51 protein-coding genes (1 of these 51 cut by a window edge) are annotated in these 57671 nt (G+C 65.6%); 33 read left to right on the plus strand and 18 right to left on the minus strand.

Going from position 1 to position 57671, the window contains the following annotated elements:
- Both JQ633_RS17075 and JQ633_RS17080 read left to right on the plus strand, forming a co-directional pair.
- Positions 1-10, plus strand: the 3' portion of a protein-coding gene (locus tag JQ633_RS17075) for a TRAP transporter small permease (protein ID WP_211986214.1). The gene continues 575 nt to the left of window position 1, outside the view; 10 of the gene's 585 nt are visible here — the last part of the coding sequence; the start codon falls outside the window, past its left edge; the stop codon is at positions 8-10.
- Positions 7-1347: a TRAP transporter large permease gene (locus JQ633_RS17080; protein ID WP_211986215.1), complete on the plus strand. Its 1341-nt coding sequence runs from the start codon at positions 7-9 to the stop codon at positions 1345-1347. The genes JQ633_RS17075 and JQ633_RS17080 overlap by 4 nt, the downstream gene beginning before the upstream one ends.
- Here the strand turns inward: JQ633_RS17080 and JQ633_RS17085 are convergent.
- Both JQ633_RS17085 and JQ633_RS17090 read right to left on the minus strand, forming a co-directional pair.
- Entirely contained in the window at positions 1329-1916 is a 588-nt protein-coding gene (locus JQ633_RS17085; RefSeq protein ID WP_211986216.1) for a histidine phosphatase family protein, read from the minus strand. The two genes, JQ633_RS17080 and JQ633_RS17085, sit on opposite strands and share 19 nt — an antisense overlap.
- 6 nt (positions 1917-1922) lie before the next feature.
- Positions 1923-2720, minus strand: a complete 798-nt coding sequence (locus tag JQ633_RS17090; RefSeq protein WP_211986448.1) for an enoyl-CoA hydratase/isomerase family protein — start codon at positions 2718-2720, stop codon at positions 1923-1925.
- A 272-nt stretch (positions 2721-2992) separates the two neighbouring features.
- Here JQ633_RS17090 and JQ633_RS17095 point away from each other — a divergent pair, with 272 nt between their 5' ends.
- Positions 2993-4210, plus strand: a complete 1218-nt coding sequence (locus JQ633_RS17095; protein WP_211986217.1) for an NAD(P)/FAD-dependent oxidoreductase — start codon at positions 2993-2995, stop codon at positions 4208-4210.
- A gap of 166 nt (positions 4211-4376) precedes the next feature.
- Here JQ633_RS17095 and JQ633_RS17100 read toward each other — a convergent pair whose 3' ends face one another.
- Complete coding sequence (locus JQ633_RS17100; RefSeq protein ID WP_211986218.1) at positions 4377-5312, minus strand: ribokinase; 936 nt, start codon at positions 5310-5312, stop codon at positions 4377-4379.
- An 11-nt stretch (positions 5313-5323) separates the two neighbouring features.
- Positions 5324-6217 (minus strand): sugar kinase, encoded by an 894-nt coding sequence (locus tag JQ633_RS17105; RefSeq protein ID WP_211986219.1) that lies wholly within the window; start codon positions 6215-6217, stop codon positions 5324-5326.
- Positions 6218-6451: 234 nt separating this feature from the next.
- Here JQ633_RS17105 and JQ633_RS17110 point away from each other — a divergent pair, with 234 nt between their 5' ends.
- The 10 genes from JQ633_RS17110 (at position 6452) to JQ633_RS17155 (ending at position 17177) form a co-directional block, all read left to right on the plus strand.
- On the plus strand, positions 6452-7297 hold the full coding sequence (locus JQ633_RS17110; protein ID WP_211986220.1) for a VOC family protein: 846 nt from the start codon (positions 6452-6454) through the stop codon (positions 7295-7297).
- Between the two features lie 151 nt (positions 7298-7448).
- Positions 7449-8150 carry a TetR/AcrR family transcriptional regulator gene (locus JQ633_RS17115; protein WP_211986221.1) on the plus strand — a complete coding sequence of 234 codons (702 nt, stop codon included), beginning with the start codon at positions 7449-7451 and terminating at the stop codon, positions 8148-8150.
- 264 nt (positions 8151-8414) lie between these two features.
- Positions 8415-9224 carry an ABC transporter permease gene (locus tag JQ633_RS17120; RefSeq protein ID WP_211986222.1) on the plus strand — a complete coding sequence of 270 codons (810 nt, stop codon included), beginning with the start codon at positions 8415-8417 and terminating at the stop codon, positions 9222-9224.
- 59 nt (positions 9225-9283) lie between these two features.
- Positions 9284-10282 (plus strand): ABC transporter substrate-binding protein, encoded by a 999-nt coding sequence (locus tag JQ633_RS17125; RefSeq protein ID WP_211986223.1) that lies wholly within the window; start codon positions 9284-9286, stop codon positions 10280-10282.
- A 148-nt stretch (positions 10283-10430) separates the two neighbouring features.
- Entirely contained in the window at positions 10431-11282 is an 852-nt protein-coding gene (locus JQ633_RS17130; protein WP_211986224.1) for an ABC transporter ATP-binding protein, read from the plus strand.
- 13 nt (positions 11283-11295) lie between these two features.
- Positions 11296-12702, plus strand: a complete 1407-nt coding sequence (locus JQ633_RS17135; RefSeq protein WP_211986225.1) for a hypothetical protein — start codon at positions 11296-11298, stop codon at positions 12700-12702.
- Positions 12699-13850: a Gfo/Idh/MocA family protein gene (locus JQ633_RS17140; RefSeq protein WP_211986226.1), complete on the plus strand. Its 1152-nt coding sequence runs from the start codon at positions 12699-12701 to the stop codon at positions 13848-13850. Before JQ633_RS17135 ends, JQ633_RS17140 begins: the two co-directional genes overlap by 4 nt.
- Positions 13851-13865: 15 nt before the next feature.
- The gene (locus JQ633_RS17145; protein WP_211986227.1) at positions 13866-15059 is read left to right on the plus strand and encodes a dihydrodipicolinate synthase family protein; all 1194 of its coding nucleotides are present in this window, start codon (positions 13866-13868) and stop codon (positions 15057-15059) included.
- Entirely contained in the window at positions 15059-15922 is an 864-nt protein-coding gene (locus JQ633_RS17150) for a sugar phosphate isomerase/epimerase family protein (RefSeq protein WP_211986228.1), read from the plus strand. Before JQ633_RS17145 ends, JQ633_RS17150 begins: the two co-directional genes overlap by 1 nt.
- A gap of 109 nt (positions 15923-16031) precedes the next feature.
- Positions 16032-17177, plus strand: coding sequence for an alpha-hydroxy acid oxidase (locus JQ633_RS17155; protein WP_211986229.1), 1146 nt, complete (start codon positions 16032-16034; stop codon positions 17175-17177).
- Positions 17178-17189: 12 nt separating this feature from the next.
- Here the strand turns inward: JQ633_RS17155 and JQ633_RS17160 are convergent, their stop codons facing one another.
- Positions 17190-18425, minus strand: coding sequence for a cytochrome P450 (locus JQ633_RS17160; protein WP_211986230.1), 1236 nt, complete (start codon positions 18423-18425; stop codon positions 17190-17192).
- 210 nt (positions 18426-18635) lie between these two features.
- Between JQ633_RS17160 and JQ633_RS17165 the strand changes: the two genes are divergently transcribed.
- From JQ633_RS17165 to JQ633_RS17200, 8 genes are all read left to right on the plus strand, one after another.
- Entirely contained in the window at positions 18636-19169 is a 534-nt protein-coding gene (locus JQ633_RS17165) for a thiamine pyrophosphate-binding protein (protein WP_211986231.1), read from the plus strand.
- Positions 19166-19756: a thiamine pyrophosphate-dependent enzyme gene (locus JQ633_RS17170; protein ID WP_211986232.1), complete on the plus strand. Its 591-nt coding sequence runs from the start codon at positions 19166-19168 to the stop codon at positions 19754-19756. Before JQ633_RS17165 ends, JQ633_RS17170 begins: the two co-directional genes overlap by 4 nt.
- A 65-nt stretch (positions 19757-19821) precedes the next feature.
- The gene (locus tag JQ633_RS17175) at positions 19822-20523 is read left to right on the plus strand and encodes a TetR/AcrR family transcriptional regulator (protein ID WP_211986449.1); all 702 of its coding nucleotides are present in this window, start codon (positions 19822-19824) and stop codon (positions 20521-20523) included.
- 1 nt (position 20524) lies between these two features.
- Positions 20525-21718 carry an efflux RND transporter periplasmic adaptor subunit gene (locus JQ633_RS17180; protein ID WP_211986233.1) on the plus strand — a complete coding sequence of 398 codons (1194 nt, stop codon included), beginning with the start codon at positions 20525-20527 and terminating at the stop codon, positions 21716-21718.
- Positions 21719-21803: 85 nt separating this feature from the next.
- A complete protein-coding gene (locus JQ633_RS17185; RefSeq protein ID WP_211986234.1) occupies positions 21804-24908 on the plus strand; it encodes a multidrug efflux RND transporter permease subunit in 3105 nt (1034 codons plus the stop codon).
- Between the two features lie 130 nt (positions 24909-25038).
- Positions 25039-25782 (plus strand): 2-amino-5-chloromuconate deaminase CnbZ, encoded by a 744-nt coding sequence (gene cnbZ / locus JQ633_RS17190; protein WP_211986235.1) that lies wholly within the window; start codon positions 25039-25041, stop codon positions 25780-25782.
- A gap of 260 nt (positions 25783-26042) precedes the next feature.
- Positions 26043-27275, plus strand: a complete 1233-nt coding sequence (locus JQ633_RS17195) for a hypothetical protein (protein ID WP_211986236.1) — start codon at positions 26043-26045, stop codon at positions 27273-27275.
- Positions 27276-27516: 241 nt separating this feature from the next.
- On the plus strand, positions 27517-28818 hold the full coding sequence (locus tag JQ633_RS17200; RefSeq protein ID WP_349631569.1) for a glycosyltransferase: 1302 nt from the start codon (positions 27517-27519) through the stop codon (positions 28816-28818).
- 187 nt (positions 28819-29005) lie between these two features.
- On the opposite strand, the gene JQ633_RS17205 is transcribed toward JQ633_RS17200, so the two are convergent.
- The 12 genes from JQ633_RS17205 to JQ633_RS17260 form a co-directional block, all read right to left on the minus strand.
- Positions 29006-29893 (minus strand): ABC transporter permease, encoded by an 888-nt coding sequence (locus tag JQ633_RS17205; protein ID WP_211986237.1) that lies wholly within the window; start codon positions 29891-29893, stop codon positions 29006-29008.
- 4 nt (positions 29894-29897) lie between these two features.
- Positions 29898-30839, minus strand: coding sequence for an ABC transporter permease (locus JQ633_RS17210; RefSeq protein ID WP_211986238.1), 942 nt, complete (start codon positions 30837-30839; stop codon positions 29898-29900).
- 31 nt (positions 30840-30870) lie between these two features.
- On the minus strand, positions 30871-32382 hold the full coding sequence (locus tag JQ633_RS17215; RefSeq protein WP_211986239.1) for an ABC transporter substrate-binding protein: 1512 nt from the start codon (positions 32380-32382) through the stop codon (positions 30871-30873).
- A 17-nt stretch (positions 32383-32399) separates the two neighbouring features.
- Positions 32400-33512 carry an ABC transporter ATP-binding protein gene (locus JQ633_RS17220; RefSeq protein WP_211986240.1) on the minus strand — a complete coding sequence of 371 codons (1113 nt, stop codon included), beginning with the start codon at positions 33510-33512 and terminating at the stop codon, positions 32400-32402.
- Positions 33509-34498 (minus strand): ABC transporter ATP-binding protein, encoded by a 990-nt coding sequence (locus tag JQ633_RS17225; RefSeq protein WP_211986241.1) that lies wholly within the window; start codon positions 34496-34498, stop codon positions 33509-33511. The genes JQ633_RS17220 and JQ633_RS17225 overlap by 4 nt, the downstream gene beginning before the upstream one ends.
- Positions 34495-35205, minus strand: a complete 711-nt coding sequence (locus JQ633_RS17230) for a DUF1028 domain-containing protein (protein ID WP_211986242.1) — start codon at positions 35203-35205, stop codon at positions 34495-34497. Before JQ633_RS17230 ends, JQ633_RS17225 begins: the two co-directional genes overlap by 4 nt.
- 252 nt (positions 35206-35457) lie before the next feature.
- Positions 35458-37263: a gamma-glutamyltransferase family protein gene (locus JQ633_RS17235; RefSeq protein ID WP_211986243.1), complete on the minus strand. Its 1806-nt coding sequence runs from the start codon at positions 37261-37263 to the stop codon at positions 35458-35460.
- Positions 37264-37363: 100 nt separating this feature from the next.
- Positions 37364-38359, minus strand: coding sequence for an ABC transporter ATP-binding protein (locus tag JQ633_RS17240; protein WP_211986244.1), 996 nt, complete (start codon positions 38357-38359; stop codon positions 37364-37366).
- The gene (locus JQ633_RS17245) at positions 38356-39339 is read right to left on the minus strand and encodes an ABC transporter ATP-binding protein (protein ID WP_211986245.1); all 984 of its coding nucleotides are present in this window, start codon (positions 39337-39339) and stop codon (positions 38356-38358) included. Before JQ633_RS17245 ends, JQ633_RS17240 begins: the two co-directional genes overlap by 4 nt.
- Positions 39336-40292, minus strand: coding sequence for an ABC transporter permease (locus tag JQ633_RS17250; protein WP_211986246.1), 957 nt, complete (start codon positions 40290-40292; stop codon positions 39336-39338). The genes JQ633_RS17245 and JQ633_RS17250 overlap by 4 nt, the downstream gene beginning before the upstream one ends.
- Before the next feature lie 11 nt (positions 40293-40303).
- A complete protein-coding gene (locus JQ633_RS17255) occupies positions 40304-41284 on the minus strand; it encodes an ABC transporter permease (protein ID WP_211986247.1) in 981 nt (326 codons plus the stop codon).
- A gap of 103 nt (positions 41285-41387) precedes the next feature.
- The gene (locus JQ633_RS17260; protein ID WP_211986248.1) at positions 41388-42986 is read right to left on the minus strand and encodes an ABC transporter substrate-binding protein; all 1599 of its coding nucleotides are present in this window, start codon (positions 42984-42986) and stop codon (positions 41388-41390) included.
- A gap of 434 nt (positions 42987-43420) precedes the next feature.
- Here JQ633_RS17260 and JQ633_RS17265 point away from each other — a divergent pair, with 434 nt between their 5' ends.
- From JQ633_RS17265 to JQ633_RS17290, 6 genes are all read left to right on the plus strand, one after another.
- On the plus strand, positions 43421-43675 hold the full coding sequence (locus JQ633_RS17265) for a DUF6489 family protein (RefSeq protein WP_211986249.1): 255 nt from the start codon (positions 43421-43423) through the stop codon (positions 43673-43675).
- 7 nt (positions 43676-43682) lie between these two features.
- Complete coding sequence (locus tag JQ633_RS17270; RefSeq protein ID WP_211986250.1) at positions 43683-44474, plus strand: esterase/lipase family protein; 792 nt, start codon at positions 43683-43685, stop codon at positions 44472-44474.
- A gap of 59 nt (positions 44475-44533) precedes the next feature.
- Entirely contained in the window at positions 44534-46084 is a 1551-nt protein-coding gene (locus tag JQ633_RS17275; RefSeq protein ID WP_211986251.1) for a WS/DGAT/MGAT family O-acyltransferase, read from the plus strand.
- 12 nt (positions 46085-46096) lie between these two features.
- The gene (locus JQ633_RS17280) at positions 46097-47092 is read left to right on the plus strand and encodes an alpha/beta fold hydrolase (protein ID WP_211986252.1); all 996 of its coding nucleotides are present in this window, start codon (positions 46097-46099) and stop codon (positions 47090-47092) included.
- Positions 47093-47227: 135 nt separating this feature from the next.
- Positions 47228-50461: a bifunctional cytochrome P450/NADPH--P450 reductase gene (locus tag JQ633_RS17285; RefSeq protein ID WP_211986253.1), complete on the plus strand. Its 3234-nt coding sequence runs from the start codon at positions 47228-47230 to the stop codon at positions 50459-50461.
- Positions 50462-50679: 218 nt separating this feature from the next.
- Positions 50680-51405: a spermidine synthase gene (locus tag JQ633_RS17290; protein ID WP_211986254.1), complete on the plus strand. Its 726-nt coding sequence runs from the start codon at positions 50680-50682 to the stop codon at positions 51403-51405.
- On the opposite strand, the gene JQ633_RS17295 is transcribed toward JQ633_RS17290, so the two are convergent.
- The gene (locus JQ633_RS17295) at positions 51353-52279 is read right to left on the minus strand and encodes an alpha/beta fold hydrolase (protein ID WP_249159428.1); all 927 of its coding nucleotides are present in this window, start codon (positions 52277-52279) and stop codon (positions 51353-51355) included. The genes JQ633_RS17290 and JQ633_RS17295 overlap by 53 nt on opposite strands.
- 172 nt (positions 52280-52451) lie before the next feature.
- Between JQ633_RS17295 and JQ633_RS17300 the strand changes: the two genes are divergently transcribed.
- The 6 genes from JQ633_RS17300 to JQ633_RS17325 all read left to right on the plus strand — a co-directional run bounded on the left by JQ633_RS17300 (position 52452) and on the right by JQ633_RS17325 (position 57641).
- Positions 52452-52835 (plus strand): hypothetical protein, encoded by a 384-nt coding sequence (locus tag JQ633_RS17300; protein ID WP_211986256.1) that lies wholly within the window; start codon positions 52452-52454, stop codon positions 52833-52835.
- Positions 52832-53914 carry a PHA/PHB synthase family protein gene (locus JQ633_RS17305; protein ID WP_211986257.1) on the plus strand — a complete coding sequence of 361 codons (1083 nt, stop codon included), beginning with the start codon at positions 52832-52834 and terminating at the stop codon, positions 53912-53914. Before JQ633_RS17300 ends, JQ633_RS17305 begins: the two co-directional genes overlap by 4 nt.
- Before the next feature lie 11 nt (positions 53915-53925).
- Entirely contained in the window at positions 53926-54519 is a 594-nt protein-coding gene (locus JQ633_RS17310) for a GNAT family N-acetyltransferase (protein ID WP_211986258.1), read from the plus strand.
- Positions 54520-54704: 185 nt separating this feature from the next.
- Positions 54705-55181: a phasin family protein gene (locus JQ633_RS17315; RefSeq protein ID WP_211986259.1), complete on the plus strand. Its 477-nt coding sequence runs from the start codon at positions 54705-54707 to the stop codon at positions 55179-55181.
- Between the two features lie 211 nt (positions 55182-55392).
- On the plus strand, positions 55393-56676 hold the full coding sequence (locus JQ633_RS17320; protein ID WP_211986260.1) for a DUF445 domain-containing protein: 1284 nt from the start codon (positions 55393-55395) through the stop codon (positions 56674-56676).
- Between the two features lie 194 nt (positions 56677-56870).
- Positions 56871-57641, plus strand: a complete 771-nt coding sequence (locus JQ633_RS17325; RefSeq protein WP_211986261.1) for an esterase/lipase family protein — start codon at positions 56871-56873, stop codon at positions 57639-57641.
- Positions 57642-57671: the final 30 nt, after the last annotated feature.

Genomic DNA, 57671 nt, shown 5'->3' on the forward strand with positions numbered 1-57671 from the left:
GCAGCGATGAGCGCGCCGATCGTACTGCTGCTGATGTCGACCAGCTTCTTGTTCTTCGGCTATCTCGGCGTGCCGGTGCCGTTCTCGCTGATGGCCGGCGTGTTCATCGGCGCGCTGTTGTCGGATGTCTCGCTGGCGGCGATCATCCAGAAGATCTTTGACGGCGTCGATTCCGAGGCGCTGCTGGCGATCCCGTTCTTCCTTTTGGTCGGCGAGCTCATGAGCTCGGCCAATGTCGTGGTGCGGATCGCGAACCTCTCGGTGTCGCTGGTCGGCCATATCCGGGGCGGGCTGTCGCAGGTCGTGGTCGTCTTCAGCATGTTCTTCTCGGAAATGTCGGGCTCGACCACCGCCGACGTCGCGGTGATGAGCCGGGCGCTCGGCGGGCCGATGAAGCGGGAGGGCTACGAGCCCGCCTTCATCGCCGCGATCATCGCCTCCGCTTCGACCATCGCCGCCCTGGTGCCGCCGAGCATCACCGCGGTGGTCTATGGCGCGGTCGGCAATGTCTCGATCGCCGGCCTGTTCATGGCGGGCGTGGTGCCGGGGCTGATGATCGGCTTCGGGCTGATGATCTACTGCTATTTCTTCGGCCCGTCCGGCCTGCGCAAGCCGCGCGCGCCGCTGCGCCAGGTCGCCTTCGCCGCCGGTGACGCCGCACTGCCGATGATGATCCCGGTGATCCTGCTCGGCGGCATCCTCACCGGCTGGTTCACGCCGACCGAGGCCGGCGTGGTCGCGGTGGCCTACATCATCATCGTGGTGATCCCGGCGCTCAACCGCGGGCATCTGAAGAAGATCCCGTACGACTTCTGCCTCGCCGGCCTGATCTTCTCGCTGCCGCTGATCACGATCGGCGCGGCGAACGCGTTCGGCTGGATGCTGGCCTATCTGCGTGGCGCAATCTACATCGCCGACTGGATCACCTCGATCGCCGGCAATGATCCGCACCTCATCATGCTGCTGATGGTGCTGCTGTTCACCGTGGTCGGCGATTTCATCGAGCCGGTGCCGACCATCATCATCTTCATGCCGCTGGTGAACGCGCTGACCCAGGCCGGCGATATCAACGGCGTGCATATGGGCGTGGTGCTGATCGCAACGCTCGCCTTCGGCTTGATCACGCCGCCTTATGGGCTGGTGCTGCTGATGGCCTCGAAATTCGTCGGCATCAGTTTTGCGAAAGCACTACGTGCGGCGTTGCCGATCTATGTCGTGTTCCTGGTCACTATCTGCTTCACGATCTATTTCCCGAAGGTCGTGCTGTGGCTGCCCAAGCAGGTGATCCCGGAATCGGTCGGCTGCTTCAAGGCGCCGGGCGGCACCAGCTATATCTGTCCGAACTGACTGATCTCTTCGACGGTCCACGCATCTCCGGACCGCGCGAAGCGGAATGGCGTGCCGTAGCGATTCTCGAAGAAGCTGCCGCACAGCCGCTCGGCAATCGCCTGCATCACGGCGTCGTGGCAGACGAACAGGATCTCGGCGCCTCGATTTCGCTCCTGCCACGCCGCGACGCTGCGGAGCGCGCGCTCGGACACGGCGGCCCAGGGCTCGCCGTCCGCCGGAAGAATCGAGACCAACTGCGCGATCTCGGTGAGGCCGTGCTTGCGCATGGTGTCGCGGATCGACTGGCCCTCGAGGCTGCCGAAATCGCATTCGATGATCCCGTCATCCACCGCCACCGGCAGCGACAGCGCCGCGCCGACGATGTCGGCGGTCTGCACCGCGCGCCGCAGCGGGCTTGCGACGATCGCACTGACCGCGATGTCGTTGAGCCGCAGCGCGGCCGCGCGGGCCTGCGCGCTGCCGTCGCTATTCAGCAAATTGTCGGTGCGGCCCTGAAAGCGGCCTTGCCGGTTCCAGTCGGTGGCGCCGTGGCGGAGACACAGAAAGGAGCGGGACGGCAAGGCCATTCGCAGCTACTTCGTCTTGCTGGTGAACTTCTTCACGGCGGCGCGGAACTCATCGGTGTTCATGCAGCCGATGATGGCGTCGCGCTCGGCGTCGAGCTGCGCCTCGATCGGCGTGGTCGGCGCCTGATGGATCAGCGCCTTGGTGGCGGCGAGCCCGGCGGGGGCATTCTGCGCCAGGCGCAGTGCGAACTCGCGCGTCGCCGCCTTCAGCTCGGCCGCGGGCACCACCCTGGCGACGAGGCCCCATTGCTGGGCCTGCTGCGCGGTAAAATTGTCCTCGGCGAGGAAGATCTGCAGCGCGCGGCGCGGGCCGACGCTGGCCGCGAGCCCCACGGTGCCGCCGCCATCGGGCGAGACGCCGATCTTGGCATAGGCCGGGGTGAAGCGGGCATCCTCGGCGGCGATGCAGAGATCGGCGACGAAGGCGAGCGACAGGCCGGCGCCCGCCGCCGAGCCGTGCACACTGGCGAGGACAAGCTTGGGCATCCGGCGCAGCGCGGTGATGAAGGCGTGGTAGTTCTCGAGCATCTCGCCGACCACGGCCGGGATGTTGTCGGCCTCGGCCGCGGCGCCGATGGTCTGCAGATCGCCGCCGGCGCAGAAGGCGCGGCCTTCGCCTTCGATCACCACGACGCGGACAGCCTTGTTGGCTTCGACCTCGGCGCCGATTTGCCGGAGCTTCTTCGCAATCGACATGTCGATCGCATTGAAGGCGGCCGGCCGGTTCAGCGTGATGGTCGCGACGGCGCCGTCGATCCGGAGCAAAGCGGGGTCATTGGCGGGGGTGGTGGCGGGATCTGGCATAATGAAGACCTTGTTGAAGACCTTGGGGCGGTTGTTTCCCCGCATTTAAGGCCTTGTCGGGAGGGCTGGCAATCCAGCCTCCGGCCGCAGGAGGGCCGATGTGCAGCGGGATTTGGCGGAGACCCCCTTGCGCCGGCGCGAGCCATGGGGCCAAATGGCCCCGCCCTGGGGTACGCAGACACGAGCGCTGCGGGGACGGGGCAAGCAAGCTAACATCGACGGAGAGGAAACGGCATGGGTCACTCCTGCTCGCTCGTATTTGGGTTGTCGCGATGACGGGTGCGGTCATCATCGTCGGCGCGGGACACGCCGGCTTCCAGCTCGCGGCGTCCCTGCGCCAGGCCGGTTTTGCCGAGCGCATCGCGCTGCTCAACGACGAGGGGCATCTGCCGTATCAACGGCCGCCGCTGTCGAAGGCCTATCTGAAGGGAACCGGCGGGCCCGAGACGCTGATGTTCCGGCCCGACAAATTCTACCAGGACAACAGGATCGAGCTGATCACCGATCGCGCCCACGCGGTCGACCGCAACGCGCGGAAGGTGGCGCTGGCTTCCGGCACCTCGCTCGATTACGGCCATCTGGTGTTCGCGACCGGCGCGCGGAACCGGCTGCTCGACATCCCCAATGCGAAGCTCGACGCCGTGCGCTATCTGCGCACGCTCGACGAGAGCCAGGCGCTGCGCGAGATTATCACGCCTGGCATGCGTGTCGTCGTGATCGGCGCCGGCTTCATCGGACTCGAGTTCGCCGCCACCGCGCGCGGCAAGGGTCTCGAGGTCGACGTGGTCGAGCTCGCCCCGCGGGTGATGGCGCGGGCGGTGACCGTGGAAATCTCCGAGTTCTCGCAGGCGCGGCACGCGGCGGCAGGCATCCGCATTCACCTCGGCGTCCAGGTGACGGCGATCGAGGCCAGCAATGCGAAGGTCACCGGCGTCAGCCTGAGCAACGGCACGCACATCCCGGCCGACCTCGTCGTCGTCGGCGTCGGCGTGCTGCCGAATGTCGAGCTCGCGGCGGAGGCGGGGCTGCCGGTGGCATCCGGCATCATCGTCGACGAGCATCTGGCGACCGCCGATCCGAATATCTCCGCGATCGGCGATTGCGCGCTCTACACCAGCAAGCGGTTCGGCGGATCGCTGCGGCTGGAGTCGGTGCAGAACGCGACCGACCACGCGCGCTGCGTGGCCGCGCGGCTGACCGGCAAGACCGAGGTCTATGACGGCCTGCCGTGGTTCTGGAGCGATCAGGGCCCCGACAAGCTGCAGATGGCGGGCCTCACCACCGGCTACGACCGCGTCGTGGTGCGCGGCGACCGCGCGCAGGGCGCGTTCTCGGCGTTCTGCTATCGCGGCGACAGGCTGCTCGGCATCGAGTCGGTCAACCGCGCCGGCGATCACATGTTCGGCCGTCGGCTGCTCGGCGCCGGCGGCTCGATCACGCCGGAGCAGGCGGGCGATGCCAGCTTTGACCTGAAGAGCGCGCTGAGCTGATCTCGCTGACTGCGTAGGGTGGGCAAAGCGAAGCGTGCCCACCTTCACGAGCATCGGCGCTTGAGACTAATGCGTCGTCCCGGCGAAGGCCGGGACCCATAACCACGAGTGCCGCTTGTCGTGCGACGCCGGGGCCACAGCTCGTCTCAACAACATGTTCCTGTGGTTATGGGTCCCGGCCTTCGCCGGGACGACGTGAGGAGAGAACCGCGCTCACTTCCTCCGCCGTCGGCATCGACGGCGCAGCGCCCATCCGCTGTACGCAGATCGAGGCGGCGACATTGGCGTAGGTGAGCGCGTCGCGCAGCGCCTTGCTGCCCGCGAGCTGCGACGCCAACGCGCCGACGAAGCAATCGCCGGCGCCCGTGGTGTCGACGGCCTTGACCTCGCGCCCGGGCACCAGCAGTGGTTCACCATCGGCCAGCGCCAGCACGCCGCGTTTGCCGAGCGTGACGCAGATGGTTCTGCCCTGCGCCAGGCTCCGAGCCGCCTCGGCAAAGCGCGCCGGCGGGTCGCCATCGCTGAGCTCGGTTCCGGTGAGGAAGCCGAGCTCGGTCTCGTTGAGGATCAGGATGTCGACGAGGTCGAGCAGCGCCTTGTCGGCGGGTTTCGCCGGCGCCGGGTTCAGCACTGTGGTGGCGCCGGCGATGCGGGCGCGCTTGAAGAACGCGGCAATCGTCGGCAGCGGGATCTCGAACTGGCTGACCGCGACATCGCCTTTGGCGAGCGCGGGCGCCGCGACGTCATCGGCATCGACAAGCCCATTGGCGCCGGGCACGACGACGATCGTGTTGTCGGCATCGGCAATCGTGATGATCGCTGTGCCCGAATGCATGTTGTCGGTGTCCTTGACAAAGGCAAGATCGACGCCTTGCGCGGCAAGGAACGTCCTCAGCTCTTGTCCGAACGCATCGGCGCCGAGCCGGCCGACCAGCGTTGTCGGGACGCCCTGCTTGGCCGAGGCCACCGCCTGGTTGGCGCCCTTGCCGCCGGGAAAATAGAACACGGCCTCGCCGGCGACGGTCTCGCCGATCCGCGGATGGCGCTCGGCGGTCGCCACCACATCCATGTTGATACTGCCTGCGACGAAGACGCGCCCCATGCCTCACCCGATCAAGCGTCTGCCCGAAACTCCTGCTTGACCGCCGCGATATCGGCCAGCGTCGGCAGGCCGGCCTCGTTACCGAGCTTCTGGATCTTGAAGGTCGATGCCGCGCGGGCGAACTTGAAATGCTCTTGCCAGCCTTTGCTCGGGTTGGCGAGATAAGAGTAGATGTAGGCACCATGAAAGACGTCGCCGGCGCCGTTGGTGTCGATCACGCGCTGGCGCGAGATCGGGAACGCGGGCAGCGTGCGCACCGCACCAGCCTCGTCATACCATAGCAGGCCGCGCTCGCCCATGGTGATGCCGCCGACTAGGCAGCCGCGCTCCTTGAGATAGTCGAGCATCTGCTCCGGCGTCTTGTCCATCTGCTCGCACAGCCGCTCGGCGACGATCGCGACATCGATGAACTGCAGCAGCTCATGGGTGTTGGTGCGCAAGCCGCCGCCGTCGAGCGAGGTCAGGATGCCTTCCTCGCGGCACAGCTTGGCGTAGTGGATCGCGGCGTCCGGCTGGTGGCCGTCGATATGCAGGGCGCGGCAGCCCTTCAGGTTGAGCAGCGGAAATGGGTGGATGTGCTGGTCGTCGCGGCAGCGCACGATCGCGCGCTTGCCGTCCTTGGGCATGATGAAGGACAGCGAGGAGGAGTTGACCTTGCGCGGATGCATCGAGATGCCGTAGCGGTCGGCCATGTCCCAGAACATCCGCCCCAGCCAGTCATTGGCCATGGTGGCGATCAGGTCCGGCACGATGCCGAGCTTGGCGCAGCAAAATGCCGCGGTCACGGCATTGCCGCCGAACGACACTGAATAGGCGTCGGCAACGTGCTTCTCGTCGCCGACCGGCATGTGGTCGGTGATGAAGGTGACGTCGATATAGGTCTGTCCGATGAAGAGAGCCTGCATTCGCTTTCCGTCGTGGCTTGCTGTGGTCCCGGCCGGCGATGCAGACTAGCATCGCCGGCCCGGCAGGTTCGCTGAAATTATTCGCAACCCTGCCTGGTTTGCGGCTAGACATGATGGGTTGGGGTCGGCCGAGGGCCATTCTGGCATCCGGCATAACGGCCGGCCGCCGGTAGCGGTTCCGATCTTGCAACACAGGGAGAGCACAATGACGGCAGATTCGGGGAGGTGCCAGCCATGATCACCGGGCTCGATCACGTCGTCGTCCTCACCGGCGACATCGCCGCGGCCGGCGCCGCCTATGAGACGCTGTTCGCGCGGGCGCCGTCCTGGCGCAACAGCGGCGACGGTGCCGACCGGGTGCTGTTCACGCTCGACAACACCACGCTGGAATTGATGGCGCCGCGTGGTGACGACGAGGCTGCGCAGCGTGTCCGCAGCGCGCTGGCGACGCAGGGCGAGGGGCTGGCGAGCCTCTGCTTTCGCACCAATGATATCGACGGGATGCACCGCCGGCTCGACCGGCTGACGCTGCGGCCGGAGCCGGTCGTCGAGGTCGAAAGCCCCGACGAGACCAGCGGCGCCAGGCTGTCGTGGAAGCGCACCCGCGCCGCGACCGAGGCGACGCGTGGCGTGCGGATGTTCTTCCTCGAGCGCGAGCAGGAGCGGCCGCTGTCGGTGCGCACCACGCCCGCCTCGATCACCGCGATGGACCACGTCGTCGTCGCCACCACCGACCCGGAACGCGCCGCCGCGCTGTACGGCGCGCGGCTCGGGCTCGACATGGCGCTCGATCGCTCGCATCCGGAATGGGGCCGGCTGATGTTCTTTCGCTGCGGCGATCTGGTCATCGAGGTCACGTACCGGTCGGACAAGGCGGACCCGGCTGCCTCGGATCGGCTGCGCGGCATCTGCTGGCGTGTCTCCGACATCGACGCCACCCACGCGCGGCTGGTCGCCGCGGGCGTCGACGTTTCCGACGTCCGCACCGGCCGCAAGCCCGGCACCCGTGTGATGACGGTGCGCAGCGGCACAAGCGGCGTGCCGACGCTGCTGGTGCAGCCGTCGCCGGAGCGGGAGTGATACGCCTCACTCACCACTCGTCGTCCCGGCGAAGGCCGGGACGACATCGAATTTGTAGCGCGCTGCTTGTCTCCAATCACCACCACAACATTCGTTCGCAAACCGCGCGCATCGTGCTACACTGGCCAATCGGCATCACCGAGCATTTGAATTGGCCAAGGCAAAGCGAATCCTGAAATGGCAGCGTGACCCCGAAGGGATGCGGCTGCGCATTCTCGAGGCGGCCAAGCAGGAGTTCGCGGCCTATGGCCTCGCGGGCGCGCGGGTCGACCGCATCGCCGCCGCGGCCGGCGCCAACAAGCGCATGCTGTACTACCACGTCGGCAACAAGGAGGATCTCTATCTCGAGGTGCTGGAAGGCGCCTATGAGAAGATCCGCGCCGAGGAGCGTACGCTGGACCTCGAGCATCTCGACCCGCCCGATGCGATCGGGCGCCTGATCGACTTCACCTGGAACTATTTCCTGCGCAACCCCGAGTTCCTGGCGCTGCTCAACACGGAAAACCTCGCCAAGGCGAAACATCTGAAGCGCTCGACCAAGGTCAAGTCGATGCACTCGCCCTTTGTCGAGATGATCCGCACCGTGGTGACGCGCGGCGTCGAGAGCGGCGATTTCCGCGTCGCGGTCGATCCGGTGCAGCTCTACATCTCGATCGCGGGGCTGGCGTTCTTCTATCTCTCCAACAGCGCGACGCTCAGCGTGATCTTCGGCCGCGACCTCCTGAAGAAGGAGGCGCGCGACGAGCGGCTCGAGCACATGATCGCGCTGGTGCTGGCGGCGCTGACCGGCAAGTCCACCGCCGCGTTCGTCGGCATGCCCGCACTGCAGTCGCTGGAACACCGGGTGGTGTGAGCGTACACGCCCCCGTTAGGGATTGCGTAGCCCGGATGAAGCGCCGCGCAATCCGGGGCCGCTCGCGCCGCGGATACACTGATCCCGGATTGCGCTGCGCTCCATCCGGGCTACGCAGCTCCATCCGGGCTACGGAAATTCCTGCGATACATTCTGACCAAAGTCGCAGCTCGCAGCGCGATTTTGCCGCGCGCGAGGGGCTGGACAGTATTTATCCAACGGGTTAATTTCGGCAGCGAAAAGAAAGACAACAGGGAGCGCGACGTGGCGGAGGCGAAGAGCCCTTCAGTCGTATCGAAGGTGCTGAACGCGGCGTGGGTACGCCCGTTCTTGTTCCTGGTCGTCATCGTCGTGGCGTGGGATCTGGCGATCCGCCTGTTCCGCATCCCGGCCTACCAGATCCCGTCGCCCGGCGACGTCGTCGCGGTGCTCTATAGCGACTGGCCGGAGCTGCTGCGGCAGTCCTGGCCGACCACCTATGCGACGATCTGCGGCTTCCTGCTCTCGGCGGTGTTCGGCATTCCCGTCGCGATGCTGATCGCGGGCTCCAGGACGGTGGAGAGCTATGTCTATCCACTGCTGGTGTTCTCGCAATCGGTGCCGAAGATCGCGATCGCGCCGCTGTTCGTGGTGTGGTTCGGCTTCGGGATCATCCCCAAGGTGATCTCGGCATTCCTGCTCGGCTTCTTCCCGGTGGTGGTCTCCGCCGTGCAGGGTTTTAAATCCGTCGACCCGGACATGGTCGACCTCGCGCGTGCGATGCAGGGCAGCCGTTTCGCGGTGTTCCGCGCGGTGAACCTGCCGCACGCGATGCCCGCGATCTTCTCTGGCCTGAAAGTCTCGGTGACACTCGCCGTGGTCGGTGCCGTCGTCGGCGAGTTCGTCGGCTCCAATTCCGGCATCGGCTACGTGATGCAGCGCTCGATCGGCACATTCGATTTGCCGACCATGTTCGCGGCGCTGGTGATCCTGGCGCTGCTCGGCGTGATCCTGTTCTGGATCGTCGACCGCATCGAGCGGCTGGTGATCCCCTGGCACGTCAGCCAGCGCGACGACATCATCTTCGCTTCGTAGAACGACAACTGAACAAGCAGCCCGGCAAGGGCGGCGGCACAACACAGGGAGAAACAACGATGAAGCGTTTGATTGCGGTCGCTGGCGCCGCACTGGCCTGGACCGCGCTTGCCGTGACGCCGGCCGCTGCGGCTGACAAGGTCGTGCTGATGCTGAACTGGTACGTCTATGGCGAGCACGCGCCGTTCTATTACGGCAAGGCCAAGGGCATTTACGCCGCCGAGGGCATCGACCTCGAGATCCAGGAAGGCCGCGGCTCGGCCGCCACCACCCAGGCGGTCGCCGCCAAGACCGCTGATTTCGGCTATGTCGACGTGCCCACCATGATGCGCGCGGCGGTGAAGGGCGCGCCCGTGATCGCGACCGGCGTGCTGCTGCAGACCAGCCCGATGTCGGCGATGGGTTTTGTCGAGAAGAACATCAGGAAGCCGGAGGACATCAAGGGCAAGACCGTCGCGATCACGCCGGCTGACTCGATGACCCAGATCTGGCCGCTGTTCCTGAAGAAGACCGGGCTGAAGGAGAGCGATTTCCAGACCGTGGCCGGCGACGGCCAGACCAAGCTCAACGCCGTGATCAACGGCCAGGCGGATCTCTTGCTCGGCTACGTCATGGACCAGTCGATGAAGATCAAGGACGCCACCGGCAAGGACGTCTATCCGATCAAGTTCGCCGACTACGGCATCAACATGGTGTCGTCGGGCATCATCGCCAACTCCGACTATGTGAAGGCCAATGCCGATCTGGTTCGCCGCTTCATGTCGGCGACGACCAAGGCGGTGGAAGCCGCCGAGAAGGAGCCGAAGGCCGCCGCGCAGTCGATCCTCGACGCCAATCCGAAGGGCGGCAAGATCGATACGCTCACGCAAGGCTTCGAGCTGACCATCCCGCTGTATCGGACGGCGGCAACCAAGGGCAAGCGGCCGTTCCAGGTCACCGACCAGAACATGACCGACTCGGTCAACCTGATGGTCGAGTACGGCGGCCTCGACGCCAAGGCCAAGGACAATCCGAAGGCGTTCTACACCAACGATTATCTGCCGAAGGGTGGTTCGTGAGCCGTCAACACTCATCGTCGTCCCGGCGAAAGCCGGGACCCATAACCACCGGCTCCGATTGTTGCGAGAGTTCCCTCCCCACATGCCCGAATGAGAAGCCGCGGCGTATGGGTCCCGGCCTTCGCCGGGACGACGCGGGGAGAGAGATGTGACGAATCCTGCGACGAAACCAAGCCCCGACACCCAGCCCGGCGCTCACCTCCGCCTGGTGTCCGATCGCGCCGGCGGAGCCACGCCGGGCATCACATTGTCCGGCGTCTCGAAGACCTACCGGTCCCGCGACGGCGACGTGCCGTCGCTGCGGCCGCTCGACTTCACCATCAATGACGGCGAGTTCTTCGTCGTGGTCGGACCAAGCGGCTGCGGCAAGTCCACGCTGCTCAAGATGATCTCCGGCCTGCTGCCGCCGACCTCAGGCGAGGTGCTGATCGACGGCGACAAGGTGACCAGGCCGCACGGCAATGTCGGCATCGTGTTCCAGAACGCGCTGCTGCTGCCGTGGCGCAACATCCTCTCCAACGTGATGCTGCCGATCGACATGAAGCAGCTGCCGCGCGACAAATATCTCGCCCGCGCCAAGGAGCTGCTCAAGCTGGTCGGGCTCGAGGGCTTTGAGAAGAAGCTGCCCTGGCAGCTGTCGGGTGGCATGCAGCAGCGGGCCTCGATCTGCCGCGCGCTGGTGCACGATCCCAAGATCATGCTGATGGACGAGCCGTTCGGCGCGCTCGACGCCATGACGCGCGAGCGCATGAATGTCGAGCTGATGCGGATCCAGCGCGAGACCGGCAAGACGGTGCTCTTGATCACCCACTCGATCCCGGAAGCCGTGTTCCTCGCCGACCGCGTGCTCGTCATGACCGAGCGGCCCGGCGCGATCGCTGCAATTTATGATGTGCCGCTGCCGCGGCCGCGCTCGCTGGATTCGATGTCGGATCCCGTCTTCACCGAACTGGTGCAGCGGATCCGGAAGCACTTTTTCACGCAAGGGACACTGGACTAGGGCCAGACCTCCGATGCCGCTTCGCCTCGCTGTCAGAGATATCGCCTTCTTCGAGCGCCCGGTGCCATTCGCCCGGCCGTTCCGCTTCGGCGCGGTCACGATCACCGCGTCGACGCAAATGTTCGTGCGGGTCGAGATCGAGGTCGAAGGCAGGGGCCGCGCGACCGGCGCCAGCGCCGAAATGCTCGCCGCGAAATGGTTCGACAAGCGGCCGCACCTCACGGCGGACCAGACCATCGAAGGACTGCGCCGCTCGCTGCTGATCGCGCGCGAGTTCTATCTGGCGAATACCGACTTCGACACCGCATTCGGACTGCACGCCAAATGCATCCGCGCGCAGGTCGCGGCCTGTGCCGCGGAGGACATTCCCCCGCTTGCCGCAGCGCTCGGCCCGGCAGAAATCGACAAGGCTATCCTTGACGCGCTGCTGCGGGCAGCCGCTGTGAACTTCTTCGACGGCATGACCGGCAACATCGCGGGCATCGATGCGCGGCTGGCGCCTGATCTCGCCGATATCGCGATCACCGATTTCCTCTCGACGCGAAAGCGCCTCGACCGCGTCGCGATCAGGCACACCGTCGGAATGGACGATGCGATCGAAGGCGAGGGCGGTGTCGCCGATCCCAAAGAGAATGCGGGCGCGCGCTATTTCAAGCTCAAGCTGAACGGCGATCCCGCCCATGACGCAGCGCGGCTGGCGCGCATCGGCAAGGAGCTTGTGACGCTGCCTTACCCGACCAAGGTCACGCTCGACGCCAACGAGCAATATGCCGATCTCGCGGCGCTGAATGCACTGGTCGATCGGCTCGACCGTGACGCGGCGCTGGCGCCGATCCTCTCCAGCCTGCTCTATATCGAGCAGCCGATGCCGCGCGACGTGACGAAGACTTCGCCACTCGGCGCCTTGGCTGCGCGCAGCTTCATCATCGATGAAGCCGACGATTCCTACGATGCCTTCCCGGCGGCGCGGGCGCTCGGCTATCGCGGCATCTCCTCGAAATCGTGCAAGGGCATCTACAAGTCGATCATCAACGCCACGCGCGCCGCGGTGTGGAGCGCGGATGGCGGCGGGTATTTCGTCAGCGGCGAGGACCTGACCTGCCAGGCCGGGCTTGCCGTGCAGCAGGATCTCGCGCTCGGTGCGCTGATCGGCGTCACCCATGCCGAGCGCAACGGACACCATTATGTCGACGGCTTTGCCGAGACGCCGGGCGTCGAGATCGAAAGCTTCTTTGCCGCGCATCCCGATCTCTACGCGCGCGATGGCGCAAAGGTTCGCCTCGCCATCCATGACGGCGATCTGCTGACGGAATCGCTCGCCGCCACACCCGGCTTTGCCAGTTCGGTCCATCCCGACTGGTCCACCATGCAGCCGCTCGAGCGGCCAACTTCACGCGTTTTGCAGGAGCAGACACTATGACGACCAAACGCCTCGGCCTGATCATGAACGGCGTCACCGGCCGGATGGGGCTCAACCAGCACCTGATCCGCTCGATCGTCGCGATCCGCGAGCAGGGCGGCGTGCTGCTCTCGAACGGCGACCGCATCATGCCCGATCCGATCCTGGTCGGCCGCGATGCCGAGAAGGTCGGCGCACTGGCAAAGCGCTTCAATATCGAGCGGCACACCACCGATCTCGACCGCGCGCTGGCCGACAAGGGCGACACCGTGTTCTTCGACGCCGCGACGACGCAGGCGCGGCCGTCGCTGCTGACCAAGGCGATCAACGCCGGCAAGCATGTCTATTGCGAGAAGCCGATTGCGACCAATCTCGAAGAGGCGGTGGCGGTCGTGAAGCTCGCCAATGCAAAGGGCCTCAAGCACGGCACCGTCCAGGACAAGCTGTTCCTGCCCGGCCTGAAGAAGCTCGCCTTCCTGCGCGACTCCGGCTTCTTCGGTCGCATGCTCTCGGTGCGCGGCGAGTTCGGCTACTGGGTGTTCGAGGGCGGTTGGCAGGAGGCGCAGCGGCCGTCGTGGAACTATCGCAGCGAGGACGGCGGCGGAATCATTCTGGATATGGTCTGCCACTGGCGCTACGTGCTCGACAATCTGTTCGGCGAGGTCGAGAGCGTGGTCTGCATCGGGACCACCGACATCCCCGAACGCTATGACGAGAAGGGCAAGCAGTACCAGGCGACCGCCGACGATTCCGCCTACGCCACTTTCAAGCTGAAGGGCGGCGTGATCGCGCACATCAACATGAGCTGGGTGACGCGGGTCTACCGCGACGACCTCGTCACCTTCCAGGTCGACGGCACCCACGGCTCGGCGGTCGCCGGCCTCACCGACTGCATGATCCAGGCGCGCCAGGCGACGCCGCGGCCGGTGTGGAATCCGGACGAGAAGCGGCTGCACGATTTCTATGCCGACTGGCAGAAGCTGCCGGAGAACGTCGTCTACGACAACGGCTTCAAGGAGCAGTGGGAGATGTTCATCCGCCATGTCTGCGAGGATGCGCCCTACAAGTACACGCTGCTGGAAGGCGCCAAGGGCGTGCAGCTCGCCGAATGCGCGCTGAAGAGCTGGAAGGAGCGGCGCTGGATCGACGTCGCGCCGATCGTCGTCTGAACAAGGACCGTTGTCATGAACAAGCCAGTCCTGCCGATGTCATCACTGTCCTTGAAGCTGCCGACCGCAGGCGGCGGCCTCGAAACCTATCGCCTCGCCGCGTCGCGGACATTTCCGGCGAAGCTCGAGGGGACCCTGAACCGCGTCGCGTTCTCGGCGGCGCATGTGGTCGCCGATCCCCGCGCCGACGTCGATCCGTGGCTGACGGCGGCGATCGACTGGGATCGGACCATCGCGTTTCGCGAGCATGTCTGGGATCTCGGCCTCGGCGTCGCCGAGGCGATGGACACTGCGCAGCGCGGGATGGGGCTGGACTGGGCGACCTCGCTCGAATTGATCCAGCGTTCGGTGAGGGCAGCCAAGGCCAAAGGCAATGCGCTGGTGTTCTCGGGCGCGGGCACCGATCACCTCGCGGTCGAGGATGCAAAGTCGATCGACGACGTGATCCGCGCCTATGAAGAGCAGATCGCGGCGGTCGAGAAAGCCGGCGGCCGGATCATCCTGATGGCCTCGCGCGCGCTGGCAAAACTCGGCAAGAGCGCCGAGGATTACGCCAAGGTCTATGACCGCGTACTGTCGCAGGTACGCGAGCCCGTGATCATCCACTGGCTCGGCGACATGTTCGATCCGGCGCTGTCGGGCTATTGGGGCACCTCCGATCTCGACAGGGCGATGGACACGGCGGTCGCGATCATCAACGCCAATGCGGCCAAGGTCGACGGTGTCAAGGTTTCGCTGCTCGACAAGCAGCGCGAGATCGACATGCGGCGGCGGCTCGATGCCCGCGTGAAAATGTACACCGGCGACGACTTCAACTATGCCGAGCTGATCGCCGGCGACGACAAGGGATTTTCCCACGCGCTGCTCGGCATCTTCGATGCGATCGCGCCGGCGGCATCCTACGCGCTGTCGCGGCTCGCGGCGGGCGACGAGGCCGGCTTCCACGACGTGCTGGGTCCGACCGTGCCGCTGTCGCGCCATATCTTCAAGGCGCCGACCCGGTTCTACAAGACCGGTATCGTGTTCATGGCCTACCTCAACGGTCATCAGGATCATTTCACGATGGTCGGCGGACAGGAGAGCGCGCGCTCGACCTTGCATCTTGCCGAGTTGTTCCGGCTCGCCGACAGAGCCGGGCTGCTGGCCGATCCGGAGCTTGCGACGCGCCGGATGACGACGATCCTCGCAACACGTGGCGTTGAGCCCTGATGCGCGATTTTTCCAATGACCATCGCTGGCTGTCGCTGAACACGGCGACGGTCCGCAAGCAGGGCGATCTTCTCGCCATCATCGAGGCCTGCGCGCGGCACGGCATCCGCGCCATCGATCCCTGGCGCGACCAGGTCGCGGCCGTCGGGCTCGATCGTGCGGTGCGCGCGGTCAAGGACGCCGGGCTCGATCTGTCGGGCTATTGCCGCGGCGGCATGTTCCCGGCGGATGCCGCGCATCGGACCGAAGCGCGCGACGATAACCGCCGCGCGGTGGACGAGGCTGCGGCGCTCGGCGCCTCCTGCATCGTGCTCGTGGTCGGCGGCCTGCCGCAATTTTCGCGGCCGGGCAGCACGGCCTCCAAGGACATCGCGGCGGCGCGCAGTCAGGTGCATGACGGTATCGCCGAGATGCTGGACTATGCGAAGCAGGCCAAGCTGCCGCTCGCGATCGAGCCGCTGCATCCGGCCTATGCCGCCGACCGCGCCTGCGTCAACACCACGAAACACGCGCTCGACATCTGCGATGCGCTCGATCCCGGCCGCACCGGTGCACTCGGCGTCGCACTCGACGTCTATCACATCTGGTGGGATCCCGAGCTGATGAGCCAGGTCGCGCGCGCCGGCAAGGATCGCCTGCTCGCGTTTCATGTCTGCGACTGGCTGGTGCCGACCAAGGACATCCTCAACGACCGCGGCATGATGGGTGACGGTGTCATCGACATCAAGTCGGTGCGCGCGGCCGTCGAGGCGCAGGGCTTTGCCGGCTATTCCGAGATCGAGATCTTTTCCAACGACTGGTGGGGACGGCCGATGGACGAGGTGGTGCGGACCTGCATCGAGCGGCATCGGACGGTGGTCTGACCTGCACACCCGTTCGGTGGACAAGGCGAGGCGTGCCCGTTATTCCGGGTCGCGGCGGGTGTCTGCGGCGAAGGCCGCTGCACCCCGCCGGTCCGGACCGGAGCACGACATGCGCTTGAGCGATTGCCACAATTTCCACGATTTCCGTGAACTGGCGCGGCGGCGGCTGCCGGGGCCGATCTTCGACTATATCGACGGCGGCGCTGACGACGAGACAACGCTGCGCCAGAACACCGCGAGCTTCGAGCGTTGCGACCTGGTGCCCAACGTCCTGCGCGGCGTCCAGAACGTCGATCTCTCGGTCACCGTGATGGGGCAGAAGCTGGCGACGCCGTTCTATTGCTCGCCGACCGCGCTGCAGCGCCTGTTCCACCATGATGGCGAACGCGCCGTCGCCGCGGCAGCTGCGAAATACGGCACGATGTTCGGCGTGTCCTCGCTCGGCACCGTCAGCCTGGAGGAGTTGCGCAAGGCGCACGACACGCCGCAGGTCTACCAGTTCTACTTCCACAGGGATCGCAGCCTGAACTCGGCGATGATGCAGCGAGCCAAGCAGGCCGGCGTCAACGTCATGATGTTGACCGTCGACAGCATCACCGGCGGCAACCGCGAGCGCGATCTGCGCACCGGCTTCTCGATTCCGTTCCGGCTAACGCTGGGCGGCATGCTGCAATTCGCCATCAAGCCGGCATGGGCCATCAACTATGTCACCCATGAAAGCTTCAAGCTGCCGCAACTCGACGAGCATGTCGACATGAGCGGCGGCGCGATGTCGATCGGGCGCTATTTCACCGAAATGCTCGATCCCGCGATGACGTGGGACGACGTCGCCGACATGGTGCGGCAGTGGAACGGGCAATTCTGCCTGAAAGGCATCATGTCGGTCGAGGATGCGAAGCGCGCCGTCGAGATCGGCTGCACCGGCATCATCCTGTCCAACCATGGCGGACGGCAGCTCGACGGCTCCCGGGCCGGGTTCGATCAGCTGGCCGAGATCGTCGATGCGGTGGGCGACCGGATCGATGTGATGATGGACGGCGGCATCAAGCGCGGCAGCCATGTGCTGAAGGCGCTGTCGCTGGGCGCCAAGGCCGTCGGACTCGGGCGCTTCTATCTCTATCCGCTGGCGTCGGCCGGTCAGCCCGGTGTCGAGCGCGCGCTCGGCCTGTTGCACGCGGAACTGGTGCGCGACATGCGGCTGATGGGCTGCTCCTCGATCAGCCAGCTCTCCCGCGCAAACCTGCGGTTCAGATAGCGGACGAAGAGGTCACGTGTTGCGCCGGCAGGGCACGCTGAGGAAGCCGCGGAAGCGTACGCGGCCGCCGCGCACCGGCTCGCCGTCCAGCACGTAGTTCGGGAATCGGGCAAGGAAGCGCGAGATCGCTATCGCGCCTTCGAGGCGGGCCAGCGCCATTCCGGCGCATTGATGCGCACCGGTGCCGAAGGCGAGGTGGCGGTTCGGTGTGCGCGCAACGTCGAAGGCTTCAGCGTCGGGGAACTGCGCAGGGTCGCGGTTGGCGGCGCCGATGCATAGCGTCACCAGCGTGCCGGCGGGCAGCTTGATGCCGCCGAGCTCGATGTCCTCGACGATCATGCGGTTGCCGAGCTGGTTCGAGCTCTCGTAGCGCAGCATCTCCTCGACCGCGGTCTTGATCAGCTCGGGCTGCGCGATCAGCCGCGCCTTCTGATCGGGATTTTCCGTGAGCGTCACCAGCCCGTTGCCGATCAGATTGGTGGTGGTCTCGTGCCCGGCATTGAGCAGGAAGATGCAGTTGTGCAGCAGCTCCTTCGCGGTCAGCCGCTCGCCATTGTCCTCGCCATCACCTTCTCCTCGGATCAGCCGCGTCAGCACGTCGCGCTCGGGATTGCCGGGCCTCGAGCGGCGGCGTTCGACCAAGGTTTCGAGATAGGCGAGGAAATCCTTCACAGCGTTGTTGCCGCGATCGAACACTTCCTTGCCGATAACAGGCTCGAGTGCGCCCAGGATCGCCAGCGACCAGTCGCGCAGCGGCTCGCGCTCGTCATGCGGCACGTCGAGCAGATTGCCGATCACCTCGACGGGGATCGCGGAGGCGAAATCGCCGATCAGCTCGAAGCGGCCCTTCGCGGCGATCCGGTCGAGCAGCTGATCCACCAGCGCGATCAGGTCGCCTTCCATCCCCGCGATCGCGCGCGGCGACAACGCGCCCATGATCAGCCGCCGCACGCGGGTGTGCGCCGGCGGATCGTTGAACACGAGGCTCGTGGTGTGGTGCTCGTACAGCAGGGAGTCGCCGTACTTCGGCAGGAACTCCTTCTTCTTGTCGGACGAGAACGCCTTGGTGTTCTTGTAGGCGGTGACGAGGTCGTCGTAGCGGGTCAGGAAATAGCAGCCGTTCGGCAGCCGCTTGACCGGCGCGTATTCGCGTAGCGCCCGATAGGTCGGGTAGGGATCGGCGTAGAATTCGCCGGTCAGCTTTTCGAGGTCGAAGCCGTCAGCTAGCGCGCGCGCGTCTCCGATCATGGCGGATATCCAACCCTAATTAGTTTCATTTGCAACTATCGTAAGCCGCCGGCGGGCGCCGCGCAACAGGATTTGCGGCCGGTGCGGAACAGGCGTCGCGTCCCGTCCGATGCGAGCAAAGCGCAGAGCCATATGCGGTTTTGCGCTTTGATGAAGCGCGCGCGCCCCTCTACAGTCGCGGCCAAACAAAACCAAGACCGGAAACGCCGAATGCATGCCCGTGCCGAGACCGCGGCCTCCTGGCCCGACGAGATCTTTTCGATATTGCAGCGCTTCGAGGTCCGTCAGGTGCCCTATGTGCCAGACGCCGGACACTCGCAGTTGATCGAACGCGTGCTCGGCTCCTCGACCATGCGCGGCATCGCGCTGACGACGGAGGAAGAGGGTGTGGCGCTGCTGGCCGGCGCCTGGGCCGGCGGCCAGCGCGGCGTGCTGCTGATGCAGTCGAGCGGGGTCGGCAACTGCATCAACATGCTCTCGCTGGTGCAGATCTTCCGCCTGCCGTTCCTGACGCTGGTGACGATGCGCGGCGAGTGGGGCGAGTTCAATCCCTGGCAGGTGCCGATGGGCTCCAACACCCAAGGCATCCTCGAACTGTCCGGCGTCAAGGTGCTGCGCGCCTCGCACCCGGAGGAGGTGCGGGAGGTGGTCGAGGCCGGCGCGTCGCAGGCCTACAACGCCTGCACGCCCACCGCCGTCCTGTTGTCGCAGCGCCTGATCGGGGCAAAGGTCTTCACCAAATGAGCAAAGCCAATCTCCTCGACCGCCGCGCCGTCGTCGCCGAACTGCTGAAGGACCGCAATGGCGCCATCGCCGTCGGCGGCCTCGGCGCCTCCACCTATGACATCGCCGCGGCCGGCGACCACGACCGCAATTTCTATCTGTGGGGCGGCATGGGCGGCGCCGTGATGATCGGGCTCGGGCTCGCGCTGGCCCAGCCGGAGCTGCCGGTGGTCGTGATCACCGGCGATGGCGAGATGCTGATGGGCATCGGGAGCCTCGCCACCGTGGGCCTGCAGCAGCCGAAAAACCTCTCGGTCATCGTGCTTGATAACGAGGCCTATGGCGAGACCGGCGGCCAGGCCAGCCACACCGGGGCCAGCGCCGACCTCGTCGGCGTTGCCAAGGCCTGCGGAATCGGCGACAGCAGGGCGATCTCGACCATGGCCGAGGTCGAGGATTTTTCCTCGACCTTACAGGATGTTACGGCCGGACCGCGGTTCGCCAGCGCGAAGATCGACGGCGCCAATCTGGAGCGCGTGCTGTCGAGCCGGGACGGCACCTACATCGTCAACCGGATCAGAGGGTCGCTCGGCCACAGTCCGATATAAAGTCACTTTCGCGCTGCAATAGAACCTTGACATTGGGCAAAGTGAGTGATTACTCACGACCCCAAATGTCGAATTTACGCATGACGAGTGATTTGCGGCGTCAGTTGATACTGAGTGCTGCAAAGCGATGCTTCGCCCGAAACGGCTTTGCCGGCACCACGACCAAGAGCGTGGCGGCCGCGGCTGCCATTTCGGAGGGGTTGCTGTTCAAGCACTTCCCCTCGAAAGCGGCGCTGTACGCCGAGATCCTTGCCGAGGAGTGCGAGGCCGATCCCGATCTGGCGCATCTGCTGGGTCAGGAACCCTCGACCGCGACGCTGGTCGAACTGGTGCAGGGCATGGTCAGCCACTTCATGCAGCTTCGCGACGCGCCGGATCAGGAAGAGGCGCAGCGGATGCGGCTGATGGTGACGAGCCATCTCGACGACGGCGAGTTCGCGCGGCTGCTCTACGCCAAGGTCGGCAAGCTGATCGGTCCGACCTTCGCCGCGTCGCTCGAACGTGCGATCGCCGCCGGCGAAGCCACCAAGATCGGCGACGAGCCGCTCAACCTGTTCTGGTTTGCGCACCACACCGTGCTGATGGGTGCGCTGACACAGCTCCCTGCGACACCATGTCTCCCCTACGGCGATGCCGCTGCGGCCGAGCGGCAGCTTTGCCAGTTCATCCTTCGCGGCATCGGACTTACCGAAGCCGCAATCTCAACTCATTTGGGCCGCGCGCCGTCACCGAGTGCGGGACAGTCGGTAACTGCAGAAAGTGCATGACATGAACATTCAGTCCGAAAGCCATATCTCGGGGCAACCGATCAAGGAGAAGCCGGCCAAGCGTCCGGTCCGTATGGTGCGCTGGTTCTTCATCGTGGGATTGCTGCTGGCTGTGCTGGTCGGCGGCCTGGTCGGCTTCAACGCGTTCCGCAGCCACATGATCGCGCAGTTCTTCGCCAACAACAAGCCGCCGGCGTCGAACGTCTCCGCGGTCGAGGCGAAGAGCGAGGTGATTCCGAACCTGCTTACCGCCGTCGGCGATCTCGTCGCGGTGCATCAGGTCAACGTCACCGCCGACGTGTCCGGCCGCATCACCGACATCCTGTTCACCGCCGGCAGCCATGTGAACGCTGGAACGCCGCTGGTTCAGCTGTTCGACGCGCCCGACAAGGGCGACCTCGCCAGCTTCAAGGCGCAGGCGACGGTGGCGGAACTGCAGCTCGACCGCGCCAAGCAGCTTGCTTCTCGCCAGTTCGGCCCGCAGTCCACCGTCGACACGGCGCAGGCGGCGTTCGATCAGGCCAAGGCCGGCATCGCCAAGACCGAAGCGCTGATCTCGCAGAAGCTGGTGCGCGCGCCGTTCGAGGGTGACCTCGGCGTCCGCATGGTCGAAGTCGGCCAGTACCTCACCGCCGGCACGCAGGTCGTCACGCTGACCGATCTGTCGGTGCTGTATGCGAACCTGACCGTCACCGAGAAGCAGAGCTCGCAGGTCCAGGTTGGACAGACCGTGCGGATCAAGGTCGACGCCTATCCGGGCCGCACCTTCGAAGGCAAGATCACGACGATCGAGCCGCAGATCTCGACCGACACCCGCAACATCAGGGTTCAGGCGACGGTGCAGAATCCGGACCGCATCCTCAAGCCCGGCATGTTCGCGACCAGCACGATCGTGCTGCCGGAGACGCCCGCGGTCGTCACCGTGCCGGAGACGGCGGTCGACTACACGCTGTATGGCGACTCGGTGTTCCTGATCAACGAGAAGAAGGGCGACGACGGCAAGACCACGCTGACCGCCGACCGCACCTTCGTGAAGACCGGCACTCGCGTCGAAGGCCGCGTCGCGATCCTCAAGGGCCTGAAGCCCGGCGACAAGGTCGTCGCGGTCGGCCAGATCAAGCTGCAGTCGGGCATGCCGGTCGCGATCTCGACCGATCCGCCGCCGCCGGTTCCGGCCGAGCCGCCGCGCTACTGATTGCGATCATCCGTATCAGGGGGGCCCATCGGGGCCCTCCGCCACGCGCTGCCTGTTACGGCGGACAACAAGAATAGAGTTGGCGATGGCCTTCACTGATATTTTCATCAAGCGCCCGGTGCTGTCGGTCGTCGTCAGCCTGCTGATTCTCCTGATCGGCCTGCGCGCGGCGATGGTGCTGCCGATCCGGCAATATCCGAACCTGTCGAACACCGTGGTGACGATCACGACGTCCTATCCCGGTGCGTCGCCCGAGCTGATCAACGGCTTCATCACCACGCCGATCGAGCAGGCCGTCGCCTCGGCGGAAGGCGTCGACTACATGACGTCGAACTCGGTGCTCGGCACCTCGACGATCCAGGTCTACATCAAGCTCAATCACGATCCGAACCAGGCGCTCACCGAGGTGCTCGCCAAGGTCAACTCGGTCAAATACCTGATCCCGAAGGAAGCCTTCGATCCGGTCGTGACCAAGGCTACCGGCGACACCATCGCGGTGATGTATCTCGGCTTCTCCAGCGAGGAACTGACCGGATCGGCGATTTCTGACTACCTGACCCGCGTCGTGCAGCCGGTGCTCTCGACCGTCGACGGCGTCGCCTCCGCCGACATCCTCGGCGGCCAGACCTTCGCGATGCGCGTCTGGCTCGATCCGACCCGGATGGCCGGGCGCGGCGTGTCGCCGAACGACGTCGCCGCCGCGATCGCCGCCAACAACTTCCAGGCCGCCGCCGGCCAGACCAAGGGCTTCTTCATCGTCTCCAACGTGTCGGCCAACACCGACCTTCAGAATATCGATCAGTTCAAGCGGATGATCGTGAAGTCGAAGGACGGCGGTTTTGTGCGCATCGAGGACATCGCGACGGTGGAGCTCGCGGCGCAGAGCACCGATGCCAGCGTCGCCTTCAACGGCGAGCACGCGATCTTCATCGGCATCAAGGCGACGCCGCAGGGCAACCCGCTCAGCCTGGTGAAGGGCGTGCGCGCACTGTTCCCGGATATGGAGCGCAACCTGCCGCCGTCGATGAAGATGAAGGTGGCCTACGATTCCACCAAGTTCATCCAGTCGTCGATCGACGAGGTCGAGAAGACGCTCGGTGAAGCGGTGCTGATCGTCGTCATCGTGATCTTCCTGTTCCTGGCGTCGATCCGGTCGGTGATCATCCCTGTGGTCACCATCCCGCTGTCGCTGATCGGCGTCTGCATCCTGATGCTGGCCGCCGGATTTAGCTTCAACCTGCTGACGCTGCTGGCGATGGTGCTGGCGATCGGCCTCGTGGTCGACGACGCCATCGTCGTGGTGGAGAACATCCACCGGCATCTCGAGGAGGGGATGCCACCGGTACAGGCATCGCTAAAGGGCGCCCGCGAAATTGTCGGCCCGGTCGTCTCGATGACGATCACGCTCGCCGCCGTGTACGCGCCGATCGGCTTCCTCGGCGGCGTCACCGGCACGCTGTTCCGCGAATTCGCCTTCACGTTGGCCGGCTCGGTCATCGTGTCGGGCGTGATCGCGCTGACGCTGTCGCCGATGATGTGCTCGGTGTTCCTCAAGAGCGCCGAGGAGGGCCGCTTCTCCCGGCTGGTCAACCGTGTGTTCGGTTCGATCACCCGCGGCTATGGCCGCATGCTCGACCGCTCGCTCGACTACCGGCCGATCACCGCCTTGTTCGCGGTCACCATCCTTGGTCTGGTCGGCTTCCTTTACATGCATACGCAGAAGGAGCTGGCGCCGCAGGAGGACCAGGGCATCGTGTTCGCGGTGACCAAGGCGCCGAAATACGCCAATATCGACTACATCGATTTCTACGGCGACAAGATGGACAAGGAATTCCAGAAGTTTCCGGAGACCGATCTGCGCTTCGTCCTGAACGGCATCACCGGCCCGCAGGGCGGCTTCGCCGGCATGCTGCTCAAGCCGTGGGATGAGCGCAAGCGCAGCGCGCAAACGCTGCAGCCGCTGGTGCAGAACGAGCTGTCCAAGATCGAAGGCATCAGCGCGTTCGCGTTCAGCCTGCCGCCGCTGCCGGGCGGTCCGGGCGGCCTGCCGGTGCAGATGGTGATCTCCTCGACGGCCGGCTTCCAGCAGGTCTTCGACCAGATGAGCAAGCTGAAGGATGCCGCGCGCAAGAGCGGCCTGTTCATCGTCACCGACAGCGACCTCGACTTCAACCAGCCGGTGGTCCGGGTGAAGGTCGACCGCTCCAAGGCGAGCGATCTCGGCATCACCATGCAGTCGGTCGGCAACGCGCTGGCGACGCTGCTTGGCGGCAACTACGTCAACCGCTTCAACCTGGAGGGACGTTCCTATCAGGTGATCCCGCAGGTGCCGCGCGCCGCGCGCCTCGCACCGGAGTCGTTCGACAACTTCTATGTGCCGACCACGACCGGGCAACTGGTGCGGCTGTCGACCGTCGTCTCGGTCGAGACCGGCGTCGATCCGAACGCTTTGACGCACTACAACCAGCTCAACTCGTCGACCTTCCAGGCCGTGCCGATGCCGGGCGTCTCGATGGGGCAGGCGGTCGAGTTCCTGCAGGGTGAGGCCAAGAAGCTGCCGTCCGGCTTCAGCTACGATTTCCTCGCCGACTCCCGGCAATACGTCAACGAAGGCAGTCAGCTGATGATCACCTTCGCATTCGCCATCATCATCATCTTCCTGGTGCTGGCGGCGCAGTTCGAGAGCCTGCGCGATCCGTTCGTGATCATGATCAGCGTGCCGATGGCGATCGTCGGCGCTTTGATCCCGCTGTTCTTCGGCGTCGCCACCATGAACATCTACACCCAGGTGGGCCTGCTGACGCTGGTCGGACTGATCACCAAGCACGGCATCCTGATGGTGGAGTTCGCCAACGAGCTGCAGCTCAACGAGAAGCTCGACCGCCGCTCGGCGATCGAGATGGCGGCCCGCATCCGGCTGCGTCCGATCCTGATGACGACGGCGGCGATGGTCACCGGCCTGCTGCCGCTGCTGACCGCCTCCGGCGCCGGCGCGGCCAGCCGCTTCTCGATCGGCCTCGTCGTCGTGACCGGCATGACGATCGGTACGCTGTTCACGCTGTTCGTGCTGCCGATGGTCTACACGGTGATCGCGACCGACCACGAGGCCGCATCCCGCTCGGACCGCGCCAAGCAGATCGCCGATTTCGATCTCGACGGCGGCCATCCGGGCGCACTGAAACCAACCTGAGCCCTCCAAGCTCTTGCTCGCAGGAAAGGCGGCACCGGCGAAAGCCTTGCCGCCTTTTCTTTTTGCCGTGATATCCTCTGCCCAGGGCAGGCACAGCAAACCCGCCTGAGAAGACCTGGGAGGAACAGACATGGTCAGCGACTTCGAGGCAGGTAACTACCGCTTTATTCCCGCCGTCTTCCAATATTCCAGCGGCGCGCAGGCAAGCGCGGGCTACGAGATCGAGCGGGTGCGCTTCGACCGCCTGTTGCCGCTCGCCGAAGGCTTCGCCCGGATCGCCGCCTACATCCAGGGCACAGGCCGGCCGCTGACGTCGTTCTGCGCCTGCGAGCTGCGTTCGCCTGCCGCCTTCACCGAAGAGGGTTTTCGCGCCTTCAACCAGCACTATGTCAAGACACTCGCCGAATGGGGCATCTATGACGGCAGCAGCAATCCGGTGGCGCGCAGCAATGTCTGCCCGGAGATCGACCCGCCGTCCGAGCCGTCGTTCTACGCCTTCTCGTTCACGCGGCCGAGCAGTGGCGCTTCGCCATCCTTCGTGATCGCAGGCGGCGCCGAGGCGCGCGGCGGCGCCGGCAGCTATCCCGAGCGCATCGTCCGCTATCGCGACCTCAGTCCGGAGGCGTGGCGGGAGAAGGTCCGCTTCACCACGGGAGAGATGGAACGGCGCCTTGCCGAGTTCGGCTTCACCTGGACCGAGACGACGAACGTGCAGGCCTATACCGTGCACGACATCCATCCCGTCATCGTCGACGAACTGGTCCACCGCGGCGCCACGCGCTCCGGCCTGACCTGGCACTTCTGCCGCCCGCCGGTGGTCGATCTCGAATACGAGATGGATTGCCGGCGCGTGCTGCGCGAGGTGGTGATCTAGGGGCACGGATCGGCATTTCCGCGAAAGCCCGCAACCGGACACGCTGCGGACACGCCAAAGCCGGCGCCAAGGTTCCGAAGCGGATTTCTCTTGTCCGCGCATCCGTCACGATTGTTCAAGTCCTGGCGCGTCGAGTTCAAGTTTTATTGACGCGCCCACGCAAAACCACAGGCTCCCGATCACGCACAAAATGATGCGACTGGTGCCCCGCGTCGCCGCACGGAGGGGCGTGGTGGAGACGCGACTGGAGCCATTGGCAGATGCCGATCATCGATACGAATGTGTTCACCCAAATCGCGAAAGGCAACATTCAGGCCGCTGAGGCACTGATCAAGATGCTCAGGGACTCCGGTTCACGGCCGGTCTATGTCGCGCGCGCCTCCTACAATGAACTGGTGCTGGGCTCTCCGACACAGGCGCTGCGCGAGGGCTATCGTGCCATCATCGATGACCTCGGGCTCGAAGTCGCGCCGGCCGGCGCGATGGCCGACCGGGTTGATCTCTACAATCAGAATATCCAGTATGAGCCGGGCCGGAACCAGCCGGGACGGATCACCGAATATGGCAAGGGCGCTGCCAAACAACGGCCGGGCGATGCATTCGTCGCGGCGGAAGCGAAGAGCCTGCGGACCGAGCTTTGGACGCTGGACGCACCGTTTGCCCGGCGTGCCGCCAATCAGGGGGTCGCGATCGCGCGCGAAAGCTCGATTCCGTATGTCGCCGGCGTCGAGAACATCGGCATGGCGCGACGGCTGCTGAAGCTGCGGCCACGGCTCAACCTGCAACTCCCCAATCTCGGCAACCTGAAGATCAAGCTGTCCAGCATCAAGATGGGCATCCGCAACGCCGTGCGGCCGCAGATACTTCGCGGCCTGGGCGTGGCCCTGCTCGAGACCGCCATCTTCGCCATCATCGGGGCGTTGCTCGATGGCTGGCAGCAGAAGAAGTACATAAGGGAAGGCCTCGAGCTGGTGGACGACCACATCAACAGCAAGTTGCCGGAGCTCGCGCCGGAGATCGCAAAGCTGCAACTGCGGCTGGACGAGGGCGAGAAGGTCTATCTCAACTACCACATCGAGATTCACATCAAGTGCACCGCGTCGTCGCACAAATGGCCGGCCTATCCGGAAAAATATCGCGACCTTCAGATCATGCAGGGCCGTGACAGCGCCAGCGTATGGGTGGCGGATTTCACCGGCATGCAGATCACGACGCAGAACAAGGAATCGCACTGGGAGGAAGAGCTCGGCATTCTCGGCGTGCGCGGCAAGATCGAGCATTTCGTTCGCTCGGCCGAGGTGGCGGTGTTCACGCCGGACGAACTTGCCGCGTTCAACGAATGCACGAGCCAATACCTGGAGCTGAAGCGCAAGCTCGGGATGGACCCGACCAACCGGGTCTGGAACGAGGAGGCGGCCGCGCTGCGGAAGCAGCTGGTGGAGGCGTTCGGCGAAGACCTCTGGTTCCTGGAGATCGAGAAGCAGACGAGCTGATGCGATTGCATTGGACGGTGACGTGAGCGGCCATTCAATGTCCGCCTGCGCCCATCAGCGGCCATTCTCATCCTTACAGATGTAACCATCTCACTCTGACGAGACATCGTTGAGTAGCGCGTGCCGCATCATTCTTGAGGTGGCCGCGCCGACACGAGCGTGGCCGAGCATCCGTCCGCGAGCCAGCATCGGCTTGCGCGGGATTGCAGCAGCGAGTTCACGATCGTGAGAGAAAGGTTCGATGATGTCCTATCATTTTCTGCTGGCGTCGTGGGGCACGCTCGGGAATTTGAGCCCGCTGCTGACCGCGGCGCGGAGATTGCGCCAGAGTGGACACCACATCCGGGTGATGGCGGATCCGGCGATGCGCTCCGAGGTCGAGGCCGCCGGCTTCGCATTCGTGGCGTGGCGCCGCGCACCGACGGGGCAGGCGGCGGATCCGGTCGACGTCTCGGACATGCAAGACTGGATGCGCAGGGCCTTGTTTGATCCTGCCGCGCTCTATGCGGCCGACATGCGCGATGAGATCGGCCGCATGACGACGGATGCCGTTCTCCTGCTTGACGCGCTGTTGGGCGCGGCAATCGGGGCGGAGGCATCCGGCGTGCCGTTCGCTCTGCTGTCGCCTCATGTCAGCATTCGGCCGCTGCCGGGAATGCCGCTGGCCACCAGCGGATTGAGCCAGCCGAAAACGCCGCGAGAGCGCGCCGAAGCTGCCGCCGCCGGTGCCAGGTTGATCGAAACGCTGAATTCGTTTTTGCCAACCCTCAATCGCGCGCGTGCCGATCTGGGCCTTCCTGCGCTGATCGATGGCATCGATCTGTTCGATCGCGCGGACCGGCTTTTGCTCGCGACCAGCCAGGCGTTCGATTTTCAAGCTGAGTGGCTGCCCGACAATTTCCGATACGTCGGACCGCTGCTCGATGTACCCAATTGGTCCAAATCTGCGCAGGCGGAGGCGTGGCGAGCGCCATGGCCGGCGGATTCGGGCCGCCCGCGCGCGCTGATCGCATGCAGCACGGGCGCGCAAGGTCAGCGCGAAATGTTTCAGAGAATCATCGATGCGATGGCAGCGGTCGACATCGATGCCCTTGCAACCGCCGGCCCCAATCTGGACCTCGCCGATCTTCGGGCTCCGAGGAATGTGCATCTGGTCCGCGGCGCGCCTCATGACCTCGTCATGAAGGATGTTTCGGTGGTGATCTCGCAAGGCGGCCACGGAACCGTCACGCGCTCACTCATCAACGCGCTGCCGCAACTCATACTGCCGATGGGGCGGGACCAGGCCGACAACGCCGCGCGCGTCGAGGCAAAGGGGGCCGGGCTGCGATTGCCGCCGACCGCCTCCGAAGCGGAAGTTGCCGCGGCGGTGAACCGATTGATTGCGGAGCCGCAATTCAAGGCGGCGGCCAGTCGCCTCGGCGCGGCCATCACGGCCGATATCGAGCGGTCCAGTCTCGTCGCGGAGATGGAGATGATCGCCGCCGCCGGCCGCGCGGCGAGACGGCAACCGAACAAGCAATCGCTTCGCAAATCCGCCTGACAGGCGCCACGCGAAGATCGCCAGTCTCGGGGCACGCAATTGTCCCCACCAAGACTGTCATCGCCCGGCTTGACCGGGCGATCCAGTACGCCGCGGCCTCTCGGCTCAATCACCGCTGCCTCTGGAATACTGGATCACCCGGTCAAGCCGGGTGATGACGCCGAGCCAGCCCAATCGATCGTGGCAATCACCGCGCCTTCGGATCCAGCGCGTCGCGCAGGCCGTCGCCGACCAGGTTGAACGAGAGAACCACCAGGAAGATCGCAAGCCCCGGCCAGATCGCCATCCACGGCGCGTTGGTGAGGAAGCGCTGCGCGGCGTTGAGCATGCTGCCCCAGGACGGTGCCGGCGGCTGCTGGCCGAGGCCGAGGAAAGACAGCGCGGCCTCCGCGATGATCGCGGCCGCGATCGACAGCGTCGCCTGCACCAGCAGCGCCGGCAGGATGTTGGGCAGGATGTGGACCAGCGCGATGCGCCAGCGCGGATTGCCCATGGCGCGCGCCGCCTCGATGTAGTCCTCGACCTTGACGCTCAGTACCTGTCCGCGGGTCAGGCGGATGAAGATCGGGGTCGCCGAGATGCCGATCGCGATCATCGCATTGCCGAGGCTCGGGCCGAGGAAGGCGGCGAGCGCGATCGCCAGGATCAGGAACGGGCAGGCCAGCATCGCATCGGTGATACGGCTGATCAGCGCGTCGATGAAGCCGCCGCGGTAACCGGCGAGCAAGCCGAGCGGAACGCCGATCGCGAGCGCAATGCCGACCGAGATGACACCGGCGAGCAGCGAGGCGCGCGCGCCGAACACGACGCGGGCCAGCACGTCGCGGCCGAGCTCGTCGGTGCCGAACCAGTGCTGTGCCGACGGCGCCTTGCGCACCAGCGACCAGCTCGTCGCGATCGGATCGTAGGGCACGATCCACGGCGCGAAGACCGCCATCAGGATGAAGAGCGAGATCACGGCGAGGCCGATCACCGCGCCCTTGCGCCGGATCAGCCGGCGCCAGGCGCGCCGCGCCGGGCTCTCCAGCGTATCGGAAGCGGCGAGGGCGACGGTTGCGAGCGCGGCGTCGGTCATCGGATCAGCCCCGCAGCCGTGGATTGACCAGGATGTAGGCGATGTCGGCGATCAAATTGAGCGTGATGTAGATCGTCGCCGTCGTCAGCACCACGCCCTGCACCACGGCGTAATCGCGGTTGAACACGGCGTCGACGATCAGCTTGCCGAAGCCGGGGATCGAGAAGATCTGCTCGGTGAGTACCGCGCCCGACAGCAGCGTGCCGAGCTCGAGCGCGCCGAGCGTGATGATCGGCGTCAGCGCGTTGCGCATCGCGTGCTTGAGGATCACCGTGCGCTCCGACAGGCCCTTGGCGCGTGCGGTGCGGACATAGTCGCTCTCCAGCACCTGCAGCATCGCGCTGCGGGTGTGGCGCATCAGGATCGCGGCGATGGCGTTGCCGAGCACGAAGGCCGGCATGATGGTCACGGCGAGGCTGGCGCGCCAGTTCTCGGAGAGCCGCACGTAGCCGGAGGCCGGCAGCCAGCCCAGTTCGATGGAGAACAGGAAGATCAGCATGATGCCGAGCCAGAAATTCGGCGTCGAGATGCCCCACAGCGCAAACAGATTGGCGCCGTAGTCCCACACCGTGCCCTTTTTCACCGCGGAGATGATCCCTGCGGGAATGCCGATCAGGAACGCGATCACGATCGCCATGCCGGCAAGTTGCAAGGTCACCGGCAGCTTCTGCTTGATCAGCTCCAGCACCGGCATCTTGTTGCGCAGCGACTCGCCGAAATCGCCCGACAGCACGCCCTTGATCCAGTAGACATATTGCACCGGGATCGGCTGATCGAGATGATACTGCGCGCGGATCTGCGCGATCACGGCGGGATCGCGCTCCTCGCCGGCCATCACCAGCGCCGGATCGCCGGGCAGCAATTGCTGCAGCGAGAAGATCAGGATCGAGACGAAGAACAGCGTCGGCACGATCTGAACCAGCCGTTTGGCGAGGAAGTTCAGCATGGCGATGTTCTTCTCCCCAACGCCGGCGCGATCACTTCAGCTTCAGGCCGACGACACGCACGAGGCCGTCGGGCATCTGCTTGTAGCCGTCGAGCTTCGTCGTGTGCGCGATGATGATGCGGCGGTGGTAGATGTAGAGGATGGCTTCGTCCTCGAGCTCCAGCTTGGCCAGCTTGGCGTAGATTGCCCGGCGCTGGGTCGTGTCGGTGGTGAGGCGGGCGTCGTCGAGCGCCTTGTCGGCCTCGGGATTGGCCCAGCCGCTGTAGTTCTGCGGCGCATCCTTGTGCAGGAACACATAGGAATTGCCGTCGGGATCGATGCGGCCGCTCCAGGCCAGCATGTAGGCCTGGTATTCGCCAGCCTCGGCCTGCTTCAGCGAGGTCGCGAATTCCGTCACCCTGATCTTCATGTCGAAGCCGGCCTCGGCGGCCATCGCCTGCACCACCTGGGCGGTGCCTTCGGTTTCCGGTCCCTTCGGCACCATGAAATCGACGCTGACCGGCGGCGTGACGCCGGCTTCCTTCAGCAGCGCCTTGGCCCGTTCGACGTTGCGCGGGCGGATCGGAAAGTCCTTCTGGTAATAGGGATGGTCCGGGCTGATCCACTGGTTGCCAGGCTTGAACTCGCCGTTGAACACAACCTGGTTGATCGCTTCGCGGTCGATCGCGAGGTCGAGCGCCTGCCGCACCTTGACGGACTGGCTGAGCGGTCCCTTGACCTTGTCCTTGCCGATATTCAGCGTGATGCCCTGATAGCCGAGCTCGATCGCACTCGATACTTTCAGCCGCGAATCCGCGCGCACGTCCTTCAGGTCGGTGGCGAGCACGCGCTCGATCAGATCGAGCCCGCCGGATTTCAGGTTGGCGAGCCGCACCGTGGCGTCGACGATCGGCAGATAGACGATGCGGTCGATGAAGACGTTGTCCTTGTTCCAGTAGTCGGCGAACTTCTCCAGCACGATGCGATCCTGCTGCACGCGCTCGACGAACTTGTACGGGCCGGCGCAGACCGGGTGCAGGCCGAACTTGTCGCCGGCGGCCTTCGCGGCTTTCGGCGACACCATCATGCCGGAACGGTCGGTGAGCTGGGCGATCAACGGCGAGAACGGCGCCTTGAGCACCAGCTTGATGGTCAGCGGATCGACGACGTCGACATGATCGACGCTGGCGAGCTCCGGCTTGCGGAACGAGCCGGGGAAGGTCAGGTGCCGGTCCAGCGAGAACTTTGCCGCCTCGGCATCGAGCGGCTCGCCGTCCTGGAACTTGACTCCGGGCCGCAGCTTGATCGTGACCTCCTTGCCGTCGGCGGAGGTCTCGTGCGACAGCGCGAGCTGCGGCACGATGTTGAGCTTCTCGTCGATGTCGAACAGCTTGTCGCACATCGCGGCAAACACGATGCGGCCGACATAGGTGCGCGCCATGGTCGGGTCGAGGATATCGGGATCCTCTGCAAGGCCGATCCGCAGCGTGGTCTGAGCCTGTGCGCTGGCTCCAAGCGACAGGAAAACGGCGGCGGCAACCGCCGCCAAACGAGACATCTTCATCACACTGTTCCCCATGTTCATGCACCCGCTTCCGGCATAGGCTTGACTGTATCAACCCCGGCGCTGCGCGCGCCTTCCGCGACGCTGCCGAAAGCCGCGACCAGTTTCTCCAGCGCCGGCGAGAAGCCGCCGTCGGTCGGCACGATGCTGTCCGGCAGCGGCAGCTCCGCGGTGCGGTGACATGCCGTGGCGTGGCCGGCGCCATCCGCCAGCAATTGCGGCTCCTCGCTGCGGCAGCGCGCGATCGTGTAGGGGCAGCGGGTATGGAAGCGGCAGCCCGAAGGCGGATTGAGCGCGCTCGGCAGCTCGCCTTCCAGAACGATGCGGCTACGCTTGGCGCGCGGCTTCGGCACCGGGATCGCCGACAGCAGCGCGCGGCTGTAGGGATGGCGCGGTGCGGCGAACAGCTGCTCGGCGTCCGCGGTCTCGACGATGGTGCCGAGATTCATCACGGCGACGCGGTCGGCGATGTGCTTCACTACGGCCAGATCGTGCGAGACGAAGATGTAGGCGAGCTTGAGCCGGTCCTGCAGGTCGCGCAGCAAATTGAGGATCTGCGAGCGGATCGAGACGTCGAGCGCCGACACCGGCTCGTCGCAGATGATCAGCTTCGGCTCGACCGCCAGTGCCCGCGCGATCGCGATGCGCTGGCGCTGGCCGCCGGAGAATTCGTGCGGGTAGCGGCGGGCAAAGCGCGGCTCGAGGCCGACCAGCCGCAGCAGCTCATCGACCCGCTCGCGGCGCCGCGCCGGCGGCACCAGGCCGTGCAGGGCCAGCGGCTCGGTCAGGATCTGGCTCACCGTCATCCGTGGATTGAGCGAGGCATAGGGGTCCTGGAAGATGATCTGCGCGTCGCGCCGGAATGCGCGCAGCTCGTTGGCATTGAGCGTGCCGAGATCGCGGCCCTCGAAGCGGACGATGCCGGCATCGGGCTCGATCAGTCGCAGCACCAACCGGCTGACGGTGGATTTGCCACAGCCGGATTCGCCGACCAGCGCCAGCGTCCGGCCGGCCTCGACCGTGAAGCTGACGCCATCGACCGCTTTCACATGCGCGGTCGGCCAGCCGAATACCGAGCGCCCGGCGACGAAATGCTTCACCAGCCCCTGCACCTCGAGCAGCGCGCTCATGACACCAGCCGCTCCAGCGGCGCCCTGATGCAGCGCGAGGCGTGGGTCGGGCTCAGCAGCGCGAGCGGCGGTGGCGCCTTGATGCAGGCATCTTCGACGAACGGGCAGCGTGCGGCAAAGCGGCAGCCGGGCGGCGGATGCATCATGTTCGGCACCATGCCCTCGATGGTGGCGAGATGCGCGGTGCGGCGGTCGAGCCGCGGGATCGAGCCGAGCAGGCCGACCGTATAGGGATGCTGCGGGTTGGCGAACAATTCGTCGACCGGCGCGCGCTCGACGATCTCGCCGGCATACATCACCGCGACCTCGTCGCAGACTTCGGCGACGACACCGAGATCGTGGGTGATCAGGATGATGGCGGCGCCGCTCGCCGCCTTGAGCTCGCGCATCAGGTCGAGGATCTGGGCCTGCAGCGTGACGTCGAGCGCGGTGGTCGGTTCGTCCGCGATCAAAAGCTGCGGATCGCAGGCCAGCGCCATCGCGATCATGACGCGCTGGCGCATGCCGCCGGACAGCTTGTGCGGATATTCGTCGATGCGCTGGTCGGGCGAGGGGATGTGGACGCTGCGCAGCAGCTCGATGGCGCGCTCGCGCGCCTTGCGCCGCGAGCCGCCGCGGTGGCGCAGGATGGTCTCGGTGATCTGGTCGCCGATGGTGAAGCTCGGGTTGAGCGAGGTCATCGGCTCCTGGAAGATCATCGCCAGCCGGTTGCCGCGCAGATCGCGCAGCGTGTCGTCGGGCACGTCGAGCAGGTCGAAACCGTCAAAGCGGATCGCGCCGGAGACGGTGGCGGATTGCTTCGGCAGCAGCCCCATGATCGCGAGCGAGGTCACGCTCTTGCCGCAACCGGATTCGCCGACCAGCCCGAGCGTGGCACCATTGGCTACGGACAGATCGACGCTGTCGACGGCATGCGTAATGCGGCCGTCATCGCCATGGAAGATGACGCGCAGGCCCTCGATCTCGATCAGCGGGCCTGCCGTCATTTCCGGCCCGTCGTTGCGGCTTCGATGGCGGCGTCGATCGTGGCGCGGTCGGTGGTGCCGGCCGGGTTGTCGCGGGTCGGCAGGAATTGTCGGAAATGCACCCAGCGCTCGCGGCTGACCGCTTCCAGCCGTTCCAGTTCGCGCAGGGGATCGGCGTGATCGTCGACGCGGAGGTCGAGGTCAGGCCATTCCTCCGTGCCGTGGATCAGGAGCGCCGCCGATTGCTTGCCGCGCTTGTCGCCGCCGGCCGCTTCGCCGGCGAACATCGCCTTGATCAGCCGTTGCGCGAAGGGAAGCTTCTCGTTCGCGTTATAGACACGCGCGGTCTCATCGAGCACCGCGGGACCCGCCAGCATGTTGCCGGCGATCGAGAAGCCGTCGCCGGCGATATTGCCGAACCAGTCGACGCAGTCCTTGCCGGAATGCGCGCCGATGCGGCCGCGTGCGTCCATAATATGCACCTGCCGGTTCTCGCGGCCGCTATCGGCCGCGAGCAGGACCGCGATCACATCGTGCGGACTGCCGCCGCCGCGCAGCAGCCTGAGGCCGTCGATGCCAAGATAGGGATTGACCAGCGCCTGTGTCGCGACGGCGCCGACGCCGGATGCGATATGTGGCACGAGCGCTCCGACCGCGAAGAACCGCGTCGCGACGGCAATGCCGAGCTGGCCGGTGGCGCTGTCGCGGGCGATGATCGACCAGGTCATCTCATCTCATCTCTCTTCTCCCTCTCCCCGCTCTTCGCGGAGCCGAGACGAGCGAAGCTCGCTCTGAGAGGGTTGGGGTGAGGGGCTCGTCCCGCAAAGACGGCGTATATCGAGTTCGGGGAGGCTCCCCCTCACCCGGAACTCATGCTGCGCATGAATTCCGACCTCTCCCCGCAAGCGGGGCGAGGTGGAATTCGGGGCACGCGCTGCAGTTCGATGTGACACGATCATTCTGCGGCGATCATCTCGTCCCTAGCGGCCCGCGGCGTAGCCTTGCATGCCGCGCGGGTTGGCCGCGGCGCGGCGGCGTGCACCGACCTTCGAGGCCGCGGTGAGGCGGCCTTCCGACCAGTCGGGCCCAATCTCCACCACATGGCCGCGGCGCTTCAATTCGTCGATGGTCGATTTCGGCACGCGATTTTCCAGCACCAGCACGCCGGGCCGCGCGGTGCGCGGCCAGAACGAGATCGGGAAATGCTCGGAATGCCAGGCCGGCGCGTCGATCGCCTCCTGCAGGTTCATGTTTGCATGGACGTGGCGCAGGAAGAACTGCGTGATCCACTGGTCCTGCTGGTCGCCGCCGGGCGAGCCCCACGACAGATACGGCTCGCCATCGCGCAGCGCCATGGTCGGCGACAGCGTGGTGCGCGGCCGCTTGCCGGGCGCCAGCGCGGCCGGGTGGTTCTCCTCCAGCCAGAACATCTGGGCGCGGCTGCCGAGGCAGAATCCGAGCTCGGGGATGACAGGCGATGATTGCAGCCAGCCGCCGGACGGCGTCGCCGAGATCATGTTGCCGGCCTTGTCGATGATATCGAAATGCACGGTGTCGCCGCGCACTTCGCCGAACCGGCCGACGGTGGGCTCACCGGCGCCCATGGCGCCGACGGCTTCGCGATGCCCTTCCGCGCGGCGCAATTTTACAACAGCGCCGAAACCTTCGACGGAGCCGGGAATAAAATCGAGCGATGCCTTGTCACGTGAGATCAGCTTGCGCCGTTCGTCATTATAGGCGTCGGACAGCAGCGTCTCGACCGGAATGTTCGTGAACTTCGGGTCGCCGTAGAACGTCTCGCGATCGGCGTAGGCGAGCTTGGCGCATTCGATCTGCAGATGGATGAAGTCGGGGCCGGCCGGATCGAGCCCGTCGAGCTCGAAACCCTTGAGCAGCGCGAGTTGTTGCAGCATCACCGGGCCCTGGCTCCAGACACCGGCCTTCTGCACGGTGTAGCGGCCGTAATCATAGGTCAGCGGCGCCTCGATGGTCGGCTCCCAGCGCGCCATGTCGTCGGCGGACAGCACGCCGCGATGCGGCGAGCCGGAGACGTCCATCACCTCCTGGGTGCGGCAGAACTTGTCGATCGCCTCGGCGACGAAGCCCTTCGACCAGGCCTGGCGCGCACGCTCGATCTGGGCGACGCGGTCGCCGCCTGCACTCTCCGCGTCCTGCAGGATGCGCGTGTAGGTCTCCGCCAGCCGCTTGTTGGTAAAGATGGTGCCGGGCCTCGGCACCTCGCCATTGGGCAAATAGACGTCGGCGGACGTCGTCCAGTATTTTCGGAACAGCTGCTCGACGGTCTGGATGGTCGCTGAGGCGCGCTCGACCAGCGGAAAGCCGTCACGGGCGTAGGCGATCGCGGGCTCCAGCACGTCGCGCAGCTTCAATGTGCCGTAGTCGCGCAGCAGCAGCATCCAGGATTCGAAGGTGCCGGGTACGCAGGCGGCGAGCAGGCCGGTGCCGGGCACCATGTCGAGGCCTTCGCTGCGATAATGCGCAATGGTTGCCTTGGCGGGCGCCGGGCCCTGGCCGCAGATCACCTCGGTCTTGCCGCGGTTGACGTCGTGCACGATGACCGGAACGTCGCCGCCCGGGCCGTTCAGATGCGGCTCGACCACCTGCAGCGTGAAGGCGGTCGCGACGCCGGCGTCGAAGGCGTTGCCGCCTTTCTCAAGCGTGCCCATGCCGACCGCGGTGGCGATCCAGTGCGTCGAGGTGACGACGCCGAACGTGCCTTCGATTTCGGGGCGAGTTGTGAACGGATCGGGGTTGATGTTGCTCATGCGGCTTCACCATTTCTTGCTTCTTGCGGCGCGCGCACTTGATCACAGGCGGACTGGGATGCCAACCGTCTGGTGGACATAACGCCTCGCATCCGCGTGATCACGCGGGGACGGTGGCGGCCGGACTGTTGACGGCGTGGCAGGCGACGCCGTCGATCAGGTCCGGCGCTTTTTGCCGGCACAGGTCGAAGGCGAGGGGACAGCGCGGGTTGAAGGAACAGCCCGGCGGCGGATTGATCGGGTTCGGGATCTCGCCCTTGACCGGAATGCGCTGGCGGCCGGACATCGCCAGATCCGGAACCGCGCCGAGCAGCATCTTGGTGTAGGGCATTCGCGGGTTTTCGAACAGTTTGCGGCCGTCGGCGATCTCGACGATGCGGCCGAGATACATCACGCCGATCCGGCTCGCCATGTGGCGGACGACCGCGAGATTGTGGCTGATGAACAGATAGGTCAGGCCGAACTTGTCCTGCAGATCGCGCATCAGATTGAGGATCTGCGCCTGCACCGAGACGTCGAGCGCAGAGGTCGGCTCGTCGCAGACGATGAATTCTGCCTCGGATGCCAGCGCGCGGGCGATCGCGATGCGCTGGCGCTGGCCGCCGGAAAACTCGTGCGGGAATTTAAGGCCGTCGTCGGGGTGCAGGCCGACCAGCGAGAGCAGCTCGCCGACCCGGGCCTTGATGTCGCGCTCGCCCTGGATCAGGTCGAAGGCGCGGATCGGCTCGGCGACGATGGCATCGACCCGGAATCGCGGGTTGAGGCTCGCATAGGGATCCTGGAAGATCATCTGGATGCGCCGGCGCAGGCGGCGGCGCGCCTGGGCCTGCCGCGGGTCGGTCATCGAGACGCCGTCGATGACGACTTCGCCGGAGCTCGGCGGCAGCAGCCCGACCACCATGCGCGCGACCGTGGTCTTGCCCGAACCTGACTCGCCGACCAGCGCAAAGGTCTCGCCGCGCTTGATGTCGAAGCTGACGCCGTCGACGGCTTTCAGGAATTCGAGATGGCCGCCTTCCAGCACGCGGTTGAGCCACGGCTTCGAGACGTCGAAGACGCGGCGCAGGTTCCTCACGTCGATCAGCGTCGCGCTCATGCCGCCGTCTCCTTCGCCGGATCGAACAGATGGCAGGCGACGGCTTGCGTGCCCTGTTTGATCGGTTCGGGGCGATCGACACGGCAGCGGTCGAAGACGAACGCGCAGCGCGGATTGAACGGGCAGCCCGGCGGGATCGCCGACAGCCGCGGCATCGAGCCGGGAATCTGCACCAGCCGCTTGTCCTCGCCCGCCAGCGTCGGGATCGCACCCATCAGGCCCTTGGCGTAAGGATGCAGCGGGTTGCGCACCACCTCCTGCACCGGGCCGATCTCGGCGATGCGGCCGGAATACATCACCGCGACGCGGTCGCAGGTCTCAGCGATCACGCCCATGTCGTGAGTCACCAGCATCACCGCGGTGCCGTGGTCGCGGCCGAGCCGCTTGATCAGCGCGATGATCTGCGCCTGCACCGAGACGTCGAGCGCGGTGGTCGGCTCGTCGGCGATGATCAGCTCGGGCTCGGCGCAGATCGCGAGCGCGATGACGACGCGCTGGCGCATGCCGCCGGAGAATTCGTGCGGATAGCCGTCGATGCGCTTCTCCGGCGCCGGGATGCCGACCTCGGCGAGCAGGTCGATGGCGCGCTTGCGCGCGGCGGTTTCCGTCAGGTTGGTGTGGGTGCGGATGGTCTCGATGATCTGGTCGCCGATCCGGTACAGCGGATTGAGGCTGGTCAGCGGATCCTGGAAGATCATGCCGATCCGCTTGCCGCGGATGCGGCGGATCTGCTCCGGCGGCAGATGGTCGATCCGTGTGCCCGACAGCTCGATCTCGCCGCCGGAGATGCGGCCGGGCGGGTCGATCAGTCCGATCACCGCAAGTCCGGTGACCGACTTGCCGGCACCGGATTCGCCGACCACGCCGAGCACCTCGCCCCGCGCGATGTCGAACGACACGCCGTTGATGGCGCGCAAGGTGGCGCGGCGGGTGACGAATTCCACCTCGAGGTTGCGGACTGAGAGGACAGGCTGGGTCATCGGAGCTTCGGATTGAGTGCGTCGCGCAGCCAGTCGCCGAGCAGGTTGATGGACAGGATCAGGCCGGCCAGCGCGATGCCGGGGAAGGCGACGATCCACCATTCGCCGGCGAACAGATAATTGTTGCCGATCCGGATCAGGGTGCCGAGCGAGGGCATGGTGTCGGGCATGCCGGCACCGAGGAACGACAGCGTCGCCTCGGTGATGATCGCCAGCGCGAGGTTGATGGTGGCGATGACGAGGATCGGGCCCATCGTGTTCGGCAGCACGTGCCGCAGCATGATCTTCGGCGCCGGCAGGCCGATCAGCTGCGCCGCCGCGACGTAATCCTTGTTCTTCTCGACCATCACCGAGCCGCGCACGGTGCGGGCATACTGCACCCAGAAACTGAGGCCGATCGCGATCACCAGCACGCCGAGCGTGCTGGTTTCGTCGAGCTTGTTGCCGAGCAGCGATTTGGCGATGCCGTTGACCAGGAGCGCGATCAGGATCGCCGGGAAGGTGAGCTGCACGTCGGCAATCCGCATGATGACGCCGTCGACCGCGCCGCCGAAATAACCGGCGATCAGCCCGAGCCCGATGCCGAGCGCGCCGGCGAAGACCACGCCGGCGAGGCCGACCGCGAGCGAGATGCGCAGGCCATAGAGGATCGCCGAGAACACGTCGCGGCCCTGCTCGTCGGTGCCGAGCAGGAACGGACTCTGACCGTCCGCGGTCCACAACGGCGAGATTCGCGAGTTCATCAGTTGCAGCTGCGCCGGATCGAACGGGTTCTGCACCGCGAGCCAGGAGGCGAAGATCGCCAGCAGGAAGAACAGCAGCGTGATCGCGGCGGCGACCATCGTCAGCTTGGAGCGGCGGAACGAATAGAAGATGTCGCTGTCGAGCGCGCGCCTGAACCAGCCGGCGCCGGCCTTGCTGTTATCTCGATGGGGAACGACGGCGTCGGACATCGGTCAGGCCCTCACGACGCGCGGCCGACGGTCGAGCGCAGGCGCGGATCGACCACGGTGTAGAGGATGTCGACCACCAGGTTGATGGTGACGAAGATCAGCGAGACCATCAACAGATAGGCGGCCATGATCGGGATATCGACGTTTTGCACGGCCTGCACGAACAGAAGCCCCATGCCCGGCCACTGGAACACGGTTTCGGTGATGATCGAGAAAGCAATAACCGAGCCAAACTGCAGTCCGGCCACGGTGATCACGGGGACCAGCGTGTTCTTCAGCGCGTGGCCGAAATGGATCGCGCGAGTGGTCAGCCCGCGGGCGCGGGCGAAGCGGATATAGTCCGTGCGCAGCACCTCGAGCATTTCGGCGCGCACCAGCCGCATGATCAGTGTCATCTGGAACAGCCCGAGCGTGATCGACGGCATGATCAGCGCCTTCAGGCCGGAGACGGTGAGTAGCCCGGTGGTCCACCAGCCGAGCTTGACCACCTCGCCGCGGCCGAACGAGGGCAGCCAGCCCAGCGTCACCGCAAAGAGATAGATCAAGAGGATGCCGATCAGGAAGGTCGGCAGCGAGATGCCGATCAGCGACACCGCCTGGAACAATTTGGCGAGCACGGTGTCGCGGCGTAGCGCCGAATAGACCCCCATCAGGATGCCGGCCACCATCGCGAACAGCGTCGCGCAGATCGCAAGCTCCAGCGTCGCCGGCAGGCGTTCCGCAAGCAGCGAGGAGACCGGCAAGCGGAACTGGTAGGATACGCCGAACTTGAATTGCAGCGCATTGATGAAGTAACGGCCGAATTGCACCAGCACGGGATCGTTGAGGCCGAGCGACTGCCGGATTTCGGCGCGCTGCGCCGCCGACGTGTCGATCGAGACGATCTGGTTCACCGGGTCGCCGGCGAAGCGGAACATCGCGAACGCGATGACGCCCACGGCGAGCATCACGCCGATTGCCTGCAGGAAGCGGCGAAGAGTGAAAGCGAGCATCTCTACCTTTCACTGCTTTTAGCATTTGGCGCGCGGCGCTGCACGGCCTGAAAACGAGAGGTCCCGGAAGCAGGCGCTTCCGGGACCTTATTCGCGACAGCCACTATTCACCCTGCTTGGTCGCCCAGTAGAGCAGGACCTGATTGTCCGCGCGCTGGATCAATTTGACCTTCTTCGATACGCCCCACACCAGCGGTTGCTGATGCAGCGGAATGTAGCCGTAGTCCTTGATGACGATTTCGTAGGCCTGCTTGATCAACTGGTCGCGTTTGCCGGTGTCGCTCTCGACCAGCACCTTGTCCGTGAGCGCGTCGACGTCCTTGTTGCAATAGCCGCCGAGATTGGCCTCGCCCCGGGTCGAATCCTTCGGATCGTCGCGGCAGCCGAGGATGTCGTGCAGCACGTTGTGGGAATCGGAGGTTGCGGGTGTCCAGCCGAGCATGAAGAACGACGTCTGGTAGCCGCCGGGCTTCAGCACCTTGGCGAAATACTGCGCTTTGGGCTGCGCGAGCAGGTTCACCTTGACACCGATGCGGGCCAGCATGCCGACCACCGCCTGGCAGATCGCCGCGTCGTTGACGTAGCGGTCGTTCGGGCAATCCATCGTGACTTCGAAGCCGTTCGGATAGCCGGCGTCGGCGAGCAGCTTCTTGGCGCCATCAGGATCGAGCTTCGGCCGGGTGAATTCCTTCGACAGCGGGTAGAGCTCGGGGGCGATCATCAACGTCGAGGGGGTCGACATGCCCCGCATCACGCGGGTCTTGATCAGATCGACGTCGATCGTCTTGTAGAAGGCTTCGCGGACCCGGATGTCCTTGAACGGATTCTTGCCCTTGACGTTCGAGAAGAGAAGCTCGTCGCGCGCCATATCCATGCCGATGAAGATGGTGCGGATCTCCGGCGCGGTCATGACCGTGGCGTTGCCGCTTGAATTGACGCGCTGGATGTCCTGCAGCGGAACCGGCTCGATCACGTCGACCTCGCCCGAGAGCAACGCCGCGACGCGGGTGGCGTCGGAGCCGATCGGCGTGAAGATGATTTCCTTGAGATTGTGCTCCGGCTTCTTCCAATAGCCCGGAAACGCCTTGTAGACGGTCTTCACGCCGGGCTGATGGCTTTCGATCGTGAAGGGACCGGTGCCGTTCTCGTGCAGCGCGGCGTAGCTCGGCGTTGTCGCCGAGGCCGGCGTCGGAGCGACCGAGCCGTTCGCCTCGCTCCACTTCTTGTCCATGATGTACCAGCTATCCCATTGCGAAATCAGGATGGGATTGGGCGAGTCCAGCGTCACGTCGACGGTGTAGTCGTCGACCTTGGTGAACTTGGCATCGGCCGGCACGTTGCTGAGGAAGTTGGAGCCCTTGGCACGGACGCGGTCGGCGGAGAACAGCACGTCATCGGCAGTGAAGGGGTCGCCATTGTGGAATTTCACGCCCTTGCGCAGATGGAAGCGCCATTTGGTCGGGCTCAGCGTCTCCCAGCTTTCGGCGAGCGCCGGGATGATCTTGAGGTCCTTGTCGCGCGCTGTCAGGCCTTCATAGACATGGGCGTGATGCGCGATCGTGGTGGTTTCCTTCAGCGTGTAGGGGTCCAGCGATTTGAGCTCGCCCTGGTTGGCGTAGCGCAGTGTCTGGGCCGATGCCGGCAGCGCACAGGCAATCAACGCGACGGCAGTCGCCGCAAACAAACTCCAACGTACCGACATATGTCCCGATCCCCGCTTATTGTGCGCCGGTTGGCCTGTTATCCAAATTGCCTTGTCCGGCTGCTCTTTATCCGGCCATGTTGCCAGAGTTTGCAGGCCGCGCAAGCTCGATTTCCCAAAGGGTTAATCGGCGGTGCGGGTGCAGCATGCCAAGGGGAAACAGGATAGGCGATCGATGCGAGCAACCGACATTCAACTTTCGGCGGTCCGGAGCGCGAATGCACGTGTTTGCGGCTGCCGGGGTTTTCCCGGCATCAAATATGACGTGCGACGGCAAGCCCGCGTTTGCCATCCCGGGCGATTTGCCGCGGACGGGTTTGGCTGACATAACGGATGATTGAGGCCGGATCGGCGATGGGGCAGGTTGGGTCGCTTGCATGATTCACCCTGTCGTGGCGATACTGATGCAGGCCAGGCGCATTGAGGAGGCGGTTATGAAGGTCAATGTCGAGATAGATTGCACGCCCCTCGAAGCGCGGCAGTTCTTCGGGCTGCCGGACGTGGCGCCGATGCAGACCGCCGTGATGGACAAGCTGCAGCAGCAGATGTTGTCGAACATCGAGAAGATCTCGCCGGAATCGCTGATGCAGAGCTGGTTCACCTTCGATCCCAAGCTTGCCGAGCGCTTCCAGGACATGTTCGTGACGATGGCCGGGCTCGGCGGCATGGGCAAGAAGGACAAGAGGTAGCGGCGTCATGGACAGGAGCGCCGAGGTGACCGAACGCCGGTTGCGCCCGCCAAGCCTGTTCCTGATGCTGGCCGAGGCCCGCGGCGTGCTCGAACTCAATTCGAGCCTGCTGCTGTCGCCGCTGCTGATGCAGGCGCCGAAGGGCGACGGCCATCCGGTGCTGGCGCTGCCGGGCTTTCTCGCCAGCGACCTCTCGATGGCGCCGATGCGGCGCTATCTGAAGGAGCTCGGCTACGACGCCTATGCCTGGAACATGGGCCGCAATCTCGGCGGCATCGCCTCCCGGCGCGGCGCGCTGCGCGACCTCTTGAAGCGGATCCATGAGGCGACAGGGCGCAAGGTCTCGATCGTCGGCTGGAGCCTCGGCGGCGTCTACGCGCGCGACCTGGCGGCGCAGATGCCGGAGCTGGTGCGCCAGATCATCACGCTGGGCAGCCCGTTCGCCGACGACATCCGCGCCACCAACGCGACGCGGCTCTACGAGATCCTGTCCGGCGAAGGGGTGGACGACATCCCGGAGGTTCGCGCGGCGATCGCCGGCGACATGCCGGTGCCGACCACCTCGATCTATTCCCGCACCGACGGCATCGTGAACTGGCGCACCTCGCGCCTGCGGCCGTCGGCGACCGCGGAGAACATCGAGGTGCATTTCGCCAGCCATATCGGCCTCGGCGTCAACCCGGCGGCGCTGTGGGCGATCGCCGACCGCCTCGCGCTGCCGGAGGGTGAATTCCGGCAATTTGAGCGGTCCGGCCCCTTTGCCATTGCCTACGGGCCCGCGGAACAGGCACTATCCTGACTGAATGACGAGAAGCGCCGCCAAGGCGCCCGTGTCAGTTGGCTCTCGGAGGGAATCATATGAGCGACGCCAAGAAGCTGTCCTCGCTGGACGCATCGTTCCTCTATCTGGAAACCCCGGAAATGCCGATGCATGTCGGCAGCATGGCGATCTTCCGCCTGCCCGACGGCTACAAGGGGGACTTCTTCGAGGAGTTCAAGGCGATGATCGCCTCGCGGCTGCATATCGCGCCGATCCTGAAAGCTCGGCTGCAGAAGGCACCGCTCGACATCGACCATCCGTCCTGGGTCGAGGACGACCAGTTCGACATCGACCGCCACATCTTCCGCGCCAGCCTGCCGGCGCCGCGCGACCGCGCCACGCTGGAGCGCATCGTCGGCTGGATGCATGCCAAGCTGCTCAACCGTGCCCGCCCGCTGTGGGAGTTCTACGTCTTCGAGGGCATGAAGGACAACGAGATCGGGCTCTATTCCAAGATGCACCATGCCTGCATCGACGGCGGCGCCGGCGCGGCGCTGACCAGCATGATCTACGACCTGACGCCGGTGCCGCGGCAGGTCGAGCCGCCGAGCGCGAAGAAGGTCGCGCAGGAGCCGCGCGACATCGCGGCCAACCTGATCGATGCCTATCAGCAGCTCTGGACCCAGCCGTTCGAGGCCGCTGCCACCGCGCAGAAGAGCCTCGAGCTGCCGCGCTCGGGCAAGAGCGACCTCGGCTCGATCCTGTTCGACAACGCCATGTTCCAGATCGAGAACGCGGTGAAGTTCGCCGGCAGCATGCCGACGGTGATGAAGAGCCTGTCCGACGTCGTCGCCAAGGTCGCCGATCCCAGATCGCGCGAGAGCCTGCAGGCGATGGCCTCGCCGCCGACCATCCTCAACAAGGCGATCTCCTCGGAGCGCAGCTTTGCCGGCACCTCGATCTCGCTGTCGCGCGCCAAGGCGCTGGCCAAGGCCTCCGGCGGCAAGCTCAACGACGTCGTGCTGGCGCTCGCCTCCGGCGTGGTGCGGCGCTATCTGCTCAGCCAGGGCGCGCTGCCGAACAAGTCGATGACCGCGGGCGTGCCGATCTCGCTGCGCGAGGAGGGCAACGCCGACGCCAACAACCAGGTGTTCGGCATGATCTGCTCGATCGCGACCGATGTGGAAGATCCGAAGAAGCGGCTCGAGACCATCATCGCGCAGTCGACCAAATCCAAGGAGATGTCGCATCCGCTGCGCGCTTTGGTGCCGCAGGTCTCCAACATCTCGCTGCTCGGTGCGCCGATCCTGGTGCAGATCATGGCGCTGCTCTACAGCCGATCCGATCTTTCCAACGTGCTGCCGCCGGCGACCAACATCACGGTCTCCAACGTGCCGGGGCCGCGGCAGACGCTGTATGCCGCGGGCGCCGAGCTGCTGCACATCTTCCCGGTCTCGATCTCGACCCACGGCGTGGCGCTCAACATCACCGTGCAGAGCTACCGCGACCAGCTCGATTTCGGCTTCATCGTCGGCGCCAACATCATTCCGCATGTGCAGGTGATGTGCGACATGCTGCCGCTCGAGTTCGATGCATTGGAGGCCGCGTTCGCGCCTCCGCCTGCCGACGTCAAGGGCGCGGCCGAATAGGGGTTTCCGCCGATGATCGAAATGCCGCCGCTGCAATTCGCCGAGACCAACGGCATCCGCATGGGCTTCTACGAAGCAGGTCCCAAAACCGACGCGCCACCCGTCGTGCTGTGCCATGGCTGGCCGGAGCTGGCGTTCTCCTGGCGCCACCAGATCAAGGCGCTGGGCGACGCCGGCATCCGCGTCATCGCGCCCGACCAGCGCGGCTATGGCGCGACCGACCGGCCGGAGCCGGTCGAGGCCTACGACATGGAGCATCTGACCGGCGACCTCGTCGGGCTGCTCGATCATCTCAAGATCGACAAGGCGATCTTCGTTGGCCACGACTGGGGCGGGTTCGTCGTCTGGCAGATGCCGCTGCGGCACCCCTCGCGGGTCGCGGGCGTCGTCGGTGTCAACACGCCGCATTGGGACCGGGCGCCGGTCGACCCGATCGCGCTGTTTCGTCAGCGCTTCGGCGACCACATGTACATCGTCCAGTTCCAGGACCCGGCGCGCGAGGCGGACCGCATCTTCGGCAGCCGGGTCGAGCAGACCTTCGACGCCTTCATGCGCAAGCCGGTGGCGCGTCCGCCGGGCACGCCGGAGGAGGAGCCGATCGCCGGCGTCGGCGCCTCGGCCCGGCTCAATTTGGCGTTTCCGCAGATGATCGCCAATTACGACGCCAGGCATGATCCGCGCACGCCGATCCTCTCGGCCGAGGAGAAGAAGGTGTTCGTCGACACCTTCACCAAGACCGGCTTCACCGGCGGCATCAACTGGTATCGCAACTTCACCCGCAATTGGGAGCGCTCGGCCGGGCTCGACCATACCGTGCGGGTGCCGTCGCTGATGATCATGGCCGAGAACGACGCGGTGCTGCCGCCCTCCGCCGCCAACGGCATGGAGCGGCTGGTGCCTGATCTCGAGAAGTATCTGGTCAGGGACAGCGGCCATTGGACGCAGCAGGAAAAGCCCGACGAGGTCAGCGCCAAGCTGATCGAGTGGCGTAGAAAGCGGTTTGGTTAGGCGTCATCCTGAGGTGCGCGCCGTCTTCGGCGCGCCTCGAAGGATGAGAGGGACTGGAGCAAGCGGCCATCCTTCGAGACGCGCGCGCTGCGCGCTCCTCAGGATGACGGCACGTACTGAGGGGGCACTTCGACAATGGCGTCCGGCAACAGACTGAGTCCGATCCCGCAGCCGCCGACGAAGCCGGTGGTCGGCAACATGCTGTCGCTGGATTCGACGGCGCCGGTGCAGGATCTGGTGCGGCTCTCCAAGGAGCTCGGCCCGATCTTCTGGCTCGACATGATGGGTGCCGCGCTGGTGGTCGTGTCCGGCCACGATCTGGTCGACGAACTCTCCGACGAGAAGCGCTTCGACAAGGCGGTGCGCGGCTCGCTGCGCCGCGTGCGTGCGGTCGGCGGCGACGGCCTGTTCACCGCCGATACCAGGGAGCCGAACTGGAGCAAGGCGCACAACATCCTGATGCAGCCGTTCGGCAATCGCGCCATGCAGTCCTACCACCCGAGCATGGTCGATATCGCCGAGCAGCTGGTCAAGAAGTGGGAGCGGCTCAACGCCGACGAGGAGATCGACGTCGTCCACGACATGACGGCGCTGACGCTGGACACCATCGGCCTGTGCGGCTTCGACTACCGCTTCAACTCGTTCTACCGCCGCGACTACCATCCCTTTGTCGAGTCGCTGGTGCGCTCGCTCGAGACCATCATGATGACCCGCGGCCTGCCGCTCGAAGGGCTGTGGATGCAGAAGCGGCGCAAGACGCTGGGCGAGGACGTCGCCTTCATGAACAAGATGGTCGACGAAATCATCGCCGAGCGCCGCGGCAATACCGAGGTGACGGACGAGAAGAAGGACATGCTGGCCGCGATGATGACCGGCGTCGACCGCGCCACCGGCGAGCAGCTCGACGACGTCAACATCCGCTACCAGATCAACACCTTCCTGATCGCGGGCCACGAGACCACCTCGGGCCTGCTGTCCTGCACGATCTATGCGCTGCTGAAGCACCCCGAGATCCTGAAGAAGGCCTACGAGGAAGTCGACCGTGTCCTCGGCCCCGACATCGATGCAAGGCCGACCTACCAGCAGGTCACGCAGCTCACCTACATCACGCAGTGCCTGAAGGAGGCGTTGCGGCTATGGCCGCCGGCGCCGGCCTACGGCATCGCGCCGCTGGCCGACGAAACCATCGGCGGCAAGTACAAGCTGAAGAAGAACACCTTCGTCACCATCCTGGTGATGGCGCTGCATCGTGACCCCAACGTCTGGGGCCCGAACCCTGACGTGTTCGATCCGGAGAATTTCAGCCGCGAGGCCGAGGCCAAGCGCCCGATCAATGCCTGGAAGCCGTTCGGCAACGGCCAGCGTGCCTGCATCGGCCGCGGCTTTGCGATGCACGAGGCGGCGCTGGCGATCGGGATGATCCTGCAGCGCTTCAAGCTGATCGACGTGCATCGCTACCAGATGCAGCTGAAGGAGACGCTGACAGTCAAGCCCGACGGCTTCAAGATCAAGGTGCGGTCGCGCGACGACCGGGATCGCGGCGCGTTCGCCGGCGCGACCGGGGCGGTGGCCGCCGCGCCGAAGGCGCCGCGTGCGCCGACCACGCGTCCCGGCCACAATACGCCGATGCTGGTGTTGTACGGCTCCAATCTCGGCTCGGCCGAGGAGCTGGCAACCCGCATGGCCGATCTCTCCGAGATCAACGGCTTTGCGACGCGGCTCGGTTCGCTCGATGAATATGTCGGCCAGCTGCCGGAGGAGGGCGGGGTGCTGATCATCTGCGCCTCCTACAACGGCGCAGCGCCCGACAACGCCACGCAATTCGTCAAATGGCTCGGCAGCGATCTGCCCAAGGATGCCTTCGCCAAGGTGCGCTACGCGGTGTTCGGCTGCGGCAACAGCGATTGGGCCGCGACCTATCAATCGGTGCCGCGCTTCATCGACGAGCAGTTGACCAAGCACGGTGCCCGTGCGGTGTATCCGCGCGGCGAGGGCGATGCGCGCAGCGATCTCGACGGCCAGTTCCAGAAGTGGTTCCCGGAGGCCGCCAAGGTCGCGACCAAGGAATTCGGCATCGACTGGAATTTCACCCGCACCGCCGAGGACGAGCCGCTGTACGCGATCGAGCCGGTGGCGCAGGGTGCGGTCAACACCATCGTCACCCAGGGCGGCGCGGTGCCGATGAAGGTGCTGGTCAACGACGAGCTGCAGACCAAGGCGGGCGCCAACCCGTCGGACCGTTCGACCCGGCACATCGAGGTCGAGCTGCCGGCCGGTCTGAAATATCGCGTCGGCGACCATCTCAGCGTGGTGCCGCGCAACGATCCGACGCTGGTCGATTCCGTCGCCCGCCGGTTCGGCTTCCTGCCGGCGGACCAGATCCGCCTGCAGGTCTCGGAGGGCCGCCGCGCGCAGCTGCCGGTCGGCAATGCGGTGTCGGTCGGGCGGTTGCTCACCGAGTTCGTCGAGCTGCAGCAGGTCGCGACCCGCAAGCAGATCCAGATCATGGCCGAGCACACTCGCTGCCCGATGACCAAGCCGAAGCTGATGGCCTATGTCGGCGACGACGATGCGTCGGCCGAGCGCTACCGCAACGACGTGCTGGCCAGGCGCAAATCGGTGTTCGACCTGCTCGAGGAACATCCGGCCTGCGAACTGCCGTTCCACATCTACCTCGAAATGCTGTCGCTGCTGGCGCCGCGCTACTACTCGATCTCGTCGTCACCGGCAGGCGAGGCGCAGCGCTGCAGCGTCACCGTCGGCGTGGTGGAAGCACCGGCAAGCTCGGGCCGCGGCATCTACAGGGGCGTCTGCTCGAACTACATGGCGCGCCGCCGCGCCGGCGACACCGTTCATGCGACGGTGAAGGAGACCAAGGCGGGCTTCCGCCTGCCTGACGACAACGCGGTGCCGATCATCATGATCGGGCCGGGCACCGGTCTCGCGCCGTTCCGCGGCTTCCTGCAGGAGCGCGCGGCCCGCAAGGCGCAGGGCGCGACGCTCGGCTCCGCGATGTTGTTCTTCGGCTGCCGCCACCCGGAGCAGGATTTCATCTACGCCGATGAGTTGAAGGCGTTCGCGGCCGACGGGATCTGCGAACTGCACACCGCCTTCTCGCGCGCCGACGGACCGAAGACCTATGTGCAGCATCTCGTCGCCGCGCAGAAGGACCGGGTCTGGGACCTGATCCAGCGCGGCGCGATCGTCTATGTCTGCGGCGACGGCGGCAAGATGGAGCCCGACGTCAAGGCGACGCTGGTCTCGATCTATCGCGAGCGCACCGGCGCCGACGCCGACGTGGCATCGCGCTGGATCGAGGAGATGGGCGCCACCAACCGCTACGTGCTCGACGTCTGGGCCGGCGGGTAGCTTCGTAGCCCGGATGGAGCGCAGCGAAATCCGGGGCCGCTGTATCCGCGGATCGACCTGTCCCGGATTGCGCTGCGCTCCATCCGGGCTACGCGCCGGCGTTTAGGCCCGGCTCTCTCCACAGCGTCGTCCCGGCTTTCGCCGGGATGACGGCGAGAGTTTACTGCTAGAGCCGGTTCTGGCCGCCCACGCCGAACTCCCGTGCTAAAAGCCAGACCATGATTCCCTGGGAAAAGATCGACACCGCGCGCATCCCCGGCAGCGAGGACGAGCTGCGGCTGATGCGGCGGGGCCGCGAATACTCCATCAAGCTCGGGACCAACGAGCTGATGAACAGCCGTCTCTCCGGATCGGAGGCGGCGCTGGCGACGCTTGCGGCCAAACGGATCGAGAAGGTCGCCAAACCCGTTGTGCTGATCGGCGGCCTCGGCATGGGCTTCACCTTGCGTGCCGCGCTCGGCGTGCTCGGCAGCAAGGCAAAGATCGTGGTGGCCGAGCTGGTGCCGCAGGTTGTCGCGTGGGCGCGCGGCCCGATGGCAGAGCTTTTCGGCGACAGCCTCGACGATCCGCGCGTCAGCATTCAGGAGGTCGATGTCGCCAGGCTGATCGAGCGGAACAAGCTCACCTATGATGCGATCCTACTCGACGTCGACAACGGGCCGGAGGGCCTGACCCGCAAGGCCAACGACGCGCTCTACGACGTCTGGGGGCTGAGAACCGCACAGAGCGCGCTTCGACCGGGCGGTGTGCTCGCGGTCTGGTCGTCAGGGCCCAATGTGAAGTTCACGAAATCGCTTCGTCAGGCCGGGTTTGCCGTCAACGAGGTCGCCGTCCGGGCCACCGGCCGGGGCGGCGGCGCGCGTCACGTGATCTGGATTGCGACCAACGAGCCTACGCAGCCTTCGCCGCCGCCTGATGCGCGTGCGCGTCGATCGCGTCGATGATCTGCGGCCACATCGGGATCGGCAGCGCGTGGCCCATGCGTTCGATCATCATGAGCTTGGCGCCCGGGATCGAGGCCGCGGTGTCCCGGCCGCCCTCGGGATGCACCAGCGGATCGACGGTGCCGTGAATCACCAGTGTCGGCGCCTTGACGCTGGCGAGCCGTTCCTTGCGGCTGCCGGAGGCGAGGATCGCGCGCATCTGGCGGCCGACGCCGGCCGGATTGAGGCCGCGCTCGAAGGTGCGCGCCGCGAGCGCGCCGTCGCGGGCCTCGTCCTCGGGGAATGAGCCGGCGCGCAGGAATTTCCAGGTCTGTGCGAAGCGCTGGATGTATTCGTCCCGGCTTTTCGGCGGCGGCGCCATCAGCAGCGCCATGGCGGCGCGGGACGGCGCCGGCAGTTTCGGATTGCCCGTGGTCGACATGATCGAGGTCAGCGAGCGGACCGCCTGCGGATACGAAATCGCGATCTCCTGCGCGATCATGCCGCCCATCGAGGCGCCGACGATATGCGCCGACTGGATGCCGAGCACCTTCATCAGGCCGATCGTGTCCTGCGCCATGTCGGACAGCTTGTAGGGCGCGGCGAGCGGAATCTTGAGGAAGCGCAGCTTCAGCAGCTCGAGCGGCCGCAGCGGGCCGCCGCCGCTCAGTCTGCCGGACTTGCCGATGTCGCGGTTGTCGAACCGGATCACGCGGAAGCCGCGCGCGGCGAGCTGCTCGCAGAACTCGTCGTCCCAAACCACCATCTGCGCGCCGAGGCCCATGATCAGCAGCAGCGGCTCGGCATTCGCATCGCCGAACGTCTCGTAACAGATGTCGATGCCGTTGGCCTTGACGATCTGTGGCGGCTGGTGGGCGGGCGTGGTCACGGGCATCCCCTGTCGGTGGCGCGGTCAGCAACCTCTATGCCACGGTTTGACGCAGCGCAGAAGGGCTTCCACTGGCACCGCTCGTGCCGCAGTTGACCGAGCCGCGGCAACGGTGTCGTATGGTGCAAACAAAGTGGAGGCGCGACAAGCGCTCGCAATTGGTGTGGAGGAGCGCCGCATGACCGACAAGGGCAACGACCCTGCCGTGATCTGGCAGACGATGATTGGCGAGATGGAGAAGGGGTTCAACTCCTTCGGCAACCAGCTGATGTCTTCGCCGGAATTTTCCAAGGTGATGAACCAGGCGGGCGGCGTCGCGGCCGGCGCGCAGAAGCAGCTCGGCGAGCTGATGGAGAAGTATCTGCTGGCGATGAACCTGCCGAGCCGCGCCCAGCTCGTCGGCATGGCCGAGCGCCTGCAGTCGATGGAGAACCAGCTCAACGAGATCAAGACGCTGCTGCAGCAGGTGCACCATAATTCGCTAGCGCCCGCCGACGGCTATGGCGCGGCGCCGCGGCCGCCGCGGACCAGGCAACCACCGCCAGAGGGAGAACGCAAATGAACGCTCCCACCGGATTTGACTTCGCCTCGATCTCCGAGCGTGTACAGTCCGAGGTCCAGCGCGCGATCCAGCGCAGCATCAAGGGCGTCGAGTATTTCTCGAGCTCGGGTCCCACGCTCGGCGAGACGCCGAAGGACGTGCTGCATTCGCGCGGCACCATGAACCTCTATCACTACCGGGCGCAGGCCAGCGAAGTCTACCGCGTGCCGGTGCTGATCGTGATGGCGACCACCAACCGCGGCTACATCCTCGACCTGGTGCCGGGGCAAAGCTTCATCGAATTCCTGCTCAAGCGCGGCTACGACGTCTACATGCTGGACTGGAGCGCGCCGAAGCCGGAGGAGAAGTCGCTGCGCATGGAGGACTATGTCCTCGACTTCGTTCCGGACGCGGTCCGCCGCGTGCAGCAGGATTCCGGCGAGAAGGAGGTCTCGGTCATCGGCTATTGCTTCGGCGGCGTGCTGTCGCTGCTGTACGGCTCGATCCACAGCGATGGGCCGATGAAGAACCTGATCTGCTTCACCACGCCGATCGACTTCCGCGAGATGAAGCTGTTCTCGAACTTCGCCGACCGCCGCTATTTCGACGTCGACCGCCTGATCGACAGCACCGGCAACATGCCGCCCGAGCTGATCCTGCAGTCCTTCGACATGCTGCGGCCGGCCGCGCGGATCACCGGCCAGATCCAGCTCTGGGACAACATCTGGAACGACGAGTTCGTGAAGTCGTACCGGATGTTCGACCGCTGGGCGACCGACACGCTGCCGCTCGCCGGCGAATATTTCCGCGCCATCACCAAGGACCTGATGTGGGACAACAAGCTCTTCAACGACACCATGACGGTCGGCGGCCGCGCCGCGAAGCTTGCCGACATCAAGGTGCCGCTGCTGCATGCCGTCGCCGAGCACGATCACATCGTGCCCTATGACGCGGCCAAGCACCTGATCACCAAGATCGGCTCGACGGACAAGGAAGAGGTGATGCTGAAAGGCGGTCACGTCTCGCTGGTCGCCGGCGCCAATGCAATCAAGCGGCTGTGGCCGAAACTGGACTCCTGGCTGGGCAAGAGATCGACTTAAGAGAGAATGACATGACCGAACAACGTTCCTATCCGCGCCACGTCAAAACCGAGGCGGGCGACATCGAGTTTCGCCTGATGACGCGGGCCGACGAGGCCGCGGTGCTGGCCTTCGCGCAGAAGCTGCCGACGCACGATCTGCTGTTCCTGCCGCGCAACATCAGCCAGCCGAAGGTGCTGTCGGCCTGGATCAACGAGATCGAGCGCGGCGACATCACGAGCCTGCTCGCGATCAAGGACGGCAAGGTGGTCGGCTGCGGCACGCTGGTGCGCGATCCGCACTCCTGGTCGCCGCATGTCGGCGAGATCCGGATGGTGGTGTCGCTGGACGTGCGTGGGCAGGGGGTCGGCCGGGCGCTGTCGCAGGAGACCTTCGCCATTGCGCTGGCGGCAGGGCTGGAGAAATTCTCGGTGCAGATGACGGTCGACCAGCGGGCGGCGATCGCGCTGTTCGAGAGCCTCGGCTTCAAGGCCGAGGCGTTGCTCCGCGACCATGTCCGCGATGTCGAAGGCAAGCCCCACGATATCGTGGTGCTCGGGCACAACGTGGCGCAGGTCCGGGCCCAGATGGAGGCCTACGGGCTGCCGGACGCCGTTCAGCAGTAACTTGATACCATAAGCTGCTGAATTCACAGGCAGATTGCCTGATCTTTCCTCTGTTCACGAGTTCGTGATATCGCGCTGCAACATCTTTGTTGCGGCGCACCATCAATTGTGACATAACACTCCTGCCCCGGGCCAATCCGGACGGGGTGAGCCCATAGCTCAAACCTGAGGATGGAGAGACCCCAATGACCACCGAAACCAATTCCGTGCTGAACAGCGTCAAGGAAGCCTTCGCGCCCGTCACCGAGGCGTTCACCAAGCTCCAGAACATGGAAGTTCCGGAAGCCGCCCGTGAGTTCGTGAAGAAGCAGGCCGAGGCCGCGAAGACCCGCGCTGCCGATGCCTATGCCGGCTCCGAGAAGGTCACCAACGTGATCGAGTCCGCCGTCGCCGGTTCGGTGACCGAGGCCGCCAAGATCAGCCGCAACATCCAGCAGGCGATGTACCAGGACGCCGAGGCGTTCTTCGCCGGTATCGACAAGCTCGCCTCCGCCAAGTCGCTGAGCGAAGCCGCCCAGATCCAGTCGGACATGGTCCGTGCGCGTGGCGAACTGTTCGTCTCGCGGGCGAAGGCCACGAGCGAGTATCTCGGCAAGCTCGTCACCGACGGTGCGAAGACCGCGCAGGACAACCTCGCCAAGGTCTACGGCAAGACCGCCTGATAACGTTGCACCACTGCTCCCTTTCGAAGGCCCGCCATTTGCGGGCCTTCTTTTTGTCTGGTGCTCCACATACGTCATCGTCTCCCACCGTCATTCCGGGGCGTGCGAAGCACGAACCCGGAATCTCGAGATTCCGGATCCCGCTTCGCGTCGTCCGGAATGACGGCGGTGGGGACGTGCTATGGTTTGTTCGTCACGCCTGCGAAAGCCCATGACCCTTCCCGCCGCCCTCATCGCAACACCTGTCGACGCCGAGCGCGCGGCCGAGCTGCGGCGCGTGAAGTGGCTGGCGACCGGCGTGCTGGCGGCGACATTCGCCATCTTCATCGCCGCGAAGGCGCTATTGCCGGTACACCCGGTGTTCGGCTTCATCGCAGCCTTCGCCGAGGCCGCGACGATCGGCGGGCTTGCCGACTGGTATGCTGTGGTCGCCCTGTTCCGGCGGCCGCTGGGGCTGCCGATTCCGCACACGGCGATCATCCAGAGCAATCAGCAGCGCATCGCCGAGAAGCTCGGCGAGTTCATCGAGAACAACTTCCTCGAGGCCGGGCCGGTCGAGGCCAAGCTGCGCGAGATCGATTTCGGCTCGTTCATCGCCGACTGGCTGCGCGACAGGAAGCGCAGCGAGGATCTCGCGCGCTTCGTGCTGCGGATGCTGCCCGAGGCGCTGTCAGCGACCGAGAGCTCCGGACTGATGCAGTTCATCAGCCGCCGTGTCACGACGCAGATTCTCTCGATCGATCTCGCGCCGCTCGCCGCCGGCGCGCTGCGCGGCTTCGTGCAGGAGGGCAAGCATGCCGGCCTGCTCGACGATATCCTGCGCGTGCTGCACCAGACGCTGACGCAGCAGGAGACCATGGCGGTGATCCGCGACAAGGTCCGCGCCGAGATGCCGACGCTGCTGCGGCTCTATCGAGCCGACAAGTTCGTGGTGAACCGCATCATCGCCTCGGCCACGAAGTTCTTCGAGGAGGTGCGTGGCGATCCGCAGCATCCGTTCCGCGGCGAGTTCGACCGCATGCTGCTGTCCTTTGTCGACCGGCTCGGCAGCGACAAGGCGTTTTCCGATCGGATCGACGGGCTGAAGCGCGATCTTCTCGCGCGGCCGGAGCTTGCCAATCTCGGGCGCACCATCTGGGCCAACGTCAAGGACTTCCTCGAGCGCAGCGCCTCCGGCGAGTCGCAGGTGCTGCAGCATCAGCTGGCGCGGATGTTCGCCGAGGCCGGCGACGCGCTCGATGGCGACGTCGATCTGCGCAGCGAGATCAACCAGGGGCTCGTCGCCATCCTGCGCACGGTGGTGGCGGAGCAGAAGAGCGGCGTCTCCAGCTTCATCGCCGACCAGATGAAGAGCTGGGACATGGATCAGCTGATCTCCCTGATCGAGGTCAATGTCGGCAAGGACCTGCAATACATCCGCTTCAACGGCTCGCTGATCGGCGGGCTTGCCGGCCTCGCGCTTTACACGCTGGAATACGCGCTGCGGCTGCTGTGACCGATTGGGCACGGGTGTCACTTAAGTTGTGACAAGTGTGACGTGGACCGCTTGCACGAATGTGATCGGTTCCCTAGCTTTTCAAGACACATTGTTGCGTTGCGGAACGATTCCGCCGGGTTTGCGTCAATCCTGTTGACCCATCCTGTCAATCCATTTGCCGGCGCCGGGGACGTGCCGGAAGAGGAGCTGAAATGTCGGTTGCTGCGCAGACGCTACGCCCGCCGTCCAGGACGCTGATGTTCCTGGAGGGCCGCGCCATTTCCGAACTCGGTGCTTTCCTTGGTGCATTGCCGCTGCTGAGCCTCGCCCCGCGCGGCGACGGCCATCCGGTGCTGGTGCTGCCCGGACTGATCGCCTCCGACATGTCGACCCGGCCGCTGCGCGACTTTCTCACGAGCAAGGGCTACGCCGTCAGCGGCTGGCGCCAGGGCCGCAATCTCGGGCTGCGCGCCGGCGTGCAGGACGGGATGGTCGAGCTGCTGTGCGAGATGAATGAGACGACCGGCCGCAAGGTCTCGGTGATCGGCTGGAGCCTCGGCGGCCTCTATGCCCGCCAGCTCGCCAAGATGATGCCGGAGCGCGTGCGCCAGGTGATTACGCTCGGCAGCCCGTTCGCGGCGGGTCCGAAGTCCACCAATGCCTGGCGCGTCTACGAGATGGCCAGCGGCCGCCGCGCCGATGAAGAGGACTCGCGCTTCGGCGGTTCGCTCGCAAGCGCCCCGCCGGTGCCGACCACCGCGATCTTCAGCCGTACCGACGGCATCTGCGCCTGGCAGGGCTGCCGCGAGCAGGCCTCGTCGATGACCGACAGCATCGAGGTCGAGAGCAGCCATTGCGGCATGGGCCATCATCCGGCCGTGGTTTATGCGGTCGCCGATCGCCTCGCGCAGAAAGAAGGCGCCTGGGCGCCGTTCGATCGCGGCGGCTGGCGCAGCATGGTCTATCCGGATCCGAACAGGTAGACGTGCGACGCTCCATCTTCACCTCGCCCC

It is taken from the genome of Bradyrhizobium tropiciagri (genome assembly GCF_018130505.1).
In the GTDB taxonomy this organism is placed as follows: Bacteria; Pseudomonadota; Alphaproteobacteria; order Rhizobiales; family Xanthobacteraceae; genus Bradyrhizobium; species Bradyrhizobium tropiciagri_B.

Coding starts and splice junctions, on each gene's coding strand:
- JQ633_RS17080 (WP_211986215.1), top strand. CDS start 7: ATGAGCGCGCCGATCGTACTGCTGCTGATGTCGACCAGCTTCTTGTTC.
- JQ633_RS17085 (WP_211986216.1), bottom strand. CDS start 1,916: ATGGCCTTGCCGTCCCGCTCCTTTCTGTGTCTCCGCCACGGCGCCACC.
- JQ633_RS17090 (WP_211986448.1), bottom strand. CDS start 2,720: ATGCCAGATCCCGCCACCACCCCCGCCAATGACCCCGCTTTGCTCCGG.
- JQ633_RS17095 (WP_211986217.1), top strand. CDS start 2,993: ATGACGGGTGCGGTCATCATCGTCGGCGCGGGACACGCCGGCTTCCAG.
- JQ633_RS17100 (WP_211986218.1), bottom strand. CDS start 5,312: ATGGGGCGCGTCTTCGTCGCAGGCAGTATCAACATGGATGTGGTGGCG.
- JQ633_RS17105 (WP_211986219.1), bottom strand. CDS start 6,217: ATGCAGGCTCTCTTCATCGGACAGACCTATATCGACGTCACCTTCATC.
- JQ633_RS17110 (WP_211986220.1), top strand. CDS start 6,452: ATGATCACCGGGCTCGATCACGTCGTCGTCCTCACCGGCGACATCGCC.
- JQ633_RS17125 (WP_211986223.1), top strand. CDS start 9,284: ATGAAGCGTTTGATTGCGGTCGCTGGCGCCGCACTGGCCTGGACCGCG.
- JQ633_RS17135 (WP_211986225.1), top strand. CDS start 11,296: ATGCCGCTTCGCCTCGCTGTCAGAGATATCGCCTTCTTCGAGCGCCCG.
- JQ633_RS17140 (WP_211986226.1), top strand. CDS start 12,699: ATGACGACCAAACGCCTCGGCCTGATCATGAACGGCGTCACCGGCCGG.
- JQ633_RS17145 (WP_211986227.1), top strand. CDS start 13,866: ATGAACAAGCCAGTCCTGCCGATGTCATCACTGTCCTTGAAGCTGCCG.
- JQ633_RS17150 (WP_211986228.1), top strand. CDS start 15,059: ATGCGCGATTTTTCCAATGACCATCGCTGGCTGTCGCTGAACACGGCG.
- JQ633_RS17155 (WP_211986229.1), top strand. CDS start 16,032: ATGCGCTTGAGCGATTGCCACAATTTCCACGATTTCCGTGAACTGGCG.
- JQ633_RS17160 (WP_211986230.1), bottom strand. CDS start 18,425: ATGATCGGAGACGCGCGCGCGCTAGCTGACGGCTTCGACCTCGAAAAG.
- JQ633_RS17165 (WP_211986231.1), top strand. CDS start 18,636: ATGCATGCCCGTGCCGAGACCGCGGCCTCCTGGCCCGACGAGATCTTT.
- JQ633_RS17170 (WP_211986232.1), top strand. CDS start 19,166: ATGAGCAAAGCCAATCTCCTCGACCGCCGCGCCGTCGTCGCCGAACTG.
- JQ633_RS17175 (WP_211986449.1), top strand. CDS start 19,822: ATGTCGAATTTACGCATGACGAGTGATTTGCGGCGTCAGTTGATACTG.
- JQ633_RS17180 (WP_211986233.1), top strand. CDS start 20,525: ATGAACATTCAGTCCGAAAGCCATATCTCGGGGCAACCGATCAAGGAG.
- JQ633_RS17185 (WP_211986234.1), top strand. CDS start 21,804: ATGGCCTTCACTGATATTTTCATCAAGCGCCCGGTGCTGTCGGTCGTC.
- cnbZ (WP_211986235.1), top strand. CDS start 25,039: ATGGTCAGCGACTTCGAGGCAGGTAACTACCGCTTTATTCCCGCCGTC.
- JQ633_RS17195 (WP_211986236.1), top strand. CDS start 26,043: ATGCCGATCATCGATACGAATGTGTTCACCCAAATCGCGAAAGGCAAC.
- JQ633_RS17200 (WP_349631569.1), top strand. CDS start 27,517: ATGATGTCCTATCATTTTCTGCTGGCGTCGTGGGGCACGCTCGGGAAT.
- JQ633_RS17205 (WP_211986237.1), bottom strand. CDS start 29,893: ATGACCGACGCCGCGCTCGCAACCGTCGCCCTCGCCGCTTCCGATACG.
- JQ633_RS17210 (WP_211986238.1), bottom strand. CDS start 30,839: ATGCTGAACTTCCTCGCCAAACGGCTGGTTCAGATCGTGCCGACGCTG.
- JQ633_RS17215 (WP_211986239.1), bottom strand. CDS start 32,382: ATGAAGATGTCTCGTTTGGCGGCGGTTGCCGCCGCCGTTTTCCTGTCG.
- JQ633_RS17220 (WP_211986240.1), bottom strand. CDS start 33,512: ATGAGCGCGCTGCTCGAGGTGCAGGGGCTGGTGAAGCATTTCGTCGCC.
- JQ633_RS17225 (WP_211986241.1), bottom strand. CDS start 34,498: ATGACGGCAGGCCCGCTGATCGAGATCGAGGGCCTGCGCGTCATCTTC.
- JQ633_RS17230 (WP_211986242.1), bottom strand. CDS start 35,205: ATGACCTGGTCGATCATCGCCCGCGACAGCGCCACCGGCCAGCTCGGC.
- JQ633_RS17235 (WP_211986243.1), bottom strand. CDS start 37,263: ATGAGCAACATCAACCCCGATCCGTTCACAACTCGCCCCGAAATCGAA.
- JQ633_RS17240 (WP_211986244.1), bottom strand. CDS start 38,359: ATGAGCGCGACGCTGATCGACGTGAGGAACCTGCGCCGCGTCTTCGAC.
- JQ633_RS17245 (WP_211986245.1), bottom strand. CDS start 39,339: ATGACCCAGCCTGTCCTCTCAGTCCGCAACCTCGAGGTGGAATTCGTC.
- JQ633_RS17250 (WP_211986246.1), bottom strand. CDS start 40,292: ATGTCCGACGCCGTCGTTCCCCATCGAGATAACAGCAAGGCCGGCGCC.
- JQ633_RS17255 (WP_211986247.1), bottom strand. CDS start 41,284: ATGCTCGCTTTCACTCTTCGCCGCTTCCTGCAGGCAATCGGCGTGATG.
- JQ633_RS17260 (WP_211986248.1), bottom strand. CDS start 42,986: ATGTCGGTACGTTGGAGTTTGTTTGCGGCGACTGCCGTCGCGTTGATT.
- JQ633_RS17265 (WP_211986249.1), top strand. CDS start 43,421: ATGAAGGTCAATGTCGAGATAGATTGCACGCCCCTCGAAGCGCGGCAG.
- JQ633_RS17270 (WP_211986250.1), top strand. CDS start 43,683: ATGGACAGGAGCGCCGAGGTGACCGAACGCCGGTTGCGCCCGCCAAGC.
- JQ633_RS17275 (WP_211986251.1), top strand. CDS start 44,534: ATGAGCGACGCCAAGAAGCTGTCCTCGCTGGACGCATCGTTCCTCTAT.
- JQ633_RS17280 (WP_211986252.1), top strand. CDS start 46,097: ATGATCGAAATGCCGCCGCTGCAATTCGCCGAGACCAACGGCATCCGC.
- JQ633_RS17285 (WP_211986253.1), top strand. CDS start 47,228: ATGGCGTCCGGCAACAGACTGAGTCCGATCCCGCAGCCGCCGACGAAG.
- JQ633_RS17290 (WP_211986254.1), top strand. CDS start 50,680: ATGATTCCCTGGGAAAAGATCGACACCGCGCGCATCCCCGGCAGCGAG.
- JQ633_RS17295 (WP_249159428.1), bottom strand. CDS start 52,279: ATGCCCGTGACCACGCCCGCCCACCAGCCGCCACAGATCGTCAAGGCC.
- JQ633_RS17300 (WP_211986256.1), top strand. CDS start 52,452: ATGACCGACAAGGGCAACGACCCTGCCGTGATCTGGCAGACGATGATT.
- JQ633_RS17305 (WP_211986257.1), top strand. CDS start 52,832: ATGAACGCTCCCACCGGATTTGACTTCGCCTCGATCTCCGAGCGTGTA.
- JQ633_RS17310 (WP_211986258.1), top strand. CDS start 53,926: ATGACCGAACAACGTTCCTATCCGCGCCACGTCAAAACCGAGGCGGGC.
- JQ633_RS17315 (WP_211986259.1), top strand. CDS start 54,705: ATGACCACCGAAACCAATTCCGTGCTGAACAGCGTCAAGGAAGCCTTC.
- JQ633_RS17320 (WP_211986260.1), top strand. CDS start 55,393: ATGACCCTTCCCGCCGCCCTCATCGCAACACCTGTCGACGCCGAGCGC.
- JQ633_RS17325 (WP_211986261.1), top strand. CDS start 56,871: ATGTCGGTTGCTGCGCAGACGCTACGCCCGCCGTCCAGGACGCTGATG.